The following is a 57203-nucleotide window of genomic DNA, read 5'->3' on the forward strand; positions in this document are numbered from 1 at the left end:
GTAGCGCGGCGCCGGTTCCACCTCGATTACTTGAACCGGCGGCGGTTGCGGCGCGACCACTTCGACATACTCACGTTGTACCGGCCCGCGCTCATGCACCACACGCTCTTGCACACACCCGGACGCTGCGACGACAACCGCCGCCAATGCCGCATAACGTAGCAACATACAAAACCCTCGGGCGCGTACGCCCAGCACCTGCACCAATAAAAAATGCCCCCATGTTTCAGCCGCGCTCCTGCTTGGCTATGGGATCTTTTTAACAGGTGATGTCTGTCGGCTTGCTGAACCTGCAGACCTCAGGAAGCACAGGCGACGGTCGGTTGTTTCAGACGCACTAGCCCCAGCCCCGCGACCACCACCGCAATACCGGCGTAGGTTGAGCCCTGGATCGCATCGCCAAACATCAACGCCGCCCACACCAGGGTGACCGGTGGCTCCAGATAGACCAGCGCTGCCACGTGGGTCGCTGTCATTACCCGCAACAACATCCACAAGCTCAAATAGGCGACGAATGTGGAAAACACCGTCAGCCAGACGATAGAGATCAACACGTCCGAGTCATGAGGAACACTGAAGGTGCCGGTATAGAGCACGGCGCCGGAAAAGCCGATCAGCGTCAGCAGCGACTGGATGAACAGCGGCAACACCAACCCCGCGTGCTGGCGCTGCGCGGTACGGCGCTCATACAAGGTCGCCAGCGTCAGCCCCAGCGCTGCGGCCAGCGGCAACAAGTACATGACAAAGCCGACGCTCCGCCCGCCACTGCTGTACTGCCCGGCAATCACGATGGAGACGCCGATAAAGCTGATCATCAACCCGATCCACTGCCAGTCACCGCTGCGCTCGGCAGCGCTGCCGGTCGACAATGCCGCCGTCATCAATGGCTGCAGCGCCGCGATGATGGCCGCAATGCCGGGCGGCAAACCATTTTGGATCGCCACATACAGGCAACTCAGGTAGAGGAACTGCGACAAGAAGCCGATCACGGCGTAGTGGCGAATCTGAGCCCAGGTCACCTTCAACAGCTTCACGTTCAAAAACAGCCCCAGGCACACCGACACCAGCAGGAAGCGCCAAAACAGCAGGTTGAATGCGCCGCTGCCTTGCGTACCCAACTTGGCGCCGATGTAGCCGGAGCTCCAGGACAGCACAAACGCCACCTGCAACAGCAGCCGTTTCAAGGTTGATCGCGTCATGAAGCCTCCCGTCAGTGCACGTTGACTGAAAGGCTAAGGGCCGCGCATGCTTCTGTATATTTGAATTACTTGCACCACAAATTCGCAATAGTGGAATCATGGCCAAGCAACTGAACATCGACTTGTTACGCACTTTTCACGCCGTGGCGCGCTTTCGGCGCTTCAACGAGGCGGCCGAGCATGTGCACCGCAGCGCATCGACCGTGACCACACAAATTCAAAAGCTCGAGGAGCAAATCGGCCAGCGCCTGTTCAGCCGCAGCAACCAGGGCGTGGAGCTGACCCTGTATGGCCAGAAGCTGCTCGGCGAAACCACCGAGTTTCTCAAGAGCCATGACCGCCTGCTGATCGCCCTGATGCCACAGCGCATGCAGGGCAAGATTCGTCTGGGCATTCCCGATACCTATGCGCCGGCGTTCATGCAGGCGTTTTTGCCGCGCTTGATCGCCGATAACCCACTGCTGGAACTGGAAATCGAAGCGCGCACCAGCGGTGAGCTGCTGAATATGTTTATGGCCAGCCAGCTCGACCTGGCCATCACCGTCAGCGCACAACCGCTGGCTCAGGGCGAACGCCTGGAGCCAGTGCAGCCGTTGTGGGTGGCGGCCGAGGGCTTCAGTTGCGCGCCGAATGCGGCGCTGCCGATCACCGTGCCGGTTGCCGGCTGCCCGTACCGTGCGGCGGCGTTGCAGGCGCTGAAGGATCACGGGATTTACCACCGGGTGTTGCTGGAGAGCCCCAATTCCACGGCGGTCGAGGCCTGTATCCGCAGCGGCGTGGCGGTGGGGTTGATCGAAGAAAGCCGCATGGGCAGAGGGCTGACGCAAAAGGTTGCAGGGTTCGAGTTACCCCCACTGCCGGTGCATCATCTGTACCTGCTGTGCGATAGCAGCAATGCACTGGCCCTGCATCTGTATGCACAGGTAAAACAGGGCTTCCACATTTGAGCCCTCACCCCTCGCCGAAGCGCGCCAGCACCGCCTCGACAAACCGCCGCAACTTGGCGGTGCGCTGCCGGTTGGCGGTGTAAACCAAGTGCATGGGGCGGCTGGGCGCCTCAAATGCCGGCAGTACCCGCACCAACTCGCCCCGGGCCAAGGCCGGACGCAGGAAGTCTTCAGCGCCCAGCACGATGCCGAAGCCATCCAGTGCCGCCGACATCAACGCCCGGCTTTCGTTGATTTGAAGGCGGCTGGCGACCTGCACCGTGTAGGGCGTCGCGCCTTGGTGGAAGACCCATTCACGGTCCGCCGGGCGTGACCAAAAGGCGTAGCCCAGGCATTCATGTTGCGCCAGGTCTGCCGGGCACTGTGGCGTCCCTCGCTCCGCCAGATACGCCGGCGCCGCGCACACCACCAAGCGATAAGGTGCCAAGGGCCGGGCCGTTAAACCGGTGGTGGCCAAAGGGCCGATACGGAACGCCGCCTCATAGCCTTCCTCCACCAAGTCGACGAAACGATCCGTGAGGTGCAGGTCAATCTCCACGTCCGGGTTGTCACGCAAAAACGCGGTAATCAACGGCATCAGGCTGTAGGAACCGAAGGTGACCGGGGCGGTGACTCTCAGCTTGCCGCGCGGCGTGTCATTCATGATCTGGGCGAGCGAATCGGCAGCCTCAGCCTCCGTCAGGATATGTTTGCAACGTTCGTAGTACGCGTGCCCCAGCTCGGTCAGGCTTTGCCGACGCGTGGTGCGGTTAAGCAAGCGCGCGCCGAGGCGTTGCTCCAGGGCGGCAACATGCTTGGCAACCATTTGCGCGGACATGTTCAAGCGCTCGGCGGCGCGGGCGTAGGAGCCCAACTCGGCGGCCATCACAAAGGCATGCATGCTTGAAAGACGGTCCATCATTCCCTACTCCCAGTAACAACACCCACGCCAAAACGCTCATTTATCGCCAGCTAGTTGCCAATCATCATAACTGCTCGATGACTTACAAGGAGCAAGACCATGAAGATCGGCGTGATTGGAGCAGGTTTCATCGGGCGAGCCGTGGCACAGCTGGCGCTGGCCGCCGGGCATGAGGTGATGTTAAGCAACTCCCGTGGCCCGCAGACCATGAGCAGCGTGCTCAGTGGCCTACTCGGCGTTGAGGTGGGCAGTGCCGAGGATGCCGCCCGGTTTGGCGACGTCGTGCTGGTGGCCATTCCGTTTGAACACTACCGCAGCGTGCCCGCGCAATGGCTGGAAGGCAAAACGGTGCTGGACGCCAACAATTACTATCCCAACCGCGACGGGCATATCGCCGTGCTGGACCGTTTTGAAACCACCACCAGCCGGCTGCTGGCCGAGCATCTACCGCATTCCCACGTGGTCAAGGTGTTCAATGCGATTTTTGCCCCCGACCTGACGCAAGACGCCCGCCCCCACGGCGCGCCCGCCCGCCGTGCACTGCCGGTGGCCGCCGATGACGCCGCAGCGAAGGCGCAAGTAATCAAGCTGCTCGACGAGCTCGGTTTCGACGCCGTAGACGCAGGCGGGCTGGATGAAAGCTGGCGTTTTGAGCGGGCAAAACCTGCGTACTGCGTGCCGCTGGACCAAGCGGGTTTAACTGCGGCGCTAGCAGCTGCCGAACGCACGGTGGAACTGCCGCCGGTCGAACGCGTGCGCGGCTGAACACGCGCGCACAAAAAAGCCCGCTGACCGTGACCGGTTCAGCGGGCTTCTTACAGCGGTTTGACCTTTGGCTTACAGCGCCAGGTCAGACGCCGGCTTGCTCGGCTCAGCCGCAGGCTTGGCAGCCTCGGTGGCTTCGGTCGCCTTTGGCGCATTCAACTGCGGAATCGCAGGCGGTGGGGTCAGTTGCAGGATGCCGGCAGTGTAAGCCCACTCCTTCGCAACAGCCTCAGGGCTGTCATTGAGCTTGGTGCCATAGCTCGGTACGATCTGGTGCAGTTTGGTCTGCCACTCAGGGGTCGCGACCTTGTCCTTGAACACTTTCTGCAGCACGGTCAGCATGATCGGAGCCGCGGTGGACGCGCCTGGCGATGCACCCAACAGGCCTGCGATGGTGTTGTCGGCGGAGCTGACCACTTCGGTACCGAGTTTCAGGACGCCGCCCTGCTCTTCGTCACGCTTGATGATCTGCACGCGCTGACCGGCTTGCCACAGGCGCCAGTCTTCTTTCTTGGCGTTCGGGAAGTACTCTTTCAGGGCGTTGTAGCGGTCGTCATCCGACAGCATCAGTTGGCCGGCAAGGTACTCGACCAGTGGGTATTCACGAATACCGACTTTGGTCATTGGCCAGATGTTGTGGGTGGTGGTGCTGGTCAGCAGGTCCAGGTACGAGCCTTCTTTCAGGAACTTGGTCGAGAAGGTTGCGAATGGGCCAAACAGAATCACACGCTTGCCATCCAGCACGCGGGTGTCCAGGTGCGGAACCGACATCGGTGGCGCGCCAACCGAAGCCTTACCGTAGGCCTTGGCCAGGTGCTGCTCGGCAATCGTTGGGTTATCGGTCACCAGGAACGAACCGCCCACCGGGAAGCCCGCGTATTCCTTGGCTTCAGGAATGCCCGACTTCTGCAGCAGGTGCAGTGCACCGCCGCCGGCGCCGATGAACACGAACTTGGCGTCGGTTTCAGTCTTGGTGCCGTCTTTCAGGTTTTTGTAGCTCACACGCCACGAACCGTCGGCGTTTTTGGTGATGTCCTGCACTTCGCTCGACAGTTTCAGGTCGAACTTAGGGGTGGTTTGCAGGTGGGCAACGAACTGGCGGGTGATCTCGCCGAAGTTCACGTCGGTGCCGATCGGGGTCCAGGTGGCCGCGATTTTCTGGTTCGGGTCACGCCCTTCCATCATCAGCGGAACCCACTTGGCGATTTGCGCCGGGTCTTCGGAGTACTGCATGCCAGCGAACAGCGGGCTCGCTTGCAGGGCTTCGTAGCGTTTTTTCAGGAACTTGATGTTGTCATCGCCCCACACGAAGCTCATGTGCGGTGTGGAGTTGATGAACGAACGTGGGTTCTTCAACACGCCCTGCTGGACCTGCCAGGACCAGAACTGACGCGAGATCTGGAACGCTTCGTTGATCTCGACCGCTTTCGGGATCTCAACGGTGCCGTCCTTGTTTTCCGGGGTGTAGTTCAGCTCAGCCAAAGCCGAGTGACCGGTACCGGCGTTGTTCCAGCCGTTGGAGCTTTCTTCGGCCACGCCATCCAGGCGCTCAACCATCTCCATCGACCAGTCCGGCTGCAGCTCGTTGAGCCAAACACCCAGGGTCGCACTCATGATGCCGCCGCCGATCAGCAGCACATCGACTTTCTTTGCCTCTTCCGCGTGAACGGAGGTGATCCCCATCGACAAAGCCAGCCCCAGCAGGGCAGTGTTTACTTTTTTAAACATCAGTAGCACCTATGATAAAACGCCATCCGCCCTACCGCCCCTGAGCATGGGCAACCCTTTATCACGCCGCGCCAGGCAGCGCGCCGCGGGGTTTGCACATTCACGAGAGAGCCGCAGGGTGGGCACACAAGGCCGACGTATCGACCTCACTGTTTATGTCCCTTCTGCGCTGACTTTTTATCATTATTGGCTTCAGCTACCTGGGCGACAGCCCATCGCCGGGACGTATACGGGTGTACGTGCCGGGAAAGACCAGACCAAGACGGCGCGCAGAATATCACGCCAAAGAGCGTTTATGCGCCGTTTGGCCAATTGACAGCTCTAAATCGCGGCTTTTAACGCGCCGCTGTCAAGCCAGGCAGGCGCGACGTGGCGTCACAGGTGGCTAGATGAAACTGAACTCTGCTGCAAACGGCTGTTCTAGACACCTTCGCCGCTGCTTGCGTAGCATCGGCGGCTGTCCTTCGTGCAATCCTTCCAAACAGAGTTACCCATGACTATCCAGCAAACACCCGGGCACGTACTGCCCGCGCGCAGCGCCGCCAAAATGGAAGCTGCCATGGCCGTGGGCGCCTTCGCGATCGGCACCGGCGAATTCGCCATCATGGGGTTGATGCCCGACATCGCCCACAATTTGAATTTGAGCGAACCCCAAGTCGGCCACGCCATCAGCGCCTACGCCCTTGGCGTCATGGTCGGCGCGCCACTGTTGGCCATCCTCGGCGCCAAATTGCTGCGCAAACACATGCTCTTATTGCTGATGGGCCTGTACGCGCTGGGCAACCTCGCCACCGCCTTCACCCCGACCTTCGGCTCGCTGGTGGCCTTCCGCTTTATCAGCGGCCTGCCCCACGGCGCCTACTTCGGCATCGCCGCCGTCGTCGCCTCGAGCATGGTGCCCAACGACAAACGCGCCGGCGCCGTGGCCCGCGTGATGATGGGCCTCACCCTGGCCATGCTGCTCGGCAACCCCATCGCCACCTTCCTGGGCCAACACCTGGGCTGGCGCTCGGCGTTCGCCTTGGTCAGCGCCATCGCCCTGTGCACCATCGCCCTCGTCTGGCAATTCGTACCCGACCGCCACGACGAACCGCGCAGCGACCCGCGCAAAGAACTGCGCGCCTTCACCAAACCGCAAGTGTGGATGGCCCTGTCCATCGGCGCGATTGGCTTTGCCGGCATGTTCTGCGTGTTCAGCTACCTCGCCCCGACCATGCTCGAAGTGACCAAAGTCTCGCCCCAATGGATCCCCTTCGGGCTCGCCGCCTTTGGCGTCGGCGGCATCATTGGCAACATCGCCGGCGGCAAACTGTTCGACCGCCTGCAATTTCGCGCCGTGGGCTGGATTATGGTGTGGTCGATGGCCGTGCTGATCTTCTTCACCTTCGCCGCCAGTGCGCTGTGGAGCGTACTGCTGGGCATCGGGTTGGTCGGCACCATGATTGCCATGGCCGCGCCGCTGCAAATCCGCCTGATGGACATCGCCCACGAAGCCCCAAGCTTGGCGGCAGCGTCCAACCATGCGGCATTCAACCTGGCGAACGCGCTGGGGCCGTGGTTTGGCGGGATGGCGATTACCGCAGGGTATGGCTGGACGAGCACCGGCTACATTGGCGCCGCCACAGCACTCGTCGGCCTGGGCATCTACCTCATCGCCCGCCGCATGAAAGGCGGCCACTGACACGTCCCAGACCACTACAACCCTAATGTGGGCATTCTAAAGGTGGGAGGGCTTGCCCCCGATAGCGGTGGGCCAGTCAACACACCTCTGACTGCCCCACCACCCCATCAATCATCATGCAACAACCCCGACCCATACTCCCCATAACTACTCCCCAGCCCACTGCCGCCAAAATTCATCTTGGCAGCCTTGCTCGGGCTATGGTCCCCAAACGCCTGGCATCCGCCAGAGAAACAAGGGTCACCACTCCCGCCCGACGACCCCGTCGAACAAGCGCCCAACAGCAACGTGCCAGCAATCAGCGCGACTTTAACCAGGTTCGAGATCATGTTTTCAGTTCCCTATGGGCTGGAGGCGCGGGGGTCCTCTCTTAAGTGGGAGCGTAGTCCTCAACGGTGCAGGGAATTATGAAACTTTGCTGGGGGACAGCGTGGGTTCAGGTTGCCGCCTTGGGGTGAGGCGGCGGGGTTAGGGGTCAGGCAATGGCGGCAGGCGCGACTTGGTCTTGGGCTCGGGCGACGAGTAAAGCGCTTAGGTCGATTAGTTGTTGGATGCCGAGGATGATGGCGCGGTGCGGGTCTTCGAGGTCGAAGGCCAGGGTGGCGGCCATTTGGTTGGCGGAGTCGAGGTTTTCGGATGCGTTGGCTAGGAGGGTTTCGGTGTCGATGTTGGGGCTGACGTGGAATAGGTTGGTGGTTGGATGGTCGGCAGGGGTGGCGTTGTCGTCAGATGGCGGCAGGTAATGATTGATTGCGCGTTGAGCCGCAGCTTGAAGCTTGGCATCAATGGGTTCAGCGTTTGAGGCATGAGGCGGATTAGGTGTGACCTTGTGCATGGCGAAGCTCCTTAACTGTTCAGGAACTGCCAATCTCACTTCCACATGAGGGTGGCAGCCGTACGCAGGTGTGGAAGACCAGGGCTAAGGACCCGGCGCACCGAAGTGCCCCGCGCACAGCCGCCGCAACACATGATACAGGCGTAAAAAAACGCCGGTAGGTGTTTGTGACGATTGCGTCTTAGCTTGGTACGGACTTCCACATCCGGCCGCTGGGTTTGCAGCGGTTTGGGGAGGTTAGCTAGGGGTGGTCTGAGGGGCAAGCTGAGAAAAGTGTGGGAAATTTCCCCTTGGATTTTAGCCCGTTGCCCAGAACAATCCATGCTGTGTTAGTCGTCTCGATGATGGATTGGAACTGCTAATTCTACAGACATTGTAATACGTGCCCTGTAGCGCACGATAAAAACCCCGTACCACTTTCGTACCACTCCCCTCCTGAAATAGCCCTCGCCTGGCCGACAAAACCACATCCTTAAGGCACGGTGCTTATCGCCAATGCCTGTCGCTCCAATCCCAACATCCCCTTCAAACGTCAACATCTGACGCTGTGTGGGTATCCATGACCCAATTGGGTATACCTAAAAGCACCAGCATCAAGAGTATCCAGAATACGGAGAGGAATAACTTTTCAAAGTCCAAGCAAAAAAAACCCAGCTTGAGCTGGGTTTTTTTGCAGACCTAAATATCACTCAACGTGTACTTATTCTCAACCATGAATGCTGGCGCATTCCAGTTTGGGCCTTTTCTTATTCCTCCATCAACATGTTCAACCACCCCTTCGAGCTCCATATTTTCAATAAGCTTCAAAAGCTCTAAGTTATTTGAAATATTGGCCCACCCATTCCTGCTGTAGAGTCGATCCAGCATTGGATACGAAATTGGTTTGTTTCTTACAATAAAAAGAACTACATCCCTTGGTGCTTCAGCGACTACCACGTCATTAATGTTACCCATTTTACTCTCCATATACTTGTTTAATTTCTGCAGCAATGGCTTCAGGCGTATAGAATAAATCGTCAGCATCCCTCAGCTTATAGTCTTCTAAGGTTGCAGCATGAGCATTATTCCAAACATTTCCTTCTACTCCATCAGCTACCCCGAGCGCCCTGTAACGTTCTAACTCTCGCATTTCATGGGTGTAAAATCGTTTATCAACATCCGTAACAGGGATCTGACCACTTAGTATCTTTTCTAGCCGTTCAATCATAATCTGATTAGCATCAGAAGGTACGAATCGTGACGTATGCAATTTAACCAGATCAATACCTTCCTGAGTCACCGTTGCCGTTGCCCAATCAAGATCTTGGGTTGGACCTCCGGCTTTATCAGGATTGTACATCCGTCCGCTGTGTACACCTTTAGTGGTAGCACCTTCGTACGGACTACTAAATACCGCATAAATCGGCGGCAAACCCGAATCCGCGGGGTAAACGTAAATAGCGTCTCGGATGCTCAATTGGCTGGCAATCGGAAACGGCTCAGCTTTGACGTCAATTGGGGTCAGAGTGATGCCTGTGTATACCGGAGTCTCCACGGGCTGTGCCGGAGTTGCCGTTGAGCTATTTCCTGGTACTGCAATAGGGAATGCCAGGGTAATCGGCGGTGTATCGGTTGTAGTAAACGTATAGGCGTTGGCCACAGGATCAAGCACCAATGCCCTTACCGGAACAGTGGGGGCTAGTCCACCAGTGACCTGGGTGGCCACTACCGAATACTTCGATTGATCACCATAAAGCCGATATCGCACATCAACCGTCCCACCAGCCGCCGCTACCTCGAGAAGATTATCAGGCAGGCTAGGCGCCAGTTCCTTAGCGGGCAGATCCAGCATTGTCGCGGGCAGCTCTCCGTTGCCAAGGGACTCTGAATACGTCAAAGCTCCAATACCGACTGCCGTGGCCGCACTCACAACTGTACTCAGCGCTACCTTAGCCGCTTGAATCGCCGCCTCCAACGTAACGCCTGAACCTGCCGTGACGGCAATAGAGCCTGCAGCCGTACTCAGCTGCATAGCACCGGCTGCGGGAAGCCTGAACGTGTGAGCTGCTTTAAGTGCTGCGGCTTCAGCAGCTACCCTAGCAGCCTCAGCTGCTGCCGCCTCATCGGCAATACGTTTGGCCTCAGCGTCTGCACGTGCTTGGTTAGCCTGTGCTTGAAGATTCTGCTTCAGGACATTTAAATAATCGATCTCCCGATTGATATATTTTGCAGCATACGCAGCCTCAAGTGAAGTGTACCATTCTTTATAATTTTTATCTGGAGGGTAGTTTGTCTTGCTCCCGCTGATTGCATCTTTAATAAATTGCATAGTCGGGAAACGAAAGAAGTCTCCATAGTAGTACTTATCAGCAATCGCCTTTTGAGCAGCAGCAGCCTGAGATTTTTGAGTGATTAGCGTATCTACCGAACGAATATGCTGTTCGATTTTCTCGACTTCGCTCGCGAGACTGCCTTCATTTTGTTCTATTGCAGTAATGCTTTTTGCAATAGATTCGGGCATCGACTGAAGATTCGTTGCAAAGCTCGCCTCTTGATCCTTAACATTTTGGGAAATAATGGGGGGGGTATGTGCTAAGTATATAAGTACGCGTTGCAACGTTAATTAGCTGTCCAGTGTGACTATGTGAGAAATCACTGTCACCACCTCCGCCTCCGAATGTCTGTGGCTCATATTTATTAATAGCGTTGATTTCAATTTCTGGAAGATAAAGCGTGTCGCCAATCATAGGCATAGTGAATTTCCTTTTCGCTATATTAAGTACGATAGCTCTCATATTTCAGTAAAGTGAACGGCTGATTACCCCATCACCTTACTACCCTCTGACGAACGGCTTCGGCTCTGAAGCTCTCTGTTTCTGAGAAGCTCAACGAACAAAAATCCCCGTCTGCTGCACTCTTCATCATGCCGCACACATACTGTATGCATACACAGCAAACACCGCAACAAAAAATGCATTTATGCATATCCAGACTGACAAACGGGGGATATCGGGGTCAGACCACGATATCTAACGTACTGGCCTCCCTCCGATCCCGACACATTCCACACGAAGCAATGTGCAACGCGAGGTGGTGAGAAGCGCACAAGCCCCTCCCACACCCTAGACACATCCCTGATAAACTGCGCCCCATTCGCCTCGCTGACTCAGACACCCCAATACCCCTACAAACCGCTCCCCTCTCCCGCCGCTTCTCCGTCGCCCCGATGATGCTCATTCAGGACGGCCCACGCATCAAACAATCAGTATCTATGCGATTACGCTCTACTTTCCCTACAGCGGACAAAGAGGGATATCGGGGTCAGACCACAATACCCGACGCAGTGATCATCTTGAGACCCTCGGCTTTTTCCAAACGGCGTGACGCAAGACACGCCTCCCCCACACCCAAGACCCATCCCTGATAAACTGCGCCCCATTCACCCCGCTGACTCAGACCCCCCATGCCCCTACAAACCGCTCCCCTCTCCCGCCGCTTCTCCGTCGCCCCGATGATGGATTGGACCGACCGCCACTGCCGGTACTTCCTGCGCCTGCTCTCCAAGCACGCCCTGCTCTACACCGAGATGGTCACCACTGGCGCGATCCTGCACGGCGACCATGACCGCTTCCTGCGCCACAACGAAGCCGAGCACCCTCTCGCACTCCAGCTGGGCGGCAGTGTCCCCGCCGACCTCGCCGCCTGCGCGCGTATGGCTGAGGCAGCCGGTTACGATGAAGTGAACTTGAACGTCGGCTGCCCGAGTGATCGGGTGCAGAACAATATGATCGGCGCGATTCTGATGGCGCACCCTGCCCTGGTGGCGGATTGCGTGAAGGCGATGCGCGATGCGGTGTCGATTCCGGTGACGGTGAAGCATCGGATCGGGATCAATGGGCGTGATAGTTATGCCGAGTTGTGTGACTTCGTCGGGACGGTGAGGGATGCGGGGTGCACCAGTTTTACGGTGCATGCGCGGATTGCGATTCTGGAGGGATTGTCGCCGAAGGAGAATCGCGACATTCCGCCGTTGCGCTATGACGTGGCAGCGCAGTTGAAGCAGGATTTTCCGGAGTTGGAGATTAATCTCAACGGCGGGATTAAGACGCTGGAGCAGTGCCAGGCGCATTTGCAGGTGTTTGATGGGGTGATGTTGGGCCGGGAGGCTTATCACAATCCGTATTTGCTGGCGGAGGTGGATCAGCGGTTGTTTGGCAGTGAGGCGCCGGTGATTAGTCGGGCGGAAGCGTTGGCGCTGTTGCGGCCTTATATTGCGGAGCATTTGGCCAGTGGTGGGGTGATGCATCACATCACTCGGCATGTGTTGGGGTTGGGGACGGGTTTCCCTGGGGCGCGTAAGTTTCGGCAGTTGTTGTCGGTGGATATTCATAAGGCGAGTGATCCGCTGGCGTTGTTGGATCAGGCTGGGGAGTTGTTGGAGGGGCGGTGATGGTTTCTGAGTGTCAGTTGGGTTATTTGGGGCTGACAGGCCGCTTTCGCGAGCAAGCCCGCTCCCACAGTTTTGGGTGATGGGTGTCAGGGTGGCTGGGCTGTTGTGGCGAGCAGGCTTGCCCTGCGTTGGGGTGCGAAGCGGCCCTAAACCTATGAATGTGTTTTAACTGAAAAGTCGCATCAGCCTTACTGGGGGCGCTGCGCGCCCCAACGCAGGGCAAGCCTGCTCGCCACAGGGAGCCTGCTATCCGCACCAAGCTTGCTCTCCACTGGGAGGCGGCTTCCACGGGACCGCGTTGTCCATAGGGCAGTTGGGTTGAACCTGTCGGCGGTTTTGGTCTCCTAGTTAGCAGTACGGCCGGTGATTCAAACGGCTGTTTTCAGGTTGTTGCCCTCGCAAACGATCGAACGCATTTGCGCCCTTGAGCGCCTGCCGGCGCTCGGGTAATGTCATCAGACCCACAGGACAGAGCACGCCCATGACTTCCAAGCTGGAACAACTCAAGCAATTCACCACCGTTGTAGCCGATACCGGCGACTTTTCCACCCTCGCCAAGCTCAAACCGCAAGACGCCACTACCAACCCTTCCCTGCTGCTCAAGGCCGCGTCGATCGCAGGCTATGCCAAGCTGCTGGATGAGTGCGTGAAGGACTGCAACGGCGACGTGGGCCTGGCCAGCGACCGTTTTGCGGTGGCGGTAGGTCAAGAGATTCTGAAAGTCGTACCGGGCCGTATTTCCACTGAGGTGGATGCGCGCCTGTCGTTCGACGAAGCCGCCATTCTCAAGCGTGCGCACCGTCTGATCGACCTGTACGACAAGGCCGGCGTCAGCCGTGACCGTGTGCTGATCAAGATCGCCTCCACCTGGGAAGGCATCCGCGCGGCGGAGAAGCTGGAAAAAGAAGGCATTCAAACCAACCTGACGCTGCTGTTCTCGTTTGCCCAGGCCGTGGCCTGTGCCGAGGCTGGAGTGTTTCTGATTTCGCCGTTCGTGGGCCGTATCTACGACTGGTACAAGAAGGCCAACGGCAACGACTACACCGGTTCCGATGATCCGGGCGTGCAGTCGGTGACGCGCATCTACAACTACTACAAGGCCAATGGCTACAAAACCGTGGTGATGGGTGCGAGCTTCCGTAACCTGAGCCAGATTGAAGAGCTGGCCGGCTGTGATCGCCTAACCATCAGCCCGGACCTGCTGGAGAAGCTGGCGGCCGATGAAGGCAAGCTGGAGCGCAAGTTGGCACCAGGCCATGCCGGCGAAGCGCGCGTGCATTTGACTGAAGCGCAGTTCCGTTGGGAATCCAACGAGGACGCGATGGCGACTGAGAAGCTGGCGGAGGGGATTCGTCAGTTTGCTCGGGACCAGGAGAAGCTTGAGGCGCTGTTGACTGCCAAGCTGTAAAAGCGGCAGTAGCAAAAAGGGCGGCACCCTCGCGGGTGCCGCCCTTTTTTGTGCCTTTCGCTGGTCTCATGCCGGTCACAGTTCAAACTGTGGGAGCTGGCTTGCCTGCGATAGCGGTGGGTCAGTAATGAATAGGTGGCTGATACACCGCTATCGCGGGCAAGCCCGCTCCCACATTTGAACGGTGTCGACTGGAGGCTTAGTGGCGTTCCAGGGCGTTCACGAGGTCGTGGAAGGCTTCGCGGTTGGACTCGTTCAGGCCCATCAGGATCTTGTGCGCTTCGAGCACCTTGACCCGTACCACTTCTTCAGACTGGTCTTGCGATGGCAGGTCGGTCAGGCATTCCGGGCACGGGATCGGGCGGTCAACGATGTTGAACACCTGGTCAAAACCCATGGACTGCAGCAGCCGGGTGATGTCTTCGTGGGTGGTGACCACAGTCGGCAACAGGCCGACCTTCTGCCGAGACAGAATGGACAACTTGGCCAGCAGGCCCAGGGTGGTGCTGTCGATGCTGCGGGTTTCGGTCAGATCGATCACGATCGCCGAGAAATTCAGGGCAGTGAAAATCCGCTCAATCGTTGCATCCAGCGCCGAACACAAGGTCAGGCGCACTTCACCGACAAACTTCAGGACGAAGGTCCCGTCTTGCTCGGCGAATTGGATTCTTCCGGTACTCATCAAAGATTCCTGCTCAACACCAATAGGGCGATATCATCCGGCATCTCCCCTAGCGTGGCCAATCCAAAAACCTGCCGCAGGCCATCCAGGCTGCCGCCCGCCGACCTGACCTTTTCAGGCAAGGCGGCTTCTTTCTCTTTGAGTGTAGGCTCTGGAAGCAGGTCCAGGATGCCGTCGGACATCAGCGTCAGGCTGAAGGTCGGCGGCAGTTCCAGGATGTGGTCTTCGTAGGTGGCTTCATTGAACAAGCCCACCGGCAGACCACGGCCTTCCAGGTAACGCACACTGTCTGGAGTGTATAAAACCGGCATCGGCAGGTGACCGCCGATGCTGTAGGTCAAAAGACCGGTTTCTTCATCTATAACGCCGCCGACCATCGTCACGTGCTTGCCCAGCTTGCAGCTGATCAGGCCTCGGTTGATGTGGCCCAGCACCTCGGAGGGGGTGAACTCCGGCAAGGTGCCATTGCGCTTGGATTCGAACAACAGCCGTGTGGTCATGAACTTCAACAACACGGTCACAAAAGCTGAGGATGCACCGTGGCCGGAAACGTCGGCCAGGTAGAACGCCACACGCCGCTCATCCACACGGAAATAATCGACAAAATCACCCGACAGGTACAACGACGGGATGATCTGGTGTGCGAACTTGAACTCATCAATGGTCCAGGGACTCACCGGCAGCATGTTCATCTGCACCTGGCGACCGGCGTTCTGGTCTTCCTGGAGCAGATTGAGGCTGGCTTCGAGTTCGCGGTTGGCGGTTTCGAGCTTTTCGCGGTAGCGCTGGTTTTCCAGCAGCAGGCGGGCACGGTCGAGTGCGCGGCGCACCGAGTGCTCCAGCACGGCCAGGTCTTCCAGGGGCTTGATCAGGTAATCGGCGGCGCCCAGGCGCAGGGCCTCGACGGCATCGTTCATCACGCCGGCACCGGACACGACAATCACCGGCGTCTGCGGGGCGAGCTCAGTCACCTGGCGAATCAGCTCGAGGCCGCCCATCTGGGGCATGCGCAGGTCGCAGATCACAAGGTCGGGCTTGTCGCGCTCGAATACCTGGAGACCCTGTTGGCCATTGCTGGCCTGCAGGACGCTGAAGCCACTGTCTTCCAAATAGGCCGCGAGGCTCGCGCGCACTACTTCGTCGTCATCGATTATCAGCAGCGTGGCACTGGTTTTTTGCATGTGGGCAAACGGCGCCAGAATTAGGTTGGCGTAGGCGGCTCGGCAATGGCCGGGCTCACGTACTGGATTCGCTTTCTAGCCACTCTGTCCTACAAAGCATTGGGATTTTGCCCATGCACAACGGTAAAGCAGAGGTGCCCTTCTAAGGCGCAGACGGTACTCCCATCCGTCAGGGGTTTCAAGCTCATGCCGATGGTCGCCGGGCGTCTTTACACCGCAAATCACCGGGAGTTATAAGAACACCCACGACCACAACACAAAGTAAGGATGGAACCCGTGAGCGAACACGAGCGCGACTACGCCGAAAAACGCGATTTCATCCGCATGCGAGTGGATGCCGATGTATCGCTTATCCACGCTGGGCAGGAGATTGCCGGGGTCTGCGTGGACCTTTCCAGCTCCGGCATGCAGGTTGAGGCACCCCGCCAGTTTCAAGTAGGCGACCGGCTGACCGTGCGCATTGACTCAGAGCACGCCGCCCTTGCGGGCCTGGAGGCAGATACCGAAGTGGTGTGGACCAAAAACGAGGGCGAGCGCCAGCACCTGGGCCTCAAGATCCTGAAAATGCACTAAAAGCCGCGCACAAAAAAGGCGACCACTCGGGTCGCCTTTTTCATTTCAAAACGTCACGGCTTAAAAATCGTCGACGACCTTGCCGTCTTTGACCTTGAACTCGCGGTTTTGCAGGTAAGCATTACGGATGAACGTGTACTTGTCACCGGTGATCAGTTTCTCGCTGTCGAGCAGGCTGGCACGGGTATCGACGATGTTCAGGCCGAAGGTGCTGTTACGCCAGCCGATGTCGTTCATGTAGCGATACGGTTGGGTGTAGCTGTCGACGTATTTGGACGGCGCATCACGCAAGGTGCTTGGGCCGAGCAGCGGCAGCATCACGTAAGGACCGCTGCCGACGCCCCAGTAACCGAGGGTCTGGCCGAAGTCTTCATCGTTGCGCTGCAGCCCCATTTTGGTGCCGACATCAATAAAGCCCAACACGCCAAAGGTGGTGTTCATCAGCAAACGGGCGGTGTCGACACCAGCCGCGTGTGGCTTGAGCTGGAAAACGTCGTTGGCAAAGTTGCCGACATCACCGATGTTGCGGAAAAAGTTATGGATGCCGGTCTGCACGAATTGCGGGGTGACAAATTGGTAGCCCTGGGCCAATGGCTTGAGCGCGTAAGTGTCAACGGTGTCGTTGAAGGTGAAGATCGGACGGTTAACGGCTTCCCATGGATCGTCTTCCGACGCAGCGTTAGCGGCGAAAGGGGCCAAAAGAACAGTGGCACACACAGATAGCTGAGCGAAATAGTGGCTCCAGCGCATAGCTTTTGCTCCTTGAATGGTCTGTCATGGGCGCTATGCCCTGAATAAGGCCGTCAGTATATGACGGAAGTGTCGAATAAGGCATCCAGTAGGATCGCTCTCATAGGAAATGCACAAATTTCCTACAATTACGGCCGATGTCACGCGCTTGTCATCCAGCCTCGATAGCGTCACAGCTATTTCAGGGATGTCGAAAATGCCTCACGCCGAGATTGCCGTCGCCAGCGCACCCGCCTTGACTGCCGTACTGTTTGGCCTTAGTGGCTGCCTGGTGGATTTTGGTTCCCAGGCGCGCACCGATAGCCCTTGCCCTGATTCTCACGCCACACCTGGCGCGCTGAAGATTCTGCGCAGCCTCAAAGACCAGGGCGTGCCCTGCGCCTGGCTGGATGAACTACCCGCCGCGGACACCACCCCTCTGGCCGCCGTGCTGCCTGATTGGCTCAAAGCAGCATCGCCCTCCTCGATTCGCTGGCCGGCGCCGCATGCGTGCTGGCAGGCCTTGATGGAATTGAACATCGAACGCCTTGAAGGCTGCGTGCTGGTCAGCGGCGAACCGCGCCTGCTGCAATCGGGCCTGAATGCCGGGTTGTGGACCATTGGCCTGGCGTCCTGCGGCTCACTGTGCGGCCTGGCGCCCGAACAATGGCAGGCGCTGACCGAGCAGCAACGCGAGCACAAGCGCGGCAAGGCCACGGTGGCGCTGTATGGGCTGGGCGTGCATTCGGTGATCGATCACCTCGGCGAGCTCGGCACCTGCCTGGCGGACATCAGCCTGCGCCAGCTCAAAGGCGAGAAGCCCTGATCGAGATCATGCACGGTCGGCGCCGGTGGATTAATCTACGGGTCAGCCCGTAGACCTTTCCCGGCGTGCCGCGGTCTATGCCAGTGCCTATCGATAAAAGGAAGAACGCCATGCCTGCCCGCGAACAGCTGAAAGACCAAGTCAGAGAATTGCGCGAGCAATTGAATAGCGACCCGCTGATGTCGGCGGAGAAACGCGACGAACTCGAAGCATTGATTGCCGAACTTGAAGTTCAAGAGCCCTTGGAAGGCGCGATTCAGGACCCCAGCATTGCCGATGGCGTGAACCTGGCGGTGGAACGCTTCGAGCTGGACCACCCGGGCATTGCCGGGACCCTGCGCAATATTGTGGTGACGCTGGGCAATATCGGGATCTAACCCGAGCTCAAGCCGAACACACAACCAAAATGTGGGAGCTGGCTTGCCTGCGATGACGGTGTATCAGTCGCCAGATGTATGACTGAAAGACCGCTATCGCAGGCAAGCCCGCTCCCACAGTTGTTTTGCGTGAAGGCTACTGGCGGGCCAGGCGCAGGTTCTGGAACTGCATCGCCTCAGTGCTGCGATACGGGTTGATATCCAACCCGCCGCGGCGCACATAGCGCGCATACACGGTCAGCTTCTGCGGCTTGAGCAAGCGCTGCAGGTCGAGAAAGATCCGCTCCACACATTGCTCATGGAAGTCCGAGTGCTGGCGAAAGCTGACGATATATTCCAGCAGGCTGGCGTGATCCAGCGCGTGGCCACGGTACTCGACCACCACACTGCCCCAATCCGGCTGGCTGGTAACCGGGCAGTTGGATTTGAGCAAGTGGCTGTGCACGCTCTCCTCGACGATGCGCGAGTCATCGCAACGCAGCAGTTCCGGGCGCGGGTGTTCGTAGTTGCTGACGCTGATATCGAGGTCATCAATGCACACGCCCGGCAGGGCTTGCACGCCTTCGGCCTCAACCTCGGCCAGGCTGCGGATGCGCACGCTGACCGGCTTGCCAGCGGCAGCGCTGAGGTCGGTGCGCAGTGTCGCTTCCAGGCTTGCCGTGTCGGCAAACGCGGTCTGGTTCAGCGAATTGAGGTACAGCTTGAAAGACTTGGACTCGATGATGTTCGGCGAGTCGGCCGGGATGCTGAACTCTGCGATAGCCACTACCGGCTTGCCCGACGGCAGCAGCCAGGACAGCTCGAAGCAGTTCCAGAAATCCACACCCTTGTAAGGCAGGGTGTCGGCGCTCAGGCCCAGCTCGGCCCATTTGGCGGCGCGAGGGATCGGGAACAGCAACGATGGGGTGTAAGTGGAGATGTATTCACTGGACTTGCCCAGCGGCGAATGTTCGGCTGCGGGATGCATGGCGGAAACCTGGCTAAATAAACCGCGCCAGTCTACCAGCCTTTGCTCCCGCCCTTAAGAATCGCCTCACTCAACGGTCAGCGTGCCGACCATGCCCGCCTGATAATGCCCCGGAATATTGCAGGCAAACTCCAGGCCCGTGGTCTTGGTGAAGGTCCAGGTCAGCTCAGCGGTCTTGCCCGGCTCGACCAGCACGCTGTTGGGATCGTCATGCCGCATGCCCGCCATATCGCCGTGCCCCATCGCGCCGTGGTCCATCTTGCCCATGCCGGTGGCGGTAAGCATGCCGCTGGCTTGCATCTTGAGCATTTCTTTCTGGTGTTCGGCGTGCATCGCCGCGTCGCCCAGGTTGAATTCGTGAAGCAATTGGCCTTTGTTCACCAGCACAAAGCGCACGGTCTCACCGGCTTTTACGTCCAACGCCTTGGGCGAAAAGGAAATGTCCTGCAGCACCACTTCCACCGTGCGCGTGGCTTTATCGGCGGCTGCCGGCTGGCCGAACGCGAAGGTGTGGGCCGCGTCCGCCAGCGCATCAAAACTCAATGCCAACAGGCAACCCGCCAATATCAGAGGTGTACGCAGCGCCATCTCGATTCTCCAAAAGTGTGTGAACAGCTCTGTCAGCACTCTAAGATGGCGCCGCTGCCAGCCAGCTGACTGCTAGATTACAACTTTGTCAGGTTGCGCCCCTGCCCTGGCACCCACGGTATAAAGCCCGTTGCTCACCGCTGCCAAGAGTCGCCCATGAAACTGCTGATCGTCGAAGACCAACCGAAAACCGGCCATTACCTGCGCCAGGGCCTGAGCGAGGCGGGCTTTACCACCGAGCTGGTGGCCGACGGCACCACCGGGCAACACTTGGCACTGACCGGTGATTACGACCTGCTGATCCTCGACGTGATGCTGCCGGGCCGCGACGGCTGGCAAATCCTGCAAGCGGTACGCAGCGCCGGCCTGGACATTCCGGTGCTGTTCCTCACTGCCCGCGATGCCGTGGAAGACCGCGTGCACGGCCTGGAACTGGGCGCCGACGATTACCTGGTCAAGCCTTTCGCCTTTTCCGAACTGCTGGCCCGCGTGCGCAGCCTGTTACGCCGTGGCAGCAGCGCGCCACAGGAAACCGCGCTGCAACTGGCCGACCTGCGCCTGGACCTGATCCGCCGCCGCGTCGAACGCGACGGCCAGCGCATCGACCTCACCGCCAAGGAGTTTTCCCTGCTCGAACTGCTGCTGCGCCGCCAGGGCGAAGTACTGCCCAAGTCGCTGATCGCCTCGCAGGTGTGGGACATGAACTTCGACAGCGACACCAACATCATCGAAGTGGCGATCCGCCGTTTGCGCCTGAAAGTCGACGACCACTTCCCCAACAAACTGATCCACACCGTGCGCGGCATGGGGTATGTGCTGGAGGAGCGGTGCAATTGATCAAGCGCCTGTCCCTGGCCAGCCGTCTGGCGCTGCTGTTTGCGGCGTGCACCGCCGTGGTTTCGTTGCTCGCCGGCGTGCTGTTCAACCACGCCAGCGAGGCGCACTTTATCGAGCTGGACCAGCAACAACTCGACAGCCAGCTGGTGGCGCTGCGCAGCACTTTGCAGGGGGTCGACTCGCCACAATTATTTGCGCAACGCGAGGCGCAACTGCGCGCCGAGCTCAATCGCCAACCCGAACTGGCGCTGCGCGTTACAACCCAAGGCCAGCGCTGGTTTGACGGCGCGCCCGGCATCAGCCTGCCTGAAGCACCGGGCTTGCACAGCCTGCAAAACGCCGGGACTGAGTATCGCGTGTACAACGCGCCGCTGGTCGCCGGCCAACCCGGCTCGCCGCAATTGACGCTGATGCTCGACATCACCCATCACCAGCACTTCCTGCAACGCATGCAGCACCTGATCTGGCTGACCGTCGGCCTCTCGGCCCTGGCCACCGCGCTGCTCGGCGCCTGGGCCGCGCGCAGCGGGTTGCGGCCGCTAAGGCGCATGGGCGAAGTGGCCGCCAGCGTGTCGGCGCACTCGCTGACCCAACGCCTGCCGCAACAGCACATGCCGGTGGAGTTGGCCGAACTGGCCCAGGCCTTCAACGCCATGCTCGGGCGCCTGGACGACGCCTTCCAACGCCTCTCGGCCTTCTCCGCCGATATCGCCCACGAACTGCGCACGCCCCTCTCCAACCTGCTCACCCACACCCAAGTGATCCTCACCCAGCCGCGCCCGCTGGAGGACTACCGCGAGGCGCTGCACAGCAACCTGGAAGAGTTGCAGTGGATGGCCCAACTGGTGAATGACATGTTGTACCTGGCCAAGGCCGACCACGGTTTACTCATGCCAAAGCGCGAGGCCTTGGTGCTGGGCGATGAAGTGGAAGCGTTGATCGAGTTCTTCGCGTTGCTGGCCGAGGACGCGCACGTCAGCCTGGTGCGCGAGGGCACGGCGCATACGGCGGGTGATCGCGGCATGTTGCGCCGGGCCTTGTCGAATTTGCTCGATAACGCGCTCAGGTTTACCCCGGCCGGTGGCGAGGTGCGGGTGCGGATGGCTGAAACCGCGCGGGGTGTGACGCTGACCGTGGAGAATACGGGAGAAGGTATTCCGCCGGCGTTGTTACCGCGGTTGTTTGATCGGTTTTATCGGGCTGACCCGGCGCGCCGTGAAGGCAGCAGTGAGCATGCGGGGCTGGGGCTGGCGATTACCCAGTCGATTGTGCGGGCGCATGGGGGGAGGATTTATTGTGAGTCTGAAGCTGGGTGGACGCGGTTTGTGATTGAGTTGCCCAAGGGGGATTGATGCAAGCTGCTCTGGCCCTATCGCGGGCAAGCCCGACTCCCACATTTTTGATGTGTGAATACATTCAAATGTGGGAGCTGGCTTGACTGCGATAGCGGTCTCAGACCTTACGAATACCTGAGCGCATGCGCCGGCTCAATCTTCGCCGCCCGATACGCCGGGTAAATCGTCGCCAAAAAGCTCAACACAAACCCGGCCGTGCAAATCAGCAGTACATCCCCACCCTGCAGTTCCGAAGGCAAGTTGCTGACGAAATACACGTCCGAACTGAAGATATGTTGCCCGGTCACGCGCTCCAGCCAACCCACCAGTTCGCTCACGTTGAGCGCCGCAATCACGCCCAGCACGCCGCCGATCAAAGTGCCGACGATGCCGATCACGGTGCCCTGCACCATGAAGATCGCCATGATCTGCCGTGGCGTGGCGCCAATGGTGCGCAGGATCGCGATGTCGGCGCCCTTGTCGTTCACCACCATGATCAAGGTGGCGATGATGTTGAACGCGGCGACGGCGACGATCATCAGCAGCAACAGGCCGATCATGGTCTTTTCCATCTTCATCGCGCTGAACAGGCTGCCCTGGGTGTGGGTCCAGTCATCCGGCTTGTAGGCCGCGCCGAGGCTGGCGGCGATGTCCGCCGAGACCTTCGGTGCCGCGTACAGGTCTTTCACCGCCAGGCGCACGCTTTGCACCTGGTTAGGCTGCCAATGCTGGATTTCGGCGGCGTCGGCCATGTTGATCAGGGCCATGGAGCCATCCAGCTCGGCGCCGACCTTGAAGATACCGACCACGTTGAGCCGCTGCATGCGCGGGGTGATGCCACCCGGCGCCGTGCTGATTTCCGGCACGATCAGGGTCAGCTTGTCACCCACGTTCAGGCGGAAGCGCCGTGCAGTGATGTCGCCGATGACCACACCGAACTCGCCGGCCTTCAGGTCGTCCAGTTTGCCGCGCACGATGTGCTGGGCCACGATCGAGACTTTGCCTTCCTGGGCCGGGTCGACGCCGCTGATCTCGATCGGCTGCATCGCGCCCTTGTAGGAGAACATCCCGTCCATCTGCGTGAATGGTACGGCGGCAGTCACTTGCGGGTTCTTCATGGCGGCGGCGGCCACCGGCTGCCAGTCATCAATCGGGTTCACGCCGACGATGGTCGCGTGGGGCACCATGCCGAGGATGCGTGAGCTCATTTCGCGCTGGAAGCCGTTCATCACCGACAACACCACGATCATCGCCAACACGCCCAGGGCGAGGCCGATCATCGAGGTCATCGAGATAAACGATACAAAACGGTTGCGGCGCTTGGCGCGGGTATAGCGCGTGCCGATGAAAATCGATAACGGTCTGAACATTCGCGGGCACCGTTTAAAAAAATGAAAAAGCCCAGCGCCAGGCGCCGGGCTTGAAACGGGTCAGATGGCGACCAAGTGACCTTCCTGCAGGTGCAGCACGCGGTCCATCTGGCGGGCCATGCTCATGTCATGGGTCACCACCAGGAACGCGGTGCGCATCTGGGTGCTCAGTTCGAGCATCAAATCCTTGATGCCCTGGGCGGTGTGGGAGTCGAGGTTGCCGGTTGGCTCATCGAGCATCACCAGGCCTGGGTTGTTGACCAGGGCACGGGCAATCGCCACACGCTGGCGCTCGCCACCGGACAACTCGGCCGGCTTGTGCTCCAGGCGATGGCCGAGGCCGACGCGCTCCAACAGGGCTTTGGCACGCTGGCGCGCTTCCGGGATCGCGGTCTTGCCGATCAGCAGCGGCATGCACACGTTTTCCAGCGCGGTGAATTCCGGCAGCAGGTGGTGGAACTGGTACACAAAACCCAACGAGCGGTTACGCAGTTGGCCACGCGCCTTCTCCCCCAGGGCCGACAGCTCTTCGCCAGCCAGCCACACGCTGCCCTGGGACGGCGTATCCAGGCCGCCCAACAGGTTGAGCAAGGTACTTTTGCCGGAGCCGGAACTGCCGACGATTGCCACGCGTTCGCCCGGGTGCAGCTCAAGTTGCAGGTTGGACAAAACCACTACCGACTCCGGACCTTCCTCGTAGGATTTGCCCAGGTTGCGGCAGCTCAGGATTGCTTTTTCACTCATGCCCGATTCACTCATAACGTAAGGCCTGTGCTGGCTGGGTACGTGCCGCGCGCCAGGCTGGATACAGGGTGGCAAGGAAGCTCAATACCAACGCGGCGCCGCCTACCATCAACACGTCCTGGGCCTGAACCTGGGACGGCAAGTAGTCGATGAAGTAGACGTCGGCGTTGAGAAACTTGTGACCGATGACTTTTTCCAGCGCAGCAATGGCGGCGCTGACGTTCAGCGCGGCCAGGATGCCGACCGCGGTGCCGATCAAGGTGCCAACCACGCCGATCACGGTGCCCTGCACCATGAAGATCGCCATGATCTGCCCCGACGTGGCGCCCAGGGTACGCAGGATGGCGATGTCGCCTTTCTTGTCGTTCACCACCATCACCAGCGTGGAAATGATGTTGAACGCGGCCACGGCGACGATCAGCAGCAACAGCAGGCCGATCATGGCTTTTTCCATGCGGATGGCCTGGTAGAGGTTGCCGTGGGTGCGGGTCCAGTCGCGGGCGTAATACTGGGATTCACCCAGGTGCTGGGCGATTTCCCAAGCGCCGCGCGGGGCGTCGAACAGGTCGTTGAATTTGAGGCGCAGGCCCTGCACCTGATCCGGCTTCCAGCGATGCAGGCGCGCCAGGTCGGTGAGGTTGGTCAGGCCGAGGTAGCCATCGATCTCGCCGGCGCCGACGTGGAAGGTGCCGACCACGGTGAAGCGCTTCATGCGCGGGAACATGCCGGCCGGGGTCACGGTGACTTCCGGGGCGACAAACGTCAGCTTGTCGCCGACACCCACACCGAGCTTGGCCGCCGCCTTGTCGCCGATCACGATGCCGAAGCTGCCGGGCGCCAGGTCGTCGAGTTTGCCCTGCAACATGAACTTGTCGATGATCGACACGTTACGTTCCTGGGCCGGGTCGATGCCATTGAGCAGGATTTTCTGCACCTTGCCGTCGTTGGTCAGCAACCCCTGCATCTGGGTAAACGGCGCAACGGCCACCACCTTGGGGTTCTGCTTGACCTTGTCGGCAAGGCTCGGCCAGTCGCTGATGGGCGAATCGCCCTCGATGGTCGCGTGGGGCACCATGCCCAGCACGCGGGTGCGCATCTCATGATCGAAGCCGTTCATCACCGACAGCACCACGATCATCACGACCACGCCCAAGGCGAGCCCGATCATCGAGGTCAGGGAAATGAACGACACAAAATGATTGCGACGCTTTGCACGGGTATAACGCGTGCCGATAAATACGAAGAGAGGTCTGAACATGTCGGGGCTTGTTCGGAGGAAAAGAAGACGTCCCGGTGGCGGGGTCAGGTAAGCAGCTTTACACTCAGACCATTACCGCTACTTTGGGTTCGCCATGTCGACATTAGATGAAGAAGAGCGCCGCGAATACTACCGTATCGACGACATGATCGCACTTCAAATCAGCACCCTCTCTGCCCCCGAAGCGGCGAGCAAGGAAGTGTTGCTGGATGATTCGCCGCTGTTCAACCTGCTCAGCGAATTGCACCTCAGCGAATTCGAAGCCCAGCACCTGCTGCGCCAGATCAGCGAGAAAGATCGCAGCCTGGCCGCCTTCCTCAAAGTCCAGAACAAACGCGTGGACCTGCTCAGTCAGATCATGGCGCGCGGCCTGCTCGATGAGGTGGGCGCGCCGCAGCCGGTGATCCTTTCCGAAGGCGGTATCGACTTCCAGCACCCAACGCCGCTGGCGCCCGACACGCACCTGGCGGTCAAGCTGGTATTGATGCCCCAGGCGCTCGGCTTGCTGCTGCGTGCCCGCGTGACGCATTGCGACGCCAAGGGCGACGGCTTTGACGTGGGCACGGAATTCGAATCGATGACCGATGCCCAACGCCAATTGCTGGCGCGCTACATCCTGCAGAAACAAGCTCAGGAACGACGCCTGGCGCGGGAACAAAGCGACGCCCAAGACACCTGAATCTCGTATGACCCCGCCGGGCTATCTGGCGCAAAGGAGCAACTGTGACCCTGATTTATGGCCACCGCGGTGCCAAAGGCGAAGCACCGGAAAACACCCTGACCAGCTTTCAGGAGTGCCTCAAGCACGGCGTACGCCGCTGCGAACTGGATTTGCACCTGTCCATGGACGGCGAGTTGATGGTCATCCACGACCCGACCCTCAAACGCACCACCGACCGGCGCGGCAAAGTCGTCGAGTATTCGGCAGCCGACCTTGTGAAGATGGACGCGCGCAAAGGCGGCCCGGGTTGGGTCAGCCCCTGCCCGATCCCACGCCTTGAAGAGTTGTTCGAAAAATGCGACTTCGATCACTGGCAGCTCGAAGTCAAAAGCGCTTCGCGCACCCGCGCCGCGACGACCGTACTGGCAATTCGTGAGATGGCTGTGCGTCATGGCCTGATGGACAAGGTGACCGTGACCTCAAGTTCGCGGGAAGTCTTGAAAGCGGCGGTTGAACTCACCCCGGACCTGTCACGCGGCCTGGTCGCCGAATACGCCTGGCTCGACCCGCTGAAGGTCGCGCAAAACTACGGCTGTGAATACCTGGCATTGAACTGGACGCTGTGCACCCCCGAGCGTCTGGAAAAAGCCCAGCGCCAGGGTTTGCACGTGTCCGTGTGGACGGTCAACGAACCGGCGCTGATGCGCAGGCTCGCTGACTTCGGCGTAGATAGCCTGATTACAGACTTTCCCGGTTTGGCCACTGCCACCCTCGAGAATTACTGAAATCGGTCTCCCCGGCCGGCTCAGGCCACCGGCCGGAGCCGCTCAAAAAAGCCGGTTGAGGCCGTCGTAGGCCGCTACCCGATAGGCTTCGGCCATGGTCGGGTAGTTGAACGTGGTGTTCACAAAGTACTTGAGGGTATTTTGCTCACCCGGCTGGTTCATGATGGCCTGGCCGATGTGCACGATCTCCGAGGCCTGGTAGCCGAAGCAATGCACGCCGAGGACTTCCAGGGTCTCGCGGTGGAACAGGATCTTGAGCATGCCTTGGGGCTCACCGGCGATCTGCGCACGCGCCATGCTCTTGAAGAACGCCTTGCCAACTTCGTAAGGCACCTTGGCCTTGGTCAGTTCGTGCTCGTTCTTGCCGATCGAGCTGATCTCCGGAATCGTGTAGATACCGGTCGGCACGTCGTTCACATAGCGCCAGCTGCCGTTATCGACAATGCTGCCGGCCGCTGAACGGCCCTGGTCATGCGCGGCACTGGCCAGGCTTGGCCAGCCGATCACGTCACCGGCGCCATAGATGTTGGTCACGCAGGTGCGGTAGTTCTCGTCGACTTCGATCTGGCCACGGCTGTTGACCTTCACGCCGATGTTTTCCATGCCCAGCTTGTCGGTGTTGCCGGTACGGCCGTTGCACCACAGCAAGGCGTCGGCCTTGATCTTCTTGCCGGACTTGAGGTGCAGGATCACACCGTTGTCCAGGCCTTCGACCCGCTCGTACTCTTCGTTGTGGCGCACGGTGATGTTGTTGTTGCTGAAGTGGTAGCTCAACGCCTGGGAAATTTCCGAGTCGAGGAAGCTCAGCAACTGGTCGCGGTTATCCACCAGCTCCACCAATACACCCAGGCCGCTGAAGATCGAGGCGTATTCACAGCCGATCACGCCGGCGCCGTAGATGATCAATTTGCGCGGGGTGTGGCCCAGGCTCAGGATGGTGTCGCTATCGTAGATACGCGGGTGGTGGAAATCGATATCGGCCGGGCGATACGGGCGCGAACCGGTGGCGATGATGATGTGCTTGGCCACCAGCTTCTCGACCACGCCGTTGGCGCAGACCACTTCGACGGTTTGCTCGTCGGCAAAGCTGCCGGTGCCGAAGAACAGGTCGACGCGGTTACGGGCGTAGTAGCCGGTGCGCGACGCGACTTGCTTGGAGATGACTTTTTCGGCGCTTTTCAATACGTCCGGGAACGAGAACCAGCGCGGCTCACCAATGGCCCGGAACATCGGGTTGGTGTTGAACTGCATGATCTGGCGCACCGAGTGACGCAAGGCCTTGGACGGGATGGTACCCAGGTGGGTGCAGTTACCGCCGACCTGGCGACGGCTATCGACCATCGCCACCTTGCGCCCAGCTTTGGCGGCGTTCATCGCCGCACCTTCTCCAGCCGGGCCGGAACCCAGTACCACCACGTCGTAGTTGTAGACAGCCATGCGTACTCCTCAGAACAGGCCAGGCGTACGGTTGGACGCCTGGCTAAATCATGCCGCGGCCAGCGGGCATGAAGGACAATTTGGCTCAAGTGTGTGAGCCGGGGCACAGTCTATAGAAGGCTCAACGCCGCGAACATTAACCCTTGGTCGCGTCGTAGGCCAGTCTTGCCTTAACTACAGAACCCGCAAATTGCAATTAGACTGCTGACACGCACCGTTTGCAGGAAGAGCCATTATGCGGCATGTCGTTTTCTGTTTATTGCTGATTTTCTGCGTGGCAGTGCAGGCCAGTGAGGCGGAGCGTCTGAAGCAGGCCGGTTTTGCTGCGCAATCTCATGACCTGGTGCTGAAAAACCAGGCGGTGCTGGTGTATCTCTGGGCGGATGTGTATGCGGCAGCGGTGTATGCCCCCGCCGATACCAGTGCGAGAGCCGCCTGGGATCAGCAAAAGAATCTGCGCCTGGCGCTGTATTACTTTCGCGACATCGACCGTAGCGACGTGATCAAGGCGGCCACCACGACCCTGGAGCGCCAGCACAGCAGCGCCACCCTCGCCCGCTTGAAGCCCGAACTGGATCGGCTGCACGCGAGCTTCCGCGATATCCGCAGTGGCGATCGGTATGCCCTCGACGTTCGACCTGGCCGTGGGTTGAATCTGGAGATCAACGACAAGGTGGTGTTCAGCAGCCGCGATGAGGAATTGGCAAAAGCCTATCTCGGCATTTGGCTGGCGCCGAAGGGCTTGTCGGATAGCCTGCGTAAATCCCTCCTCAACTGATCAACACAAAATCCTGTGGGAGCTGGCTTGCCAGCTCCCACAGTGATTTTTACCCGCCAAGACACCTGCGCATTTAGTCAGCTTGCTATCGGTTTCTATTGCCGGTAGTGGCTAATACACATATGGTTACAAAAGCGCAGCAAGGACGAGTGATGACCAGGGATCACTAATAAGATAGCCAAAATGAGTGCATGACATGTCCACTACCACGGGCAAAGGCAGGGCGATTTTTCGCGTTGTCAGCGGCAACTTCCTCGAGATGTTCGACTTCATGGTCTACGGCTTCTACGCCACGGCCATTGCCAAAACCTTCTTTCCCACCGACAGCGCCTTCGCCTCGCTGATGCTGTCCCTGGCGACCTTCGGCGCCGGCTTCCTGATGCGGCCTTTGGGCGCGATCTTCCTCGGCGCCTACATCGACCGCCACGGCCGTAAGAAAGGCCTGGTCATCACCCTGGCCATGATGGCCGCCGGCACCGTCCTCATCGCTTGCGTCCCTGGCTATGCCACCCTGGGCGTGGCGGCGCCGTTGCTGGTGCTGTTTGGTCGCTTGCTGCAAGGTTTCTCCGCCGGCGTCGAGCTGGGCGGTGTGTCGGTGTACCTGGCGGAAATCGCCACACCCGGGCGCAAAGGCTTCTTCGTCAGTTGGCAGTCCGCCAGCCAGCAAGCCGCGGTGGTGTTCGCCGGGTTGCTCGGCGTGGGCCTGAACCACTGGCTCAGCCCGCAGGAGATGGGCGACTGGGGCTGGCGCGTGCCGTTCCTGATCGGCTGCCTGATCGTGCCGGTGATCTTCGTGATTCGCCGCTCGCTGGAAGAAACCCCTGAGTTCCAGGCACGTAAACACCGCCCTACCCTGCAGGAAATTGTGCGCTCGATCGGTCAGAACTTCGGCATCGTCATCGCCGGCATGGCGCTGGTGGTGATGACCACCGTGTCGTTCTACCTGATCACCGCCTACACCCCGACTTTCGGCAAGGCCGAGCTGCACCTGTCGGACTTCGACGCGTTGCTGGTGACCGTGTGCGTGGGCATCTCCAATTTCATCTGGCTGCCGGTGATGGGCGCGGTGTCCGACAAGATCGGACGCAAACCCCTGCTGCTCGGCGCGACGATTCTGGCGATTCTTACCGCGTATCCGGCGTTGTCGTGGCTGGTGGCCAATCCGAGCTTCAGCCATCTGCTGATCGTGCTGCTGTGGTTGTCGTTCCTGTATGGCTCGTACAACGGTGCGATGGTGGTGGCGCTTACCGAGATCATGCCGGTGGAAGTGCGCACTACCGGGTTTTCCCTGGCCTACAGCCTGGCGACGGCGACCTTTGGTGGGTTTACGCCGGCGGCCTGCACTTATTTGATTCATGTGCTGGATAACAAGGCCGCGCCTGGGATCTGGCTCAGTGGTGCGGCGATACTCGGCTTGATCGCTACATTGATACTGTTCAAGGGCAATCGGCATGAACTGCGCACTGCGCAGGCTTCGGTGGTTGGCGGCGCCTGATAGACCGCTATCGCAGGCAAGCCAGCTCCCACCTTTGACTGTATTCACACGTCAACACTGTGGGAGCCGGGCTTGCCCGCGATGAGGCCCGAACATTCACCACAAAAACAGCAGCCATAAAAAAGCCCCGAACCAGTCGGGGCTTTTTCATTGACCGCTAATGCTTAGCGCGGGAACGCAGGCGGGTTAACCCCAGCCATGTCTTCCATCACGCGAACCACTTGGCAGCTGTAACCGAACTCGTTGTCGTACCAGACGTACAGCACAACGCGGTTGTCCTGGGTGATGGTCGCCTCGGCATCCACCACACCGGCGTGGCGCGAGCCCACGAAGTCGGTCGACACCACTTCCTGCGAATTAACGAAGTCGATCTGCTTATGCAGGTCCGAGTGCAGCGCCATGTAGCGCAGGTACTCGTTCATTTCTTCACGGGTAGCGGCTTTCTCAAGGTTCAGGTTGAGAATGGCCATCGACACGTTCGGCGTCGGCACGCGGATCGCGTTACCGGTCAGCTTGCCGGCCAGCTCAGGCAGGGCCTTGGCAGCAGCGGTGGCAGCACCGGTCTCGGTGATGACCATGTTCAACGCGGCGCTACGGCCACGGCGATCGCCTTTGTGGAAGTTGTCGATCAGGTTCTGGTCGTTGGTGTACGAGTGAACGGTTTCAACGTGACCGTTAACGATGCCGAACTTGTCATTCACAGCCTTCAGCACCGGCACGATGGCGTTGGTGGTGCAGGAAGCAGCCGACACGATCTTGTCCTCAGCGGTGATTTCGCCGTGGTTGATACCGTGAACGATGTTCTTCAGCTTGCCTTTGCCAGGCGCCGTCAGCACAACGCGGTCGATACCCGGGCAGGCCAGGTGTTGGCCCAGGCCCTCGGCATCACGCCATACGCCGGTGTTGTCTACCAGCAGGGCGTCCTTGATGCCGTACTGGGTGTAATCCACCTCAGACGGGTTCTTCGCGTAGATCACCTGGATCAGGTTACCGTTGGCGGTGATGGTGTTGTTTTCTTCGTCGATGACGATGGTGCCGTTGAACGGACCGTGTACCGAGTCGCGGCGCAGCAGGCTGGCGCGTTTGGTCAGGTCGTTCTCGGCGCCTTTGCGCACAACGATAGCGCGCAGGCGCAGGCCGTCGCCGCCACCGGTTTTTTCGATCAGGATGCGCGCCAGCAGGCGGCCGATACGGCCAAAGCCGTACAGCACAACGTCGGTGCCTTTGCGGGCAGCGGCGTTTTGCTGGCCAACCACATCGGCCATTTCTTCACGCACGAACTGCTCGGCGGTGCGGCCAGCGCCTTCTTTGCGGAATTTGTAAGCCAACTTGCCCAGGTCTACCGAGGCCGCGCCGAGCTTGAGCTCGCTCATGGCTTTAAGCAGAGGGAATGTTTCGTGGACGGAGAGTTCGCTGTCGTCGGCGGAACGATGGCGAGCAAAGCGATGCGCCTTGAGAATCGCGATGACTGATTGGTTGATCAGGCTGCGGCCATAGATCGAGCTCACCACATTGTTATTGCGGTACAGCTGACCGATAAGCGGAATCATCGCTTCAGCGAGTGCTTCACGGTCGATCCATTCACCAAGACACTGGTCGGGCTTCTGAGTCACGGGAACCTTCCACATGTAGGGGCAGAAAAAAGGGGCTACATTATGTCGTCCGACCGGCCGTTGAGCAATGCGCCAACCACAACAAAAAGCGCTTGCAAAAAAACACCACCCCGCTACAGCCCAGTAAATACGCGGGTTCCAGAAGGCCACCAATGGCGCCGCGCCGCCAACTTGTCCGTAACCCTCCGAAACATCCGCACTTTTTGGCACTACATATTGAGTCAAAACCCACCATTGTTTGTCTTAGCCACTACATTTCCTGCAAACCGTAATAGGCTCAGTCAGCAACTGACAGGCGGCACCTCGGGCCGTTACAATTACCGACTTTGTCGCAACGCTTGGAGCTCAACCTTCCGTGCCCGTTCTGCGTCTACCGATTCTCCCTGCCGCGGCAGGTAAACAGCACTGGGGCAACCTGCCCGGTGCCGCCCTGAGCCTGGCCATCGCCGAGGCTGCCAGCGCAGCCAAGCGCTTTACCCTGCTGCTCACCGCCGACAGCCAAAGCGCCGAGCGACTGGAGCAGGAGCTGAGCTTCTTCGCCCCCGATTTGCCGGTGCTGCACTTTCCCGACTGGGAAACCCTGCCTTACGACCTGTTTTCGCCGCACCAGGACATCATTTCCCAGCGCATCGCCAGCCTGTACCGCTTGCCGGAACTGGCCCACGGCGTACTGGTGGTGCCGATCACCACGGCCCTGCATCGCCTGGCGCCGACCAAGTTTCTGCTGGGCAGCAGCCTGGTGCTGGATATCGGCCAGAAACTCGACGTGGAACAGATGCGCACGCGCCTGGAAGCCAGCGGCTACCGCTGCGTCGACACGGTGTACGAACACGGCGAGTTCGCCGTGCGCGGCGCGCTGATCGACCTGTTCCCGATGGGCAGCAAACTGCCGTACCGCATCGACCTGTTCGACGACGAAATCGAGACACTGCGCACCTTCGACCCGGAGAACCAGCGCTCGATTGATAAAGTCGAGTCGATCAAGCTGCTGCCGGCGCGGGAATTCCCACTGCAAAAAGACGCCGTCACACGCTTCAAGGCGCGCTTTCGCGAACGCTTCGACGTGGACTTCCGCCGCTGCCCGATCTTTCAGGACCTGAGCAGCGGGATTACACCGGCCGGTATCGAGTACTACCTGCCGCTGTTCTTTGACGAAACCTCCACCCTGTTCGATTACCTGCCTCAGGACACTCAGGTGTTCTCGCTGCCAGGCATTGAGCAGGCGGCGGAAAACTTCTGGAACGATGTGCGCAATCGCTATGAAGAGCGCCGCGTCGATCCATCGCGGCCTTTATTGCCGCCAGCCGAGCTGTTTCTGCCGGTGGAAGACTGCTTCGCCCGCTTGAAAAACTGGCCGCGCGTCGTCGCCAGCCAACAGGACGTGGACGCCGGCAGCGGCCGCGAGCGCTTCCCGGCGAGCACACTGCCGGACCTGGCGATCCAGGCCAAAGCCACGCAGCCGCTGGAAGCGTTATCCAACTTCCTCGGCGACTTCCCCGGCCGCGTGCTGTTTACCGCCGAATCCGCCGGCCGTCGCGAAGTGCTGCTGGAACTGCTGGAACGCCTGAAGCTGCGCCCGAAAACCGTCGACAGCTGGCCGGACTTTGTTAAGAGCAAAGACCGCCTGGCGATCACCATCGCGCCGCTGGATGAAGGTTTGTTGCTGGATGACCCAGCCTTGGCGCTGATCGCCGAGAGCCCGCTGTTCGGCCAGCGCGTGATGCAGCGCCGCCGCCGTGAAAAACGCGCCGACATCAACAACGACGCAGTGATCAAGAACCTGACCGAGCTGCGCGAAGGCGCGCCGGTGGTGCATATCGACCACGGCGTAGGCCGCTACCTCGGGCTGCAAACCCTGGAGATCGATAACCAGGCCGCCGAATTCCTCACCATGGAATACGCCGAGGGCGCCAAGCTTTACGTGCCGGTGGCCAGCCTGCACCTGATCGCGCGCTACACCGGCAGCGACGACGCACTGGCGCCGTTGCACCGCCTGGGCTCCGAGACCTGGCAGAAAGCCAAGCGCAAAGCCGCCGAACAGGTGCGCGACGTCGCCGCCGAATTGCTCGACATCTATGCACGCCGCGCAGCCCGCGAAGGTTATGCCTTCGCCGACCCGAAAGCCGACTACGCCACCTTCAGCGCCGGCTTTGCGTTTGAAGAAACCCCGGACCAGCAAACCACCATCGAAGCCGTGCGCGCCGACATGCTCGCGCCCAAGCCGATGGACCGCCTGGTGTGCGGCGACGTGGGCTTCGGCAAAACCGAAGTGGCCATGCGCGCCGCCTTTATTGCCGTGCATGGCGGCAAGCAGGTGGCGATTCTGGTGCCGACCACCCTGCTCGCCCAACAACACTACAACAGCTTCCGCGACCGCTTTGCCGACTGGCCGGTGAGCGTGGAAGTGATGAGCCGCTTCAAGTCCGCCAAGGAAGTGAATGCCGCCGTCGCCGACTTGGCCGAAGGCAAGATCGATATCGTGATCGGCACCCACAAGCTGCTGTCGGACGATGTGAAGATCAAAAACCTCGGTTTGGTGATCATCGACGAAGAGCACCGCTTCGGAGTGCGTCAGAAAGAACAGCTGAAGAACCTGCGCAGCGAAGTCGACATCCTCACCCTCACCGCCACGCCGATTCCGCGCACGCTGAACATGGCCGTGTCGGGCATGCGTGACCTGTCGATCATCGCCACGCCGCCGGCACGTCGCCTGTCGGTGCGCACCTTCGTGATGGAACAGAACAAAAGCACGGTCAAGGAAGCGCTGTTGCGTGAACTGCTGCGCGGCGGCCAGGTGTACTACCTGCACAATGACGTCAAAACCATCGAGAAATGCGCCGCCGACCTCGCCGAACTGGTGCCCGAAGCCCGCATCGCGATTGGCCACGGGCAGATGCGCGAACGCGAACTCGAACAGGTGATGAGTGACTTCTACCACAAGCGCTTCAACGTGCTGATCGCCTCGACCATCATCGAGACCGGCATCGACGTGCCGAGCGCCAACACCATCATCATCGAGCGCGCAGACAAGTTCGGCCTGGCGCAGCTGCACCAGTTGCGCGGCCGCGTCGGGCGCAGTCACCACCAGGCCTATGCCTACTTGCTGACGCCGCCGCGCCAGCAGATTACCTCCGACGCCGAAAAGCGCCTGGAGGCGATCGCCAACACCCAGGACCTGGGTGCCGGTTTTGTGCTGGCCACCAACGACCTGGAAATCCGTGGCGCCGGCGAGCTGCTCGGCGACGGCCAGAGCGGGCAGATCCAGGCCGTCGGTTTCACCCTCTATATGGAAATGCTTGAGCGCGCGGTAAAAGCCATCCGCAAGGGCGAACAACCGAACCTCGATCAACCCTTGGGTGGCGGCCCGGAAATTAACCTGCGCTTGCCGGCATTGATTCCCGAAGACTACCTGCCGGATGTGCACGCGCGGCTGATTCTGTACAAGCGCATCGCCTCGGCCACCGACGAAGAAGGTCTCAAGGACCTGCAGGTGGAGATGATCGACCGCTTCGGCCTGTTGCCGGAACCGACCAAAAACCTGGTGCGCCTGACCCTGCTCAAATTGCAGGCCGAGCAATTGGGCATCAAGAAGGTCGACGCCGGGCCGCAAGGCGGGCGTATCGAGTTCGAAGCGCAAACGCCGGTGGACCCACTGGTGCTGATCAAGCTGATTGAGGGCCAGCCCAACCGCTACAAGTTCGAAGGGGCTACGCTGTTCAAGTTCATGGTGCCAATGGAACGTGCCGAAGAACGCTTTAATACATTAGAGGCGCTGTTTGAGCGCCTCATCCCGAAATCTGCTTGAAGGACGCCCCAATGCGCCTGTTCCGCATTTTGAGCTTGTTGTTGGTGGTCGTTGCTCCTTCGGCGTTTGCCGACAGCCCCTATCTGGTGGAAATGATTCTGGTGCGCCAGAACGCCGAGCCGGTGATCAATAGCCGCGCGGCGCCAGAAAATTGGGACGCCGGGGCACCACGGCTGCCGGCGGACAAAATCAGCCCGCCGCGGCTGGGCAATATCGTCGACAAGCTCAGTGCCGACACCGGTTACACGGTGCTGCTGCACCGGGCCTGGGACCAGAACCTGGGCGAGCAGCCGGTGAAGCTGGCCATCAGCGATGGCCAGGAGCAGTTTGGCCAGTTTCCCATCGAAGGCACGCTGAACCTGCAACTGGGGCGCTTTACCGATATCGACGCAGACTTCTGGATCAACCAGTTCGACGCCAACGGCAGCGTCATCGCCAGCGAACACCTGAGCCAGCAAGGCGTGCGCACCAAGAACAACCAGCTCAACTACCTGGACGGCGGCCACTTGGCCCTGCTTATCAAGATCACCTCGCTGACCGCCAAACCACCCAGCGCACCACCGCCCGACGCTCAGGACTGATCCAGCGCCATGCCCCTGACATCGTCACTGACCAAACCCCTGGCCCCTTCGTGGGCCAATCGCTTTAAAGAGCAAAGCCTTGAGCGCGGGCGCCGCTACGCCCTGGAAAACCGCGTGCGTATCGTCGAGTCCGGCGACAGCACCATTGTTGCCAGCTGCGAAGGCTCGGCCGGCAACGTTTACCGGCAGACCATCTCGCTGCGCGAATCGGCCAAGGGCATGCTGATTCTGGTGGACAGCCGCTGCACGTGCCCGGTGCACACCAACTGCAAACACATCGCGGCGGTGCTGCTCAAGGTCCAGGAAACCCTGGCTTATCCGGCGGCTGCGCAAGATGCCGAGCTGCTGGAAAAACTTCAGGCCGTGCTGGATAACCGCGTGGTGCTGCCGCAGGTGGTGATGGAGGATGTGCGACCGGTGCCGCGCCTGTGGCTGGCGAGTGTCGAGTTCAGCGCGTTTGAACCGCGCAATGGCAAAATGCAGCGTTACATCCAGCACCGTGCGGCGTTGTCGTTCAACTACCTGGGCAACTATGTCAGCGGGCAAAAAAATGCCGACATCGTGGTGCGCCAGGAAACCCAGAGCCTGCGCATCAAGCGCCATCCGGAGCTGGAGCAGCCGTACCGCGAGCAACTGCGCCTGCTCGGCTTCAAGATCGCCACGCGCCAGAGCAAGGCATTGCCGGAAAGCGCCGGCGAATTGTTCGAGATGGTCAACGACAGTGCGTGGCTGAACTTCACCCTCAACGCCTCGCCGACCTTGCGCGCCGAGGGCTGGGAGTTGCAGATCGATGAGGATTTCGGTTTCGACTTGAGCGCCGTCGACGACTGGTACGCCACCGTCGATGAAGGCCCGGAACGCGACTGGTTTGACCTGGAGCTGGGCATCATCGTTAACGGCGAGCGCCTGAGCCTGCTGCCGATTCTGTTGAACCTGATGCGCTCGCACACCGAGATCCTCAACCCGGAAAAGCTCGCCCGGCGCCGCGATGACGAGCTGATCCTGGTGAACATCCCCGGCCTGCCCAACGGCCACGGGCCGCTGCAAGTGGCGCTGCCCTACGGCCGCTTGAAACCGGTGCTGGCCACCCTTGGCGAGTTTTACCTGCAGGAATCGGGCACCACCACCTTGCGCCTGGCCAAGGCCGATGCGATTCGCCTCAACCCGCTGGAAGACCTGCCGCTGCAATGGGAAGGCGGCGAGAAGATCCGCAATTTCGCCCAGCGCCTGCGCGACATCAAGGACTTCACCTGCATGGCGCCCGAAGGCTTGAACGCGACACTGCGCCCGTATCAACTGGAAGGCTTGAGTTGGATGCAGTCGCTGCGCCAACTCGACGTGGGCGGGATTCTTGCGGATGACATGGGCCTGGGCAAAACCCTACAGACCCTGGCACATATCCTCAGTGAAAAAATCGCCGGGCGCCTGGATCGGCCGTGCATGGTGGTGATGCCTACCAGCCTGATCCCGAACTGGCTCGACGAAGCCGCGCACTTTACGCCGCAACTCAAGGTAGTGGCGCTGTATGGCGCGACACGCAAAAAGCACTTCGCCAACCTGCAGGACTACGACTTGCTGCTGACGACTTATGCGCTGCTGCCCAAAGACATCGAGCAACTCGCCGCCCTGCCCTTGCACGTGCTGATCCTCGACGAAGCCCAGTACATCAAGAACCCCAACAGCAAGGCCGCTCAGGCCGCGCGCGAGCTCAATGCGCGTCAGCGCCTGTGCCTGAGTGGCACACCGCTGGAAAACCACTTGGGTGAGCTGTGGTCGCTGTTCCACTTCCTGCTGCCGGGCTGGCTGGGCGACGTAAAAAGCTTCAACCGCGATTACCGCGTGCCCATTGAAAAGCGCGCCAGTGATGTACGACTGCAGCACCTCAACGGTCGGATCAAACCCTTCCTGCTGCGCCGTACCAAGGAACAGGTGGCCACGGAATTGCCGCCCAAGACCGAGATCATCCACTGGGTCGATCTCAACGAAGCCCAGCGTGATGTGTACGAAACCATGCGCCTGGCCATGGACAAGAAGGTGCGCGACGAAATCACCCGCAAGGGCGTGGCGCGTAGCCAGATCATTATTCTTGAAGCGCTGCTCAAGTTGCGCCAGGTGTGCTGCGACCTGCGCCTGGTCAACGACGCCGCCCTGCCCGCGCGCGGCAGCAGCTCGGGCAAGCTCGACAGCCTGATGGAAATGCTCGAAGAGCTGTTTGCCGAAGGACGCCGGATTCTGCTGTTCTCGCAGTTCACTTCGATGCTGAGCCTGATCGAAGTCGAACTGAAAAAGCGCGGCGTGGCCTACGCACTGCTGACCGGCCAGACCCGCGACCGCCGCACACCGGTGAAGGATTTCCAGAGCGGCAAGTTGCAGATTTTTCTGATCAGCTTGAAGGCTGGCGGTGTGGGCTTGAACCTTACAGAAGCCGATACGGTGATCCACTATGACCCGTGGTGGAACCCGGCCACAGAGAACCAGGCGACTGACCGCGCGTATCGCATCGGTCAAGAGAAGCCGGTGTTCGTCTATAAAATGATTGCGCGGGGCACGGTGGAGGAGAAAATCCAACACCTGCAAAAGGAAAAGTCCGACCTGGCGGCGGGCGTACTGGATGGGCGTACGACGGGAGATTGGCAGCTGGGCAACGAGGATATCGAGGCGTTGTTTGCGCCGTTGCCCAATAAGCAAGAGAAGCGCTGACCTTCAGATTGCTATCGCGGGCAAGCCCGCTCCCACATTCTGATGTGTGAATACATTCAAGTGTGGGAGCTGGCTTGCCTGCGATAGGCGCACCACGGTTTTCAGCCGATCAATTGAGCATCCCGCAACGCGGTAAGCGCCGCCAGCCAACGCGGATCCTGCTTATAGTCCGTCGAAGCAATCGCCTGCCCACGCATCCGCGCAATCCGCGCCGAAGGCGTAACCTTCATGCGCTGCGCCGCCGTCAGCGCCAGCTCGGCGGCCGCACGATCGTTGCACACCAAGCCCATGTCGCAACCGGCGGTCAGCGCCGCTTCGATCCGGCTGGCCGCATCACCGACCACATGCGCCCCGGCCATGGACAGGTCATCACTGAAAATCACCCCATCGAACTGCAACTCGCCACGCAGGATGTCCTGCAACCAGCGCCGCGAGAAACCAGCCGGCTGGGCATCCACCTGCGGATAGATGACGTGTGCGGGCATGACGGCGGCCAATTGCTTGCTCAGCCGTGCGAAAGGCACCAGGTCATTTGCGCGAATCTGTTCCAGGCTACGCTCGTCATTGGGAATGGCGACGTGGGAATCGGCCTCAGCCCAGCCGTGGCCCGGAAAGTGTTTACCGGTGGCGGCCATGCCCGCGCTGTTCATGCCGCGAATGAAGGCACCGGCAAGCACGGCGGCGCGCTCGGGGTCGCCTTCAAACGAGCGGGTGCCGACCACGGCGCTGCGCTGGTAATCCAAATCCAGTACCGGGGCGAAGCTCAGGTCAAGGCCAACCGCCAGTACTTCTGTGGCCATGATCCAGCCGCACTGCTCGGCCAGGTATTCGGCATTCGGCTTATCCGCCAACAAACGCATGGCCGGCAGACGCACAAAGCCCTGGCGCAGGCGCTGCACGCGCCCGCCTTCCTGGTCAACGGCCAGCAGCAGGCCGGGACGCACGGCACGGATCGACGCGCTCAACTCGCGCACCTGACGTGGGTGCTCGATGTTGCGCGCGAAAATGATCAGGCCGCCCACTTCAGGCTGACGCAACAGGTGACGATCCTCGGCCGTCAGCCAGGTACCGGCCACATCAACCATCAAAGAACCTTGCAGGGCAGCAGTCATAAACCTTCCTTAAATAACGCACACAACCCGTTGCCCTCACCTGGCGCGATAAGCGCAGTGAGCACAACGGGTTGCGAGTAAATAGCTGAAATCGGCATGGCGGCTAGCTTAGCGGATGCAAGCGGCCGCGCACACCCGGGGCAATCACGCCTTGGCGACGGCTGGCGTGGATTTGCTGCGTGGGCGCAACTGCGCGGCCGCCATGGCCTGGTCGGTCACACCGGTTTCGGCGCGCATGCCGGCGGCAAGGAACGGCACCATCAGGCGCATCACTTGTTCGATGGAGGTGTTCACACCGAAATCGGTCTCGGCAATTGCGCGCAAGGCTTTGATCCCGGACATGCTGAACGCCGCAGCACCGAGCATGAAGTGCACGCGCCAGAAGAGTTCGATCGGCGGAATACGCGGCGCGGCTTCGTTGACCAGCAGCATGTAGCGACGGAACACCTTGCCGTACATGTCTTCCAGATAACGCCGCAAGTGGCCCTGGCTCTGGCTGAACGCCAGGCCGAGCAAACGCATGAAGATCGACAGGTCATTGCCGCTGCGTGGTTGAACCACCAGCGCTTGCTCAACCAGAATTTCCAGCAGGTCTTCCAGGCTCGGCTTGTTATCAGGCTTGGTCTGGCGGCGCTCCAGCTCACGGTCGAGGCTGGCGCAGAACGGCCCCAGAAAGCGCGAAAACACCGCCTGGATCAGGGCTTTCTTTGAGCCGAAATGGTAATTCACTGCGGCAAGGTTAACCCCAGCCTTGCTGGTGATCAGCCGCAATGAAGTTTCAGCAAATCCTTTTTCCGCGAACAATTGCTCGGCAGCATCGAGAATGCGTTCAACGGTTTCCGACTGGGCCATGGCTACTCCGCCTGACAAACACTTGTTTGAAACATACGTTTCAGGGTGTGTCTTGTCAAGCCTGCGAGTCCGTTTTCCGGCCGGGCAGTCATCTATTTAACCGCTATTTAATCACATCCTTCCTGGTCTGTAGGCAGCGCTGTTTCTGCCTTGTAGGACGGATGACGAATGACCGTCCAGCGGTGTGCTCAAAAAGGATGATTGCCAAGCGCAGTTCACTGTATATAATCCCAGTCACTGTATAAAAAGACAGAGCGATCAACATGCTAAAACTGACGCCACGCCAAGCTGAGATTCTGGCTTTTATCAAGCGCTGCCTCGATGACAACGGCTACCCGCCGACACGAGCAGAAATTGCGCTGGAGCTGGGGTTCAAGTCCCCAAACGCTGCTGAAGAACACCTCAAGGCCCTCGCTCGCAAAGGCGCGATCGAGATGACCCCAGGAGCTTCTCGCGGTATTCGCATCCCTGGTTTTGAAGCCAAGGCCGACGAATCGACCCTGCCGATCATTGGCCGCGTCGCCGCCGGTGCGCCGATTCTGGCGCAACAGCACGTCGAGGAATCCTGCAACATCAACCCGACCTTCTTCCATCCGCGCGCCGACTACCTGTTGCGTGTACACGGCATGAGTATGAAGGACGTGGGCATTTTCGACGGCGATCTGCTGGCCGTCCACACCACCCGTGAAGCCCGTAATGGCCAGATCGTCGTTGCGCGTATCGGCGATGAAGTCACCGTCAAACGCTTCAAGCGCGAAGGCAGTAAGGTCTGGCTGATGGCCGAAAACCCTGAGTTCGCCCCGATTGAAGTGAACCTGAAAGATCAGGATCTGGTGATCGAAGGCTTGAGCGTCGGCGTCATTCGCCGCTAAAGGAGGCACCATGCAGCTCGTGCACACCCCACAACACACACAACTGTCGCTGTTCGAGGCCTTCATGGCTCAACCCCTTGCGCCTATCCTCAAGGAAACGGTCGAGGCCCCGTGGGGCTCCGAACCTGAGGCGTTCAGTGAATTGTCGTTGCGCGGTGCAGCTGGAAGCTGCCTGAGCCTGCTGGCGCCGATCCTTCGTGAACTGAGCGAGGAGCAGGACGCACGCTGGCTGACGCTGATCGCTCCACCTGCCAGCCTGACCCAGGCCTGGCTGCGAGACGCCGGCCTCAACCGTGAGCGTATCCTGCTGCTGCAACCGCGCGGCGCGCAAAGCGCTCAACAGTTGACCTGCGAAGCCTTGCGTCTGGGCCGTAGCCATACGGTGGTGAGTTGGCTGAACCCGTTGAACACTGCGGCCAAGCAACAACTGATCAGCGCCGCACGGACGGGCGATGCGCAGAGCTTGAATATTCGATTGGGGTAACAGGAAACTGGCTGATTGCGTAGGTGACAGACAGGTATCTGTGCAGAGCTTGCTTCTGTGGCAAAACGGACTGATGTAGCGAGCGGGCTTGTTGTGGCGAGCGGGCTTGCCCCGCGTTGGGCTGCGAAGCAGCCCCAAACCAAGCACCGTGGAATACCTGATATACCGCGTTAATCCATCAGGGCCGCTTCGCGCCCCAACGCGGGGCAAGCCCGCTCGCCACGACAAGCCCGCTCGCCTCAGAGGCCTGCTCACTACAACAAGCCCGCCTACAACGAAAAGTGCACTTAACTGCAAAACTCAGTGCAGAACCCGCGGCCCGTCGTCCTTCTCCGGTTCGCCTTCTGCCAGGCGACCCGCCATCTGCACACCGACGCTCAACATGGCTTTCGCCACTTCCACGTGCTGGCCTTGCAGGAATGCTTTTGCGTCTTCGGAAAAATCCAAGATAACCAGAGAACCCTCGTCCTCAGCCCGACGCAGCTCGATTCGGCCGTCAGGCAATTCAACAATTTCCAGAAAGGACGTTGGCATAAAAGTCTGTTCTCCACGAAAGGCCGGGATTATATCAGTCATCCACCCAGCCTCGCAGAGGATCTGAACAGGTTTCTCTACGGCTTGATGAATGGTGCTCATTGAGCCTCGTGCTGGACTTTCTGTGCAACTCGGTTCAACTGTGGGAACGGGCTTGCTCGCGAAAGCAATCTGTCAGTTGATGCATAGGCCGGCTGATAGACCGCTTTCGCGAGCAAGCCCGCTCCCACATTTGTGATCGCATTCAGTCAGTGACGACTTCTCAGCACTCATTCAAACCTTCGCGAAACCGCAACGCCATCTTCTTCAGCTCTTGGCGCCAGCTCTCCAGTTCTTCGCGGCTCAACGGCTTGGGCTCATCCTCCTCCACCGCAACAGCGACGATCAGCGGCTGCGTCACGTCCCCCTTGGGCACATGCGGCACGCGTGGCGGCTGGAACATGTCGGCATGCGCTTTGAGCAAGCGGGCAACCCAGCTGTCGGGGCTTTGGGCCATTTCCACCAGCTCGGCCAGCTCAGGAATGGCCATGCTTTCCAGCACTTCGCGGTTCATGATCAGTTCTGCACGCGGCGAACCGGCCTGGGGCAAACGGTAGAACCCGGCGATTTCATGGCACAGCCCCAACAGAGCGCCGTAGAGATGGAACAATGCAGCCTCGCGTCCCGCCTGCACCAGCGCGATGGCATTCATCTCCTTCCCTTCCTCGGCACGACCAAGGGCTTCCAAAGACAAACCCGCGAAGTAAATTTTCTGATTGGTACGGGTATAGAGTTCGTTGGCCATAACGGCAGTCTCCACAACGAAATAAGCCGGATGCTGGCTCAACAGTGTCACGGATCAGCCGAGACTCCTGCAAGCGCAAAAAAAGGCCGCCTATGCAGGCGGCCTTTGTATTTCGCAACGTAGTCGATCAAGCGCCCTGGCGCTTGTCCTCGACCTTCCACTTGCCGCCGTCGTAGAACGCTTTCCAGCCCGTAGGCTTGCCGTCCACTTCGGTCTGCACGTACTGCTCCTTGGTTTTGCGGCTGTAGCGGATCACGGCCGGGCGACCGTCGGGATCCTTCTTCGGCGCTTCACACAGGAAGTGGTACTTGGGGTCGATCTCGTCCTTGTGCGGCACGATTTCCAGCACCAGCGGCGCACGGGTCTCGCGGTTTTTCGGGAACTGGCTGGCGGCCAGGAACAAGCCCGAGGCGCCGTCACGCAGGATGTAGGTGTCGTTGACCTTCTCGCATTTGAGTTCAGGCATCTTCACCGGGTCCATCTTCGGCGGCGCCGCGTCACCGCTTTTCAGCAGTTTGCGAGTGTTCTTGCACGTCGGGTTGGTGCAACCGAAGAACTTGCCGAAACGGCCGGTCTTGAGCTGCATCTCACTGCCGCACTTGTCGCATTCCAGGCTCGGGCCTTCGTAGCCCTTGATGCGGTAGCTGCCCTCTTCGATCTCGTAGCCGTCGCAATCAGGGTTGTTACCGCAGATGTGCAACTTGTGCTTCTCATCGAGCAGGTAGGCATCCATTGCCGTGCTGCAGATCGGGCAGCGGTGCTTGCCACGCAACACCAGCGACTCGGATTCACCCTCGTCGTCAGCAGCGATTTCATCGCCCGGCACCAGGTTGACGGTGGCCTTGCAGCGCTCTTTCGGCGGCAGGCTGTAGCCCGAGCAACCGAGGAACACGCCGGTAGACGCGGTACGAATCTGCATCGGACGGCCGCAGGTCAGGCACGGGATGTCGGTCATCACCGGCTGGTTGGCACGCATGCCACTTTCAGGGCTTTCGGCTACTTCGAGCTTCTTCTTGAAGTCGCCGTAGAACTCATCCAGTACGTTTTTCCAGTCGCGTTCGCCCTGGGCCACGTCATCGAGGTTCTCTTCCATGCCGGCGGTGAAGCCGTAGTCCATCAGGTTGGAGAAGCTTTCGGACAGGCGCTCGGTAACGATGTCGCCCATCTTTTCCGAGTAGAAGCGACGGTTGTGCAGCGCGACATAGCCACGGTCCTGGATGGTCGAAATGATTGCCGCGTAAGTCGAAGGACGACCGATACCGCGTTTCTCCATCTCTTTTACCAGGCTGGCTTCCGAATAACGCGCCGGCGGCTTGGTGAAGTGCTGGGACGGGTCGAGCTTGATCAGCTTCAACGTGTCGCCCTGGGCCATGTCCGGCAGCACATCGTCATCGCCTGGCTTGGCGATTTGCGGCATCACGCGGGTGTAGCCGTCGAACTTGAGGATACGGCCCTTGGCACGCAGCTCGAAGTCGCCCGCACCGACACTGACGGTGGTGGACAGGTATTGCGCCGGCAGCATCTGGCAGGCCAGGAACTGGCGCCAGATCAGCTCGTAAAGGCGCTCAGCGTCGCGCTCCATGCCGGTCAGCTTGCTTGGCTCGGTATTGGCGTCGGAAGGACGAATCGCTTCGTGAGCCTCCTGTGCGCCTTCCTTGCTGCTGTAGACGTTCGGCTTCTCCGGCAGGTACTTCTTGCCGAATTCGGTTTCAATATAAGTACGCGCCATCGCCACCGCGTCTTGCGACAGGTTGGTGGAGTCGGTACGCATATACGTGATGTAGCCAGCTTCATACAGACGCTGAGCCATCATCATGGTTTTCTTCACACCAAAGCCCAGGCGGTTACTCGCGGCCTGTTGCAGGGTGGACGTGATGAACGGCGCCGACGGCTTGCTGCTGGTCGGTTTGTCTTCACGCTTGACAATGCTGTAGCTGGAAGCCTTGAGCTTCTCCAGCGCGGCCATGGCCTGGGCTTCGTTCAGCGGCTTGAAGGCCTCGCCTTTCTCGCGGGCCACTTCAAAGCGCACGTTGGCGCCCTTGGCGGTGCCGAGGTCAGCGTGGACTTCCCAGTATTCTTCGGGGTTGAACGCACGAATCTCGCGCTCACGCTCCACCACCAGCTTTACCGCCACCGATTGCACACGGCCGGCCGACAGGCCACGGGCGATCTTGGCCCACAGCAGTGGCGAGACCATGTAGCCCACGACGCGGTCGAGGAAACGACGGGCCTGCTGGGCGTTTACACGGTCGATGTCCAGTTCGCCCGGCTTGGAGAAGGCTTCCTGGATGGCTTTTTTGGTGATTTCGTTGAACACCACACGCTTGTAGCGGCTGTCATCACCGCCGATGGCTTCGCGCAGGTGCCAGGCAATGGCTTCCCCTTCGCGGTCCAAGTCGGTTGCGAGATAGATGGTGTCAGCATCCTTGGCGAGCCGGCGCAGCTCTTCGATAACCTTTTCCTTGCCGGGAAGGATCTCGTACTTGGCCTTCCAGCCATGTTCCGGGTCTACACCCATGCGCGAGACCAGCTGCTTGCGCGCTTTCTCTTTAGGCGTGAGCACCGGACCTTCGCCCGCAGCCGCCTTGCCGCGCTTGGCGGCAGGCTCCTTGCTGGCGCTAGCCGAACCGCTGGTGGGCAGGTCTCGGATATGGCCGATACTCGACTTCACCACGTACTCGTTGCCCAAGTACTTGTTGATGGTCTTGGCCTTAGCCGGGGATTCCACAATGACCAGCGATTTGCCCATGGATCGGAAAATTCCTGAATTCGAGAAGTGAAAGGCAGTTGGCGCCTGTCGCGGCAACGCTATATATAGTGGCAACAAGGTGAGGTCAAGCGCAGCATTCTGCGCGACCTGCCGTTATTGCCCTGAAAAAAGACTGGGTTCGGCCTGGACCAAAGCAAAGCGCGGGACCTGCTCGCCGTCAACTTCGACGGTCTCCAGGAACATGCTCAATGGGCGCACCCAAAAGCCGTAATCGCCATACAGTGCTTGGTAAAACACCACTTCCTCTTCGGTCTCGGAGTGCCGCGCCACGTTAAAAACGCGGTACTGCGGCCCCTTATAATGTTGGTAGAGCCCTGGTTCGACTTTCATGCTCTGGCCCTCTTACAAAATTTGTTGAAAAAAAATATTAAAAATTCCAAAAAACAAAAACCGGGGCACTGGGCCCCGGCTTCCGTCAACCCAACGCTTAGACGCGTTCGAAGACGGTGGAAATGCCTTGGCCGAGACCAATGCACATGGTTGCAACCCCAAGGTTGCCGCCATTTTGCTTCATCACGTTAAGCAAAGTGCCGGAAATACGTGCACCGGAGCAACCGAATGGGTGGCCCAGGGCAATCGCACCGCCGTGCAGGTTAACCTTCTCGTTCATCTTGTCGAGTACTTTCAAATCTTTCAGCACTGGCAGGGCCTGTGCGGCGAAAGCTTCGTTGAGCTCGAAGAAGTCGATATCGGAGATGGTCAGGCCCGCGCGCTTCAAGGCTTTTTGTGTGGCCGGTACTGGACCATAGCCCATGATTGCCGGGTCCACACCCGCCACGGCCATCGAACGGATCACGGCCATCGGCTGGATACCCAGGTCCTGGGCACGCTGCGCCGACATCACGATCATGCACGAAGCACCGTCGGTGATTTGCGACGAAGTACCGGCAGTCACGGTGCCGCCCTTTGGATTGAAGGCAGGTTTCAAGGCCGCCAGGCTTTCCAGGGTGGTGTCCGGACGAATGGTTTCGTCGTAGTCGAACAGTTTCAGGAAACCGTTTTCGTCATAGCCGTTCATCGGGATGATTTCATCCTTGAACTTGCCTTCCACCGTCGCCTTGTGGGCGAGCTGGTGGGAGCGCAGGCCGAACGCGTCCTGGGCTTCGCGGGTAATGCCGTGCATTTTGCCGAGCATTTCTGCGGTGAGGCCCATCATGCCCGAGGCTTTTGCCGCGTACAGCGACATGTGCGGGTTAGGGTCGACGCCGTGCATCATGCTGACGTGGCCCATGTGCTCCACGCCGCCGACCACGAACACATCGCCGTTACCGGTCATGATCGCTTGGGCAGCGGTGTGCAGCGCGCTCATCGAGGAGCCACACAGGCGGCTGACGGTCTGGCCAGCGGCGGTGTGCGGGATCTGGGTCATCAACGACGCCATGCGCGCGATGTTCCAGCCCTGCTCCAGGGTCTGGTTGACGCAGCCCCAGATCACGTCTTCGACTTCGTTCGGGTCAACCTTGACGTTACGTTCCAGCAACTTGCTGATCAGGTGCGCCGACATGTCTTCGGCGCGGGTGTTGCGGTGCATGCCGCCCTTGGAGCGGCCCATCGGTGTGCGACCGAAGTCGACAATCACCACGTCTCTTGGATTCAAGCTCATAAATATTCTCGCTCTAGTCGTCTGGGCGCTTAACCGAAGAAGCTCTGGCCATTTTTGGCCATTTCACGCAGCTTCGCGGTCGGGTGGTACAGCGGGCCCAGATCAGCGTATTTGTCAGCCAGGGCAACGAACTCGGCCACACCGATCGAATCGATGTAACGCAGCGCACCACCACGGAATGGAGGAAAACCAATACCGTACACCAGGCCCATATCGGCTTCGGCGGCGGTTTCAACGATGCCGTCTTCCAGGCAACGCACGGTTTCCAGGCACAGGGCGATCATCATCCAGTTGATGATGTCCTCATCGGACACCTCACGCTGCTCGTAGATGACCGGCGCGAGCACTTCGTGCACCGAAGGGTCGGCCACTTTCTTCTGCTTGCCCTTCTTGTCGGCCTCGTAAGCGTAGAAGCCCTTGCCGTTCTTCTGGCCCAGGCGCTTGGCTTCGTAGAGCGCGTCGATCGCCGAACGGCGGTCGTCTTTCATGCGGTCCGGGAAGCCTTCAGCCATGACGTCGCGACCGTGGTGGCCGGTGTCGATGCCGACCACGTCCATCAGGTACGCCGGGCCCATTGGCCAGCCGAATTTTTCCATAACCTTGTCGATACGCACAAAGTCCACACCGGCGCTGACCAGCTTGGCGAAACCGCCGAAGTACGGGAACAGCACGCGGTTGACCAAAAAGCCCGGGCAGTCGTTAACGACGATCGGGTTCTTGCCCATTTTCTTGGCGTAGGCAACGGTAGTAGCAATCGCCAGCTCACTGGACTTCTCGCCACGGATCACTTCCACCAGCGGCATCATGTGCACCGGGTTGAAGAAGTGCATGCCGACGAAGTTTTCCGGACGCTTGAGGGCCTTGGCCAACAAGCTGATGGAAATGGTCGAAGTGTTCGAGGCCAGAATGGTGTCTTCTTTAACCTGGGCTTCTACTTCGGCCAGTACGGCTTGCTTGACCTTCGGGTTCTCGACAACCGCTTCGACCACCAGGTCGACGTGGCCGAAATCGCCGTAGGACAGCGTAGGACGAATGCCGTTAAGCACTTCAGCCATCTTCGCTGCGGTCATGCGACCTTTATCAACGCGGCCCACCAACAGCTTGGCGGCTTCCGCCAGGCCTTGCTCAATGCCGTGTTCGTTGATGTCTTTCATCAGGATCGGCGTGCCTTTGGAGGCCGACTGATAGGCGATACCGCCGCCCATGATACCGGCGCCGAGTACGGCAGCCTGTTTCACGTCTTTGGCGATTTCGTCGTAGGCCTTGGCCTTTTTCTTCAGCTCCTGATCATTCAGGAACAGGCCGATCAGGCTCTGGGCAGCCGAGGTTTTCGCCAGTTTGACGAAGCCTGCAGCTTCCACTTCCAGGGCTTTGTCGCGACCGAAGTTCGCGGCTTTCTGGATGGTCTTGATCGCTTCAACCGGCGCCGGGTAGTTCGGGCCGGCCTGGCCTGCCACGAAACCTTTGGCGGTTTCGAACGACATCATTTGTTCGATGGCGTTGAGCTTGAGTTTTTCGAGCTTTGGCTGACGCTTGGCCTTGTAGTCAAATTCGCCGCTGATGGCGCCTTTGATCAGGTTCAGTGCAGCTTCGGCCAGTTTGTCCGGGGCAACCACAGCATCGACGGCACCGACTTTCAGCGCGTCTTCGGCTTTGTTTTCCTTGCCGGCGGCAATCCACTCGATGGCGTTGTCGGCACCGATGATGCGCGGCAGGCGCACGGTGCCGCCAAAACCTGGGTAGATGCCCAGTTTGACTTCAGGCAGACCGATTTTGGCGGTCGCCGACATGACACGGAAGTCTGCGGCCAGGCACATTTCCAGGCCGCCGCCCAACGCGATGCCATTGATCGCGGCAACGGTTGGCACGTTGAGGTCTTCGAAATCGCTGAAAATCTTGTTGGCTTCGAGGTTGCCAGCCACCAGCTCGGCATCGGGCAGCTTGAAGTTGTCGACGAATTCGGTGATGTCTGCGCCGACGATAAACACGTCCTTGCCGCTGGAGACGATCACGCCCTTGACCGAAGCATCTGCTTTGATGGTGTCTACGGCCTGACGCAATTCATTCAGGGTTAGACGGTTGAACTTGTTGACGGACTCACCCTTGAGGTCGAATTTCAATTCGACGATGCCACTTTCAAGAGCCTTAACCGTGATGGCTTTACCTTCGTAAATCATCAACTGATCTCCACGATATGGAAGCTGAACAGTACACATTGGACGCTGGCCTCTGGTTGGACATTGATTATTGGGTCAATGCTCATGCCAATCCGCCAGGCACACCCGCCAACGCGCTAGTCGGGGTTCTGTATGAGCGGTCTGACAGACAAACGCTCAATTCATACGCCCGTTTGATTTGGGTACGTCACCTTCATCCAATTCCGGGCAATTGTCAATCGCTCGAAAGGCTAGGAAAAACGCGACTTTCCAGTCAGTTCAGAACCCAGGCCCACGGCTTACGCCTGGCCAATATTCAACTATTCACGAAATCAATAATGGAAATTTTGTAGGAAAAGGCTGTACAGAACAGGATATGCCGCTAGGCTAGCGACAACCTTAATGCGCCTGGATGAACATCCGACGCATGCATCACAGATTTACCGGCCTGCCTGGCCAACTCCAGCCCGATGATGATGTCGGGCTTTTTATTGCCTGGGTTTTATCCGATAGGCATCAAGCCAGGGCCTTGAGCAGCGCATCAATGTCCTTCAACACACTCGCCTCGCCCTTCTCGCCCCAGTACAGGGCGATCATTTGTTTGTCCGCCTCGACCTTGTAGACGTTATCCGGCAGGGTCGCAAAGTGCGCCAACAACGTCTCATCGACGCACACTTCGCGCCACTGATTGACCCAAACCCCAGGCTCCAGCTGCCAGTAACACCAAAGGGCCGGCGCACTTGCGCGGCGCGGTCGGCAGTACTGCGCGCAAGGGCTTGGCGGCTCGTGCTTGAGCCAGTACGGCCAGTCCTGCGGCGCCAATTGCATGGCCAGGCCGATGCGGCGCGCCTCCATTCGCAGGGCCATGCGCCCGCTCTGATGGCGCGAGGGGCGCAACCATGCCAGAGGGCTCAGTACCACGAGAAGGATTGACACCACTATCCAGACCGTCATATGTGTACTCCCGAATTACTAGATGAGCGGATTTGACCTGACGCAACCCCATCCGCTTGAAAGCAGCCATACTGAACTTATTGCAGTCCCCTGGAGGAACGCGCCATGTCCAACGAACACTCCTACAAACATATCCTGGTCGCTGTCGACCTGACCGAAGAGTGCGACCCAGTGATCAAGCGCGCGCAGGCTTCAGCAATCGCCAACGGCGCCAAGCTGTCACTCGTGCATATCGTCGAGCCTATGGCCATGGCGTTTGGTGGCGACGTGCCGATGGACCTTTCCCAGTTGCAGCAACAACAGTTTGATCAGGCCAAGGAGCGCCTGGATCGGTTGATCCTCAAGTACCCGGAAGTAACCAAGGAAAACTCCCACCTCACCTACGGCCAGCCCCGTCAGGAAATCCACCACCTGGCCAAGGAACAGGGCTGCGACCTGATCGTGGTCGGCAGCCACGGCCGTCATGGCCTGGCGTTGCTGCTGGGCTCGACCGCCAATGACGTACTGCACGGCGCGCCGTGTGATGTGCTGGCGGTAAAACTGGTAAAAAATACTTAAGAACGGCGCCAAACAACTGTGGGAGCGGGCTGATGTGGGAGCTGGCTTGCCTGCGATAGCATCACCGCAGGCCAACTGACGCACCGCGGTGCCTGCATCGCGGGCAAGCCCGACTCCCACACAAGCCGTCCCACATGTCTAATCGCACTTCATATAAAAAACCCGGTATTCATCAGATGAACACCGGGTTTTTTAGTGCGCTTGAATCAATCAGGCATCCAGCTCGGCCCAACGCTCAACCAACACTTCCAGCTCCTGGTTCAACGTTTCCAGGGACGCAATGACCTTGGCGGTTTCCGCCGCCGGACGCAGGTAGAAACCTGCGTCAGCCATTTCCGCTTCTACTGCGGCAATCTGCTGTTCCTTGGCGTCGATATCGCCCGGCAAGGCTTCCAGCTCACGTTGCAGCTTGTAGCTGAGCTTCTTCTTGGTCGACGGTGCAGCGTCCTGGGCCGGAGCAGCAGCGGCAGCCACTGGCGCAACGACAGCGGAGGTCAGGTCGGCCTTGCCGGACTTGCTCTCGGTCACGCCCAGCAGGCGCGGCGAGCCGCCCTGACGCAGCCAGTCCTGATAACCACCGACGTATTCACGCACCTTGCCTTCACCTTCGAAGACCAGCGTGCTGGTGACCACGTTGTCGAGGAATGCCCGGTCGTGGCTGACCATCAGCACGGTGCCGTTGAAGGTCAGCAAGACCTCTTCCAGCAGTTCGAGGGTTTCCACGTCGAGGTCGTTGGTCGGTTCGTCGAGCACCAGCAGGTTGGCCGGCTTGCTGAACAGCTTGGCCAGCAGCAGGCGCGCACGCTCACCACCGGACAAGGCTTTCACCGGCGTACGTGCGCGTTGCGGGCTGAACAGGAAGTCGCCCAGGTAGCTCAGCACGTGGCGGCTCTGGCCGTCGATGTCGATAAAGTCGCGGCCTTCGGCGACGTTGTCGATCACGGTTTTTTCCAGGTCCAACTGATGGCGCAACTGGTCGAAGTAGGCCACGTCGATGCGCGTGCCCTCTTCTACCGTGCCGCTGGTCGGTTGCAGACCATTGAGCATCAGCTTGAGCAAGGTGGTCTTGCCGGTGCCGTTGGCGCCCAGCAGGCCGATACGGTCGCCGCGCTGCAGGACCATCGAAAAGTCTTTGATCAGGAACGGGCCGTCCGGGTGATGGAAGCTGACGTTTTCCAGCACCATCACCTGCTTGCCCGACTTGTCGGCGGTATCCAGCTGGATATTGGCCTTGCCGGTGCGTTCACGGCGCTCGCTGCGCTCAACGCGCAGGGCTTTCAAGGCGCGTACACGGCCTTCGTTACGGGTGCGACGGGCCTTGATGCCCTGGCGAATCCAGACTTCTTCCTGGGCCAGCTTTTTGTCGAACAGCGCGTTGGCAGTTTCTTCAGCGGCCAGCGTGGCCTCTTTGTGCACCAGGAAGCTGGCGTAGTCGCCGTTCCAGTCGATCAGGCCGCCACGGTCCAGTTCGAGGATGCGCGTGGCCAGGTTCTGCAGGAAGGAACGGTCGTGCGTGATGAACAGCACGGCGCCCTGGAAATCCTTGAGGGCTTCTTCCAGCCAGGCGATTGCGCCGATGTCCAAGTGGTTGGTTGGTTCGTCGAGCAGCAACAAATCCGGCTCGGACACCAGCGCCTGAGCCAGCAGCACGCGACGACGCCAGCCGCCGGACAACTCGGCGAGGGTCTTGTCGGCCGGCAGTTGCAGGCGGCTCAGGGTGCTGTCGACCAGTTGCTGCAAGCGCCAGCCGTCACGGGCTTCGAGGTCTTGCTGGACGTGCATCAGCTTGTCCAGGTCCTCTTCGGTGACGCAGTTCTGCGCCAGGTGGTGGTATTGCGCGAGCAACTCGCCGACGCCGTCCAGGCCTTCGGCAACCACGTCGAACACTGTCCGTCCGTCGGCCACCGGCAATTCTTGCGGCAATTCGCCGATCTTCAGGCCCGGGGCACGCCAAACAGAGCCGTCATCGGGCTTCTGATCGCCTTTAACCAGCTTCATCATGCTGGACTTGCCGGTGCCGTTGCGGCCGATGATGCACACCCGCTCACCACGGGCGATCTGCCAGGACACCTTGTCCAACAACGGCATAGCGCCGAAAGCAAGGGACACATCGCTGAATTTGAGCAGGGTCATACGCTTCTCCAAAAACTGGGCGCGCATTCTACCTGACTTGAGGGTGGGATGCGGCCGGCATTTTCGCTGGCGACACGTTCTGCAGGACATTTACGATGAACTTCAGCCAGCCGGCCGGCAAAGCTTTCGCCGGTCGCTGGCAAAAGGCTAAGCTAGGGGCAATCAGTGTCGGCGGTGCCGGTGCTAGTCGTGATTTCTCTGCACGGACGTCTCATGCGCAGTCGCCTTTTCAACTTTTTATCTTGTCTGCTTCTTTCCGCCACCGCCGTTCAATCCGCCCAGGCCGTGGACCTCACCACCCAACGTCAATATTACGATGAAGCCAAACGCGCCCTCGCCAAAGGCGACAGCGGGCCGTACATGCAATACAGCCAGGCCCTGGCCGACTACCCGCTCACGCCGTACCTGGCCTATGACGAGCTGACCGCGCGGCTGAAAACCGCGAGCAACGAGGAAATCGAACAGTTCCTCGCTAAAAACGGCGACCTGCCCCAGGCCAACTGGATGAAGCTGCGCTGGTTGCGCTGGCTGGCCGACCGTGGCGACTGGCAGACGTTTGAAAAGTACTACGACGCCAAACTCAATTTCGTCGAACTGGACTGCCTGCATGGTCAGTACCAGCTCACCCATAACTTGAAAGCCGAAGGCTACAAGACCACCGAAAAACTCTGGCTGACCGGCAAATCCCAACCCGCCGCGTGTGATGCCACGTTCGGCCAGTGGGCCGCCGATGGCCAACTCACTGAACAGAAAATCTGGGACCGCGCCAAGCTCGCCGCCGAAGCACGCAACTACGCCCTGGCCAACAGCCTGGTGAAAACCCTGCCGACCCTTGGCGCCCAAGGCCGCCTGATGGTCGACGTGGCGCAAAAGCCGGACATGCTCAGCGACCCGTCGCGCTTCCTGCCGGCCAACGAGGCGATGTCTGACGCCGTCGGCCTGGGCCTGCGTCGCCTGGCACGCCAGGACCCGGACAAGGCCATGGCGCTGCTCGACGGCTACGCCAGCAGCATGCACTTCTCCCGTGACGAAAAAGTGTCGATCGCCCGTGAAATCGGCTTGACCCTGGCACGCCGCTACGACCCGCGCGCGCTGGACGTAATGACCAAATACGACCCGGAGCTGCGTGATAACACCGTCTCCGAATGGCGCCTGCGCCTGCTGCTGCGTCTGGCACGCTGGGAAGATGCCTACCAGTTGACCCGCAAACTCCCACAAGACCTGGCGACCACCAACCGCTGGCGTTACTGGCAAGCGCGCAGCCTGGAGCTGGCCGAGCCGAAAAACCCGCAGCCGCTGGTGCTGTACAAAAACCTCGCGCAGGAACGGGATTTCTACGGTTTCCTCGCCGCCGACCGCTCCAAAGCGCCGTATCAGCTGAAAAACAAGCCGCTGGTGATGAGCCAGGCGCTGGTCAACAAGGTCCGTAACACGCCCGGTGTACGCCGCGCGCTGGAGTTTTATGCACGTGGCCAGATTGTCGATGGCCGCCGCGAGTGGTACCACGTGAGTCGCCACTTCAACCGCGATGAAATGGTCGCCCAGGCCAAGCTGGCCTATGACATGAAGTGGTACTTCCCGGCGATCCGCACCATCAGCCAGGCCCAGTACTGGGATGACCTGGATATCCGCTTCCCGATGGCCCACCGTGACACCCTGGTGCGCGAAGCCAAGGTGCGTGGCCTGCATTCCAGCTGGGTGTTTGCCATCACCCGCCAGGAAAGTGCCTTCATGGACGACGCACGCTCCGGCGTCGGCGCCAGCGGCCTGATGCAACTGATGCCCGGCACCGCCAAGGAAACCGCGCGCAAGTTCAGCATCCCGCTGGCATCCCCGGCCCAGGTGCTGGACCCGGACAAAAACATCCAGCTTGGCGCCGCCTACCTGAGCCAGGTGCACAGCCAGTTCAACGGCAACCGCGTGCTTGCCTCCGCCGCCTACAACGCCGGCCCAGGGCGCGTACGCCAATGGCTGCGCGGTGCGGATCACCTGAGTTTTGATGTGTGGGTGGAAAGCATCCCGTTCGACGAAACTCGCCAGTACGTGCAGAACGTGCTGTCTTATTCGGTGATCTACGGGCAAAAACTCAACTCACCGCAGCCGCTGGTGGATTGGCATGAGCGGTATTTTGATGATCAGTAAGGCTGACTGACGAAGAGGCTGCGGCGGTTTTACTGGTGCGGGGGCTTGGTGTGGCCAGCAGGGTTAATGTGGCCAGCAGGCCTGTTGTGGCGAGCAGGCTTGCCCTGCGCTGGAGTGCGAAGCGCTCCCATTCAGGCGCCTCGGTATAACCGTTCAAACCGAGTAGACAGGTTTTGGGGCTGCTACGCAGCCCAACGCGGGGCAAGCCCGCTCGCCACAAAAACAGCACAATGCAGGCCGGCTAACCCTCGCTTTTCGCGACCTCATCACCCTCATTGAACTGCAACGCCGCCAACCGCGCATACAGCGGATTGCTCGCGATCAACTGCTGATGCGTGCCCACCGCCACCAGCTTGCCCTGGTCCATCACCGCAATGCGGTCGGCGTTTTTCACCGTTGCCAACCGATGCGCAATCACCAAGGTGGTGCGGCCCTGCATCAGTTGCGGCAGTGCCTGCTGAATCAAATGCTCGCTCTGGGCATCCAGTGCGCTGGTGGCTTCGTCCAGCAGCAGGATCGGCGCGTCCACCAACAACGCACGGGCGATGGCCAGGCGTTGGCGCTGGCCGCCGGAGAGGCCCATGCCGCCGTCGCCAAGGTGGGTCTGATAGCCCTGGGGCATTTGCAGGATGAAGTCGTGGGCATGGGCGATGCGCGCCGCGGCCTCGACCTGCGCGGTGGTGGCGCACGGGTTGCCGTAGCGGATGTTTTCTTCGACGCTGCCGAAAAACAGCGCCGGGCTTTGCGACACCAATGCGAAGTGGCGGCGCAGGTCCATCGGGTCGAGCGCGGTCAGCGGGTGGCCTTCGAGCAGGATGCGGCCGTGCTGGGGGTCATAGAAACGCAGCAGCAGGTCGAAGATCGTGGACTTACCGGCGCCGGATGGGCCGACCAGTGCCAGGGTTTCGCCGGGATGGATGGTCAGGCTCAAACCGTCGATGGCGTAGCTGTCCGGGCGCGACGGGTAGGAAAAGCGCAGGCCTTGCAGTTCCATGCGGCCGCTGACGCGCTCCGGCAACCGTACGGTGCCATCGG

General features: G+C 59.9%; 50 protein-coding genes (2 of these 50 running past the window's edge). 21 read left to right on the top strand and 29 right to left on the bottom strand.

Translation table 11 applies throughout. The features are described 5' to 3' along the window. A protein-coding gene (locus L8K08_RS01670) for a YXWGXW repeat-containing protein (protein WP_106576901.1) crosses the window boundary here: on the bottom strand, positions 1-168 show its 5' portion. It extends 162 nt beyond the left edge of the window; 168 of the gene's 330 nt are visible here — the first part of the coding sequence; the start codon lies at positions 166-168; its stop codon lies beyond the left edge, outside the window. 131 nt (positions 169-299) lie between these two features. Continuing rightward, positions 300-1199 carry a DMT family transporter gene (locus tag L8K08_RS01675; protein ID WP_242193904.1) on the bottom strand — a complete coding sequence of 300 codons (900 nt, stop codon included), beginning with the start codon at positions 1197-1199 and terminating at the stop codon, positions 300-302. 98 nt (positions 1200-1297) lie between these two features. On the opposite strand from L8K08_RS01675, the gene L8K08_RS01680 reads away from it, so the two are divergent. Continuing rightward, the gene (locus L8K08_RS01680; protein WP_242193907.1) at positions 1298-2146 is read left to right on the top strand and encodes a LysR family transcriptional regulator; all 849 of its coding nucleotides are present in this window, start codon (positions 1298-1300) and stop codon (positions 2144-2146) included. 4 nt (positions 2147-2150) lie between these two features. Here L8K08_RS01680 and L8K08_RS01685 read toward each other — a convergent pair whose 3' ends face one another. Next, entirely contained in the window at positions 2151-3047 is an 897-nt protein-coding gene (locus L8K08_RS01685) for a LysR family transcriptional regulator (RefSeq protein WP_242193910.1), read from the bottom strand. A gap of 99 nt (positions 3048-3146) precedes the next feature. Between L8K08_RS01685 and L8K08_RS01690 the strand changes: the two genes are divergently transcribed. Continuing rightward, the gene (locus L8K08_RS01690; RefSeq protein ID WP_242193913.1) at positions 3147-3812 is read left to right on the top strand and encodes an NADPH-dependent F420 reductase; all 666 of its coding nucleotides are present in this window, start codon (positions 3147-3149) and stop codon (positions 3810-3812) included. 72 nt (positions 3813-3884) lie between these two features. Here the strand turns inward: L8K08_RS01690 and mqo are convergent, their stop codons facing one another. Next, positions 3885-5540, bottom strand: a complete 1656-nt coding sequence (gene mqo, locus L8K08_RS01695) for a malate dehydrogenase (quinone) (protein ID WP_242193916.1) — start codon at positions 5538-5540, stop codon at positions 3885-3887. A gap of 493 nt (positions 5541-6033) precedes the next feature. Between mqo and L8K08_RS01700 the strand changes: the two genes are divergently transcribed. Further along, on the top strand, positions 6034-7221 hold the full coding sequence (locus tag L8K08_RS01700) for an MFS transporter (protein ID WP_242193917.1): 1188 nt from the start codon (positions 6034-6036) through the stop codon (positions 7219-7221). 107 nt (positions 7222-7328) lie between these two features. Here the strand turns inward: L8K08_RS01700 and L8K08_RS01705 are convergent, their stop codons facing one another. From L8K08_RS01705 to L8K08_RS01720, 4 genes are all read right to left on the bottom strand, one after another. Beyond that, positions 7329-7550 carry a hypothetical protein gene (locus L8K08_RS01705; RefSeq protein ID WP_106576908.1) on the bottom strand — a complete coding sequence of 74 codons (222 nt, stop codon included), beginning with the start codon at positions 7548-7550 and terminating at the stop codon, positions 7329-7331. A 146-nt stretch (positions 7551-7696) separates the two neighbouring features. Beyond that, entirely contained in the window at positions 7697-8056 is a 360-nt protein-coding gene (locus L8K08_RS01710) for a DUF6124 family protein (RefSeq protein WP_242193920.1), read from the bottom strand. 678 nt (positions 8057-8734) lie between these two features. Continuing rightward, positions 8735-9010, bottom strand: coding sequence for a hypothetical protein (locus tag L8K08_RS01715; protein ID WP_242193924.1), 276 nt, complete (start codon positions 9008-9010; stop codon positions 8735-8737). A gap of 1 nt (position 9011) precedes the next feature. Continuing rightward, positions 9012-10556: an S-type pyocin domain-containing protein gene (locus L8K08_RS01720; RefSeq protein ID WP_242193926.1), complete on the bottom strand. Its 1545-nt coding sequence runs from the start codon at positions 10554-10556 to the stop codon at positions 9012-9014. Positions 10557-11498: 942 nt separating this feature from the next. Here L8K08_RS01720 and dusA point away from each other — a divergent pair. Then, positions 11499-12485 carry a tRNA dihydrouridine(20/20a) synthase DusA gene (gene dusA, locus L8K08_RS01725; protein ID WP_242193929.1) on the top strand — a complete coding sequence of 329 codons (987 nt, stop codon included), beginning with the start codon at positions 11499-11501 and terminating at the stop codon, positions 12483-12485. A gap of 481 nt (positions 12486-12966) precedes the next feature. Next, positions 12967-13893, top strand: coding sequence for a transaldolase (gene tal / locus L8K08_RS01730; RefSeq protein ID WP_145163069.1), 927 nt, complete (start codon positions 12967-12969; stop codon positions 13891-13893). A gap of 199 nt (positions 13894-14092) precedes the next feature. Here tal and rssC read toward each other — a convergent pair whose 3' ends face one another. After that, on the bottom strand, positions 14093-14575 hold the full coding sequence (rssC, locus tag L8K08_RS01735) for an anti-sigma factor antagonist RssC (RefSeq protein ID WP_003172602.1): 483 nt from the start codon (positions 14573-14575) through the stop codon (positions 14093-14095). Continuing rightward, complete coding sequence (gene rssB, locus L8K08_RS01740) at positions 14575-15756, bottom strand: two-component system response regulator RssB (RefSeq protein WP_145163067.1); 1182 nt, start codon at positions 15754-15756, stop codon at positions 14575-14577. The genes rssC and rssB overlap by 1 nt, the downstream gene beginning before the upstream one ends. A 276-nt stretch (positions 15757-16032) precedes the next feature. On the opposite strand from rssB, the gene L8K08_RS01745 reads away from it, so the two are divergent. Continuing rightward, positions 16033-16329 (top strand): PilZ domain-containing protein, encoded by a 297-nt coding sequence (locus L8K08_RS01745; protein ID WP_242193930.1) that lies wholly within the window; start codon positions 16033-16035, stop codon positions 16327-16329. A 60-nt stretch (positions 16330-16389) separates the two neighbouring features. Here L8K08_RS01745 and L8K08_RS01750 read toward each other — a convergent pair whose 3' ends face one another. Further along, a complete protein-coding gene (locus tag L8K08_RS01750; protein WP_106576915.1) occupies positions 16390-17079 on the bottom strand; it encodes a VacJ family lipoprotein in 690 nt (229 codons plus the stop codon). A 196-nt stretch (positions 17080-17275) separates the two neighbouring features. On the opposite strand from L8K08_RS01750, the gene L8K08_RS01755 reads away from it, so the two are divergent. Together L8K08_RS01755 and L8K08_RS01760 are read left to right on the top strand one after the other, a co-directional pair. Then, positions 17276-17884 carry an HAD family phosphatase gene (locus L8K08_RS01755; RefSeq protein WP_242193932.1) on the top strand — a complete coding sequence of 203 codons (609 nt, stop codon included), beginning with the start codon at positions 17276-17278 and terminating at the stop codon, positions 17882-17884. A 110-nt stretch (positions 17885-17994) separates the two neighbouring features. Then, positions 17995-18261, top strand: coding sequence for a DUF4404 family protein (locus tag L8K08_RS01760; RefSeq protein WP_106576917.1), 267 nt, complete (start codon positions 17995-17997; stop codon positions 18259-18261). A 136-nt stretch (positions 18262-18397) separates the two neighbouring features. On the opposite strand, the gene queF is transcribed toward L8K08_RS01760, so the two are convergent. Both queF and L8K08_RS01770 read right to left on the bottom strand, forming a co-directional pair. Further along, complete coding sequence (gene queF, locus L8K08_RS01765; RefSeq protein ID WP_242193934.1) at positions 18398-19228, bottom strand: NADPH-dependent 7-cyano-7-deazaguanine reductase QueF; 831 nt, start codon at positions 19226-19228, stop codon at positions 18398-18400. 66 nt (positions 19229-19294) lie between these two features. Beyond that, complete coding sequence (locus tag L8K08_RS01770) at positions 19295-19816, bottom strand: cupredoxin family protein (protein WP_242193936.1); 522 nt, start codon at positions 19814-19816, stop codon at positions 19295-19297. A 156-nt stretch (positions 19817-19972) separates the two neighbouring features. Here L8K08_RS01770 and L8K08_RS01775 point away from each other — a divergent pair, with 156 nt between their 5' ends. Continuing rightward, positions 19973-20653, top strand: coding sequence for a heavy metal response regulator transcription factor (locus L8K08_RS01775; RefSeq protein WP_145163057.1), 681 nt, complete (start codon positions 19973-19975; stop codon positions 20651-20653). After that, positions 20650-22005 (top strand): heavy metal sensor histidine kinase, encoded by a 1356-nt coding sequence (locus tag L8K08_RS01780; RefSeq protein WP_242195029.1) that lies wholly within the window; start codon positions 20650-20652, stop codon positions 22003-22005. The genes L8K08_RS01775 and L8K08_RS01780 overlap by 4 nt, the downstream gene beginning before the upstream one ends. Before the next feature lie 107 nt (positions 22006-22112). On the opposite strand, the gene L8K08_RS01785 is transcribed toward L8K08_RS01780, so the two are convergent. The 3 genes from L8K08_RS01785 to L8K08_RS01795 are packed head-to-tail and all read right to left on the bottom strand — an operon-like array spanning position 22113 to position 25359. Beyond that, positions 22113-23357 (bottom strand): lipoprotein-releasing ABC transporter permease subunit, encoded by a 1245-nt coding sequence (locus L8K08_RS01785; protein WP_106576921.1) that lies wholly within the window; start codon positions 23355-23357, stop codon positions 22113-22115. Between the two features lie 60 nt (positions 23358-23417). Continuing rightward, positions 23418-24101 carry a lipoprotein-releasing ABC transporter ATP-binding protein LolD gene (gene lolD / locus L8K08_RS01790; RefSeq protein WP_017477213.1) on the bottom strand — a complete coding sequence of 228 codons (684 nt, stop codon included), beginning with the start codon at positions 24099-24101 and terminating at the stop codon, positions 23418-23420. Between the two features lie 7 nt (positions 24102-24108). Beyond that, positions 24109-25359, bottom strand: a complete 1251-nt coding sequence (locus L8K08_RS01795) for a lipoprotein-releasing ABC transporter permease subunit (RefSeq protein WP_242193938.1) — start codon at positions 25357-25359, stop codon at positions 24109-24111. A 94-nt stretch (positions 25360-25453) separates the two neighbouring features. Here L8K08_RS01795 and L8K08_RS01800 point away from each other — a divergent pair, with 94 nt between their 5' ends. Both L8K08_RS01800 and L8K08_RS01805 read left to right on the top strand, forming a co-directional pair. Next, positions 25454-26038 (top strand): PilZ domain-containing protein, encoded by a 585-nt coding sequence (locus L8K08_RS01800; RefSeq protein WP_242193941.1) that lies wholly within the window; start codon positions 25454-25456, stop codon positions 26036-26038. Between the two features lie 44 nt (positions 26039-26082). Next, positions 26083-26805: a glycerophosphodiester phosphodiesterase family protein gene (locus L8K08_RS01805; RefSeq protein ID WP_106576925.1), complete on the top strand. Its 723-nt coding sequence runs from the start codon at positions 26083-26085 to the stop codon at positions 26803-26805. A gap of 42 nt (positions 26806-26847) precedes the next feature. Here the strand turns inward: L8K08_RS01805 and sthA are convergent, their stop codons facing one another. Further along, complete coding sequence (gene sthA, locus L8K08_RS01810; protein ID WP_005786183.1) at positions 26848-28242, bottom strand: Si-specific NAD(P)(+) transhydrogenase; 1395 nt, start codon at positions 28240-28242, stop codon at positions 26848-26850. Between the two features lie 235 nt (positions 28243-28477). On the opposite strand from sthA, the gene L8K08_RS01815 reads away from it, so the two are divergent. After that, positions 28478-29020, top strand: a complete 543-nt coding sequence (locus L8K08_RS01815) for a chalcone isomerase family protein (RefSeq protein WP_242193943.1) — start codon at positions 28478-28480, stop codon at positions 29018-29020. A 196-nt stretch (positions 29021-29216) separates the two neighbouring features. Beyond that, positions 29217-30515, top strand: coding sequence for an MFS transporter (locus L8K08_RS01820; protein WP_145163047.1), 1299 nt, complete (start codon positions 29217-29219; stop codon positions 30513-30515). A 164-nt stretch (positions 30516-30679) separates the two neighbouring features. On the opposite strand, the gene L8K08_RS01825 is transcribed toward L8K08_RS01820, so the two are convergent. Continuing rightward, positions 30680-32143, bottom strand: a complete 1464-nt coding sequence (locus L8K08_RS01825) for a glyceraldehyde-3-phosphate dehydrogenase (protein ID WP_242193946.1) — start codon at positions 32141-32143, stop codon at positions 30680-30682. A 340-nt stretch (positions 32144-32483) separates the two neighbouring features. Between L8K08_RS01825 and mfd the strand changes: the two genes are divergently transcribed. The 3 genes from mfd to L8K08_RS01840 are packed head-to-tail and all read left to right on the top strand — an operon-like array spanning position 32484 to position 39214. Continuing rightward, a complete protein-coding gene (gene mfd, locus L8K08_RS01830) occupies positions 32484-35933 on the top strand; it encodes a transcription-repair coupling factor (RefSeq protein ID WP_242193949.1) in 3450 nt (1149 codons plus the stop codon). Positions 35934-35944: 11 nt separating this feature from the next. Further along, positions 35945-36514 (top strand): CsiV family protein, encoded by a 570-nt coding sequence (locus L8K08_RS01835; RefSeq protein WP_124416717.1) that lies wholly within the window; start codon positions 35945-35947, stop codon positions 36512-36514. Positions 36515-36523: 9 nt separating this feature from the next. Beyond that, entirely contained in the window at positions 36524-39214 is a 2691-nt protein-coding gene (locus L8K08_RS01840) for a DEAD/DEAH box helicase (protein ID WP_242193952.1), read from the top strand. Positions 39215-39315: 101 nt separating this feature from the next. On the opposite strand, the gene nagZ is transcribed toward L8K08_RS01840, so the two are convergent. After that, entirely contained in the window at positions 39316-40326 is a 1011-nt protein-coding gene (gene nagZ / locus L8K08_RS01845; protein ID WP_242193955.1) for a beta-N-acetylhexosaminidase, read from the bottom strand. 144 nt (positions 40327-40470) lie between these two features. Then, complete coding sequence (locus L8K08_RS01850; RefSeq protein WP_106576932.1) at positions 40471-41178, bottom strand: TetR/AcrR family transcriptional regulator; 708 nt, start codon at positions 41176-41178, stop codon at positions 40471-40473. Positions 41179-41441: 263 nt separating this feature from the next. Between L8K08_RS01850 and lexA the strand changes: the two genes are divergently transcribed. Both lexA and sulA read left to right on the top strand, forming a co-directional pair. Continuing rightward, a complete protein-coding gene (gene lexA / locus L8K08_RS01855; protein WP_017137423.1) occupies positions 41442-42050 on the top strand; it encodes a transcriptional repressor LexA in 609 nt (202 codons plus the stop codon). Between the two features lie 10 nt (positions 42051-42060). After that, positions 42061-42534, top strand: coding sequence for an SOS-induced cell division inhibitor SulA (gene sulA, locus L8K08_RS01860; RefSeq protein WP_106576933.1), 474 nt, complete (start codon positions 42061-42063; stop codon positions 42532-42534). 300 nt (positions 42535-42834) lie between these two features. Here the strand turns inward: sulA and L8K08_RS01865 are convergent, their stop codons facing one another. The 7 genes from L8K08_RS01865 to L8K08_RS01895 all read right to left on the bottom strand — a co-directional run bounded on the left by L8K08_RS01865 (position 42835) and on the right by L8K08_RS01895 (position 51335). Further along, a complete protein-coding gene (locus tag L8K08_RS01865; RefSeq protein WP_053255041.1) occupies positions 42835-43068 on the bottom strand; it encodes a hypothetical protein in 234 nt (77 codons plus the stop codon). 262 nt (positions 43069-43330) lie between these two features. Beyond that, positions 43331-43852 (bottom strand): DUF6586 family protein, encoded by a 522-nt coding sequence (locus L8K08_RS01870; protein ID WP_145163040.1) that lies wholly within the window; start codon positions 43850-43852, stop codon positions 43331-43333. A gap of 127 nt (positions 43853-43979) precedes the next feature. Beyond that, on the bottom strand, positions 43980-46601 hold the full coding sequence (gene topA / locus L8K08_RS01875) for a type I DNA topoisomerase (protein WP_119739192.1): 2622 nt from the start codon (positions 46599-46601) through the stop codon (positions 43980-43982). A 114-nt stretch (positions 46602-46715) separates the two neighbouring features. Then, a complete protein-coding gene (locus L8K08_RS01880; protein WP_021490990.1) occupies positions 46716-46952 on the bottom strand; it encodes a DUF1653 domain-containing protein in 237 nt (78 codons plus the stop codon). A 97-nt stretch (positions 46953-47049) separates the two neighbouring features. Next, positions 47050-48225, bottom strand: a complete 1176-nt coding sequence (gene fadA, locus L8K08_RS01885) for an acetyl-CoA C-acyltransferase FadA (RefSeq protein ID WP_106576936.1) — start codon at positions 48223-48225, stop codon at positions 47050-47052. Positions 48226-48254: 29 nt separating this feature from the next. Continuing rightward, positions 48255-50402, bottom strand: a complete 2148-nt coding sequence (gene fadB, locus L8K08_RS01890; protein ID WP_124416715.1) for a fatty acid oxidation complex subunit alpha FadB — start codon at positions 50400-50402, stop codon at positions 48255-48257. A 495-nt stretch (positions 50403-50897) separates the two neighbouring features. Continuing rightward, the gene (locus tag L8K08_RS01895; RefSeq protein WP_106576938.1) at positions 50898-51335 is read right to left on the bottom strand and encodes a hypothetical protein; all 438 of its coding nucleotides are present in this window, start codon (positions 51333-51335) and stop codon (positions 50898-50900) included. A 105-nt stretch (positions 51336-51440) separates the two neighbouring features. On the opposite strand from L8K08_RS01895, the gene L8K08_RS01900 reads away from it, so the two are divergent. Continuing rightward, positions 51441-51893, top strand: coding sequence for a universal stress protein (locus L8K08_RS01900; protein WP_145163038.1), 453 nt, complete (start codon positions 51441-51443; stop codon positions 51891-51893). A gap of 210 nt (positions 51894-52103) precedes the next feature. Here the strand turns inward: L8K08_RS01900 and L8K08_RS01905 are convergent, their stop codons facing one another. Then, complete coding sequence (locus L8K08_RS01905) at positions 52104-54026, bottom strand: ATP-binding cassette domain-containing protein (RefSeq protein ID WP_145163036.1); 1923 nt, start codon at positions 54024-54026, stop codon at positions 52104-52106. Between the two features lie 213 nt (positions 54027-54239). On the opposite strand from L8K08_RS01905, the gene L8K08_RS01910 reads away from it, so the two are divergent. Continuing rightward, entirely contained in the window at positions 54240-56168 is a 1929-nt protein-coding gene (locus L8K08_RS01910; protein ID WP_106576941.1) for a transglycosylase SLT domain-containing protein, read from the top strand. 241 nt (positions 56169-56409) lie between these two features. On the opposite strand, the gene L8K08_RS01915 is transcribed toward L8K08_RS01910, so the two are convergent. Then, positions 56410-57203: the final stretch of an ABC transporter transmembrane domain-containing protein gene (locus L8K08_RS01915; protein ID WP_242193958.1), read on the bottom strand. It continues 994 nt past the right edge of the window; the window shows 794 of its 1788 coding nt (coding positions 995-1788); its start codon lies beyond the right edge, outside the window; the stop codon is at positions 56410-56412.

The sequence above is a fragment of the Pseudomonas sp. TREG-RG-20F-10-E-6-01 genome, assembly GCF_022662455.1.
Lineage (GTDB): Bacteria > Pseudomonadota > Gammaproteobacteria > Pseudomonadales > Pseudomonadaceae > Aquipseudomonas.

Excerpts from the sequence above, each read along its gene's own strand:
- L8K08_RS01675 (WP_242193904.1), bottom strand. The coding sequence starts at position 1,199 with ATGACGCGATCAACCTTGAAACGGCTGCTGTTGCAGGTGGCGTTTGTG.
- L8K08_RS01680 (WP_242193907.1), top strand. The coding sequence starts at position 1,298 with ATGGCCAAGCAACTGAACATCGACTTGTTACGCACTTTTCACGCCGTG.
- L8K08_RS01685 (WP_242193910.1), bottom strand. The coding sequence starts at position 3,047 with ATGATGGACCGTCTTTCAAGCATGCATGCCTTTGTGATGGCCGCCGAG.
- L8K08_RS01690 (WP_242193913.1), top strand. The coding sequence starts at position 3,147 with ATGAAGATCGGCGTGATTGGAGCAGGTTTCATCGGGCGAGCCGTGGCA.
- mqo (WP_242193916.1), bottom strand. The coding sequence starts at position 5,540 with ATGTTTAAAAAAGTAAACACTGCCCTGCTGGGGCTGGCTTTGTCGATG.
- L8K08_RS01700 (WP_242193917.1), top strand. The coding sequence starts at position 6,034 with ATGACTATCCAGCAAACACCCGGGCACGTACTGCCCGCGCGCAGCGCC.
- L8K08_RS01705 (WP_106576908.1), bottom strand. The coding sequence starts at position 7,550 with ATGATCTCGAACCTGGTTAAAGTCGCGCTGATTGCTGGCACGTTGCTG.
- L8K08_RS01710 (WP_242193920.1), bottom strand. The coding sequence starts at position 8,056 with ATGCACAAGGTCACACCTAATCCGCCTCATGCCTCAAACGCTGAACCC.
- L8K08_RS01715 (WP_242193924.1), bottom strand. The coding sequence starts at position 9,010 with ATGGGTAACATTAATGACGTGGTAGTCGCTGAAGCACCAAGGGATGTA.
- L8K08_RS01720 (WP_242193926.1), bottom strand. The coding sequence starts at position 10,556 with ATGCCCGAATCTATTGCAAAAAGCATTACTGCAATAGAACAAAATGAA.
- dusA (WP_242193929.1), top strand. The coding sequence starts at position 11,499 with ATGCCCCTACAAACCGCTCCCCTCTCCCGCCGCTTCTCCGTCGCCCCG.
- tal (WP_145163069.1), top strand. The coding sequence starts at position 12,967 with ATGACTTCCAAGCTGGAACAACTCAAGCAATTCACCACCGTTGTAGCC.
- rssC (WP_003172602.1), bottom strand. The coding sequence starts at position 14,575 with ATGAGTACCGGAAGAATCCAATTCGCCGAGCAAGACGGGACCTTCGTC.
- rssB (WP_145163067.1), bottom strand. The coding sequence starts at position 15,756 with ATGCAAAAAACCAGTGCCACGCTGCTGATAATCGATGACGACGAAGTA.
- L8K08_RS01750 (WP_106576915.1), bottom strand. The coding sequence starts at position 17,079 with ATGCGCTGGAGCCACTATTTCGCTCAGCTATCTGTGTGTGCCACTGTT.
- L8K08_RS01755 (WP_242193932.1), top strand. The coding sequence starts at position 17,276 with ATGCCTCACGCCGAGATTGCCGTCGCCAGCGCACCCGCCTTGACTGCC.
- L8K08_RS01760 (WP_106576917.1), top strand. The coding sequence starts at position 17,995 with ATGCCTGCCCGCGAACAGCTGAAAGACCAAGTCAGAGAATTGCGCGAG.
- queF (WP_242193934.1), bottom strand. The coding sequence starts at position 19,228 with ATGCATCCCGCAGCCGAACATTCGCCGCTGGGCAAGTCCAGTGAATAC.
- L8K08_RS01770 (WP_242193936.1), bottom strand. The coding sequence starts at position 19,816 with ATGGCGCTGCGTACACCTCTGATATTGGCGGGTTGCCTGTTGGCATTG.
- L8K08_RS01775 (WP_145163057.1), top strand. The coding sequence starts at position 19,973 with ATGAAACTGCTGATCGTCGAAGACCAACCGAAAACCGGCCATTACCTG.
- L8K08_RS01785 (WP_106576921.1), bottom strand. The coding sequence starts at position 23,357 with ATGTTCAGACCGTTATCGATTTTCATCGGCACGCGCTATACCCGCGCC.
- lolD (WP_017477213.1), bottom strand. The coding sequence starts at position 24,101 with ATGAGTGAAAAAGCAATCCTGAGCTGCCGCAACCTGGGCAAATCCTAC.
- L8K08_RS01795 (WP_242193938.1), bottom strand. The coding sequence starts at position 25,359 with ATGTTCAGACCTCTCTTCGTATTTATCGGCACGCGTTATACCCGTGCA.
- L8K08_RS01800 (WP_242193941.1), top strand. The coding sequence starts at position 25,454 with ATGTCGACATTAGATGAAGAAGAGCGCCGCGAATACTACCGTATCGAC.
- sthA (WP_005786183.1), bottom strand. The coding sequence starts at position 28,242 with ATGGCTGTCTACAACTACGACGTGGTGGTACTGGGTTCCGGCCCGGCT.
- L8K08_RS01815 (WP_242193943.1), top strand. The coding sequence starts at position 28,478 with ATGCGGCATGTCGTTTTCTGTTTATTGCTGATTTTCTGCGTGGCAGTG.
- L8K08_RS01820 (WP_145163047.1), top strand. The coding sequence starts at position 29,217 with ATGTCCACTACCACGGGCAAAGGCAGGGCGATTTTTCGCGTTGTCAGC.
- L8K08_RS01825 (WP_242193946.1), bottom strand. The coding sequence starts at position 32,143 with ATGTGGAAGGTTCCCGTGACTCAGAAGCCCGACCAGTGTCTTGGTGAA.
- L8K08_RS01835 (WP_124416717.1), top strand. The coding sequence starts at position 35,945 with ATGCGCCTGTTCCGCATTTTGAGCTTGTTGTTGGTGGTCGTTGCTCCT.
- L8K08_RS01840 (WP_242193952.1), top strand. The coding sequence starts at position 36,524 with ATGCCCCTGACATCGTCACTGACCAAACCCCTGGCCCCTTCGTGGGCC.
- nagZ (WP_242193955.1), bottom strand. The coding sequence starts at position 40,326 with ATGACTGCTGCCCTGCAAGGTTCTTTGATGGTTGATGTGGCCGGTACC.
- L8K08_RS01850 (WP_106576932.1), bottom strand. The coding sequence starts at position 41,178 with ATGGCCCAGTCGGAAACCGTTGAACGCATTCTCGATGCTGCCGAGCAA.
- lexA (WP_017137423.1), top strand. The coding sequence starts at position 41,442 with ATGCTAAAACTGACGCCACGCCAAGCTGAGATTCTGGCTTTTATCAAG.
- sulA (WP_106576933.1), top strand. The coding sequence starts at position 42,061 with ATGCAGCTCGTGCACACCCCACAACACACACAACTGTCGCTGTTCGAG.
- L8K08_RS01865 (WP_053255041.1), bottom strand. The coding sequence starts at position 43,068 with ATGCCAACGTCCTTTCTGGAAATTGTTGAATTGCCTGACGGCCGAATC.
- L8K08_RS01870 (WP_145163040.1), bottom strand. The coding sequence starts at position 43,852 with ATGGCCAACGAACTCTATACCCGTACCAATCAGAAAATTTACTTCGCG.
- topA (WP_119739192.1), bottom strand. The coding sequence starts at position 46,601 with ATGGGCAAATCGCTGGTCATTGTGGAATCCCCGGCTAAGGCCAAGACC.
- L8K08_RS01880 (WP_021490990.1), bottom strand. The coding sequence starts at position 46,952 with ATGAAAGTCGAACCAGGGCTCTACCAACATTATAAGGGGCCGCAGTAC.
- fadA (WP_106576936.1), bottom strand. The coding sequence starts at position 48,225 with ATGAGCTTGAATCCAAGAGACGTGGTGATTGTCGACTTCGGTCGCACA.
- fadB (WP_124416715.1), bottom strand. The coding sequence starts at position 50,402 with ATGATTTACGAAGGTAAAGCCATCACGGTTAAGGCTCTTGAAAGTGGC.
- L8K08_RS01895 (WP_106576938.1), bottom strand. The coding sequence starts at position 51,335 with ATGACGGTCTGGATAGTGGTGTCAATCCTTCTCGTGGTACTGAGCCCT.
- L8K08_RS01900 (WP_145163038.1), top strand. The coding sequence starts at position 51,441 with ATGTCCAACGAACACTCCTACAAACATATCCTGGTCGCTGTCGACCTG.
- L8K08_RS01905 (WP_145163036.1), bottom strand. The coding sequence starts at position 54,026 with ATGACCCTGCTCAAATTCAGCGATGTGTCCCTTGCTTTCGGCGCTATG.
- L8K08_RS01910 (WP_106576941.1), top strand. The coding sequence starts at position 54,240 with ATGCGCAGTCGCCTTTTCAACTTTTTATCTTGTCTGCTTCTTTCCGCC.